Annotated in this window: 51 protein-coding genes and 2 tRNA genes (1 of these 53 running past the window's edge); 10 read left to right on the top strand and 43 right to left on the bottom strand. The window is 66.0% G+C overall.

Going from position 1 to position 57,671, the window contains the following annotated elements:
- From B0T44_RS28120 to B0T44_RS18440, 11 genes are all read right to left on the bottom strand, one after another.
- Window positions 1-575, bottom strand: partial view of a MinD/ParA family ATP-binding protein gene (locus B0T44_RS28120; protein WP_081512275.1) — the start only. 994 nt of this gene lie to the left of the window's left edge; the window shows 575 of its 1,569 coding nt (coding positions 1-575); the start codon lies at window positions 573-575; its stop codon lies off the left edge, out of view.
- 29 nt (window positions 576-604) lie between these two features.
- The gene (locus tag B0T44_RS18485) at window positions 605-1,441 is read right to left on the bottom strand and encodes an ESX secretion-associated protein EspG (RefSeq protein ID WP_077121093.1); all 837 of its coding nucleotides are present in this window, start codon (window positions 1,439-1,441) and stop codon (window positions 605-607) included.
- A gap of 80 nt (window positions 1,442-1,521) precedes the next feature.
- A complete protein-coding gene (locus B0T44_RS18480; protein WP_139347991.1) occupies window positions 1,522-1,839 on the bottom strand; it encodes a WXG100 family type VII secretion target in 318 nt (105 codons plus the stop codon).
- Between the two features lie 85 nt (window positions 1,840-1,924).
- A complete protein-coding gene (locus B0T44_RS18475; RefSeq protein ID WP_077121089.1) occupies window positions 1,925-2,263 on the bottom strand; it encodes a hypothetical protein in 339 nt (112 codons plus the stop codon).
- A 44-nt stretch (window positions 2,264-2,307) separates the two neighbouring features.
- Complete coding sequence (locus B0T44_RS18470; RefSeq protein WP_081512273.1) at window positions 2,308-3,708, bottom strand: PPE domain-containing protein; 1,401 nt, start codon at window positions 3,706-3,708, stop codon at window positions 2,308-2,310.
- A 17-nt stretch (window positions 3,709-3,725) separates the two neighbouring features.
- Window positions 3,726-4,049 (bottom strand): hypothetical protein, encoded by a 324-nt coding sequence (locus B0T44_RS18465; protein ID WP_077121083.1) that lies wholly within the window; start codon window positions 4,047-4,049, stop codon window positions 3,726-3,728.
- Between the two features lie 102 nt (window positions 4,050-4,151).
- Complete coding sequence (gene eccCa / locus B0T44_RS18460; protein WP_081512272.1) at window positions 4,152-8,168, bottom strand: type VII secretion protein EccCa; 4,017 nt, start codon at window positions 8,166-8,168, stop codon at window positions 4,152-4,154.
- Window positions 8,169-8,170: 2 nt separating this feature from the next.
- Window positions 8,171-9,721: a type VII secretion protein EccB gene (gene eccB, locus B0T44_RS18455; protein WP_077121080.1), complete on the bottom strand. Its 1,551-nt coding sequence runs from the start codon at window positions 9,719-9,721 to the stop codon at window positions 8,171-8,173.
- A 110-nt stretch (window positions 9,722-9,831) separates the two neighbouring features.
- Window positions 9,832-11,589: a type VII secretion AAA-ATPase EccA gene (gene eccA / locus B0T44_RS18450; protein WP_077121077.1), complete on the bottom strand. Its 1,758-nt coding sequence runs from the start codon at window positions 11,587-11,589 to the stop codon at window positions 9,832-9,834.
- Window positions 11,590-11,898: 309 nt separating this feature from the next.
- Complete coding sequence (locus tag B0T44_RS18445) at window positions 11,899-13,674, bottom strand: WXG100-like domain-containing protein (protein WP_077121075.1); 1,776 nt, start codon at window positions 13,672-13,674, stop codon at window positions 11,899-11,901.
- A gap of 9 nt (window positions 13,675-13,683) precedes the next feature.
- On the bottom strand, window positions 13,684-14,637 hold the full coding sequence (locus B0T44_RS18440) for a C40 family peptidase (protein WP_077121071.1): 954 nt from the start codon (window positions 14,635-14,637) through the stop codon (window positions 13,684-13,686).
- A gap of 288 nt (window positions 14,638-14,925) precedes the next feature.
- On the opposite strand from B0T44_RS18440, the gene B0T44_RS18435 reads away from it, so the two are divergent.
- A complete protein-coding gene (locus tag B0T44_RS18435) occupies window positions 14,926-15,966 on the top strand; it encodes a hypothetical protein (RefSeq protein WP_139347990.1) in 1,041 nt (346 codons plus the stop codon).
- A 284-nt stretch (window positions 15,967-16,250) separates the two neighbouring features.
- Here B0T44_RS18435 and B0T44_RS18430 read toward each other — a convergent pair whose 3' ends face one another.
- The 9 genes from B0T44_RS18430 to B0T44_RS18390 all read right to left on the bottom strand — a co-directional run bounded on the left by B0T44_RS18430 (window position 16,251) and on the right by B0T44_RS18390 (window position 26,297).
- The gene (locus B0T44_RS18430; RefSeq protein ID WP_077121066.1) at window positions 16,251-18,227 is read right to left on the bottom strand and encodes a type VII secretion target; all 1,977 of its coding nucleotides are present in this window, start codon (window positions 18,225-18,227) and stop codon (window positions 16,251-16,253) included.
- 99 nt (window positions 18,228-18,326) lie between these two features.
- The gene (locus B0T44_RS18425) at window positions 18,327-20,807 is read right to left on the bottom strand and encodes a hypothetical protein (RefSeq protein WP_077121064.1); all 2,481 of its coding nucleotides are present in this window, start codon (window positions 20,805-20,807) and stop codon (window positions 18,327-18,329) included.
- Between the two features lie 11 nt (window positions 20,808-20,818).
- Entirely contained in the window at window positions 20,819-21,124 is a 306-nt protein-coding gene (locus tag B0T44_RS18420; protein WP_077121061.1) for a hypothetical protein, read from the bottom strand.
- Between the two features lie 34 nt (window positions 21,125-21,158).
- A complete protein-coding gene (locus B0T44_RS18415) occupies window positions 21,159-21,506 on the bottom strand; it encodes a hypothetical protein (RefSeq protein WP_077121058.1) in 348 nt (115 codons plus the stop codon).
- Window positions 21,503-22,228, bottom strand: a complete 726-nt coding sequence (locus B0T44_RS18410) for a hypothetical protein (protein WP_175648133.1) — start codon at window positions 22,226-22,228, stop codon at window positions 21,503-21,505. Before B0T44_RS18410 ends, B0T44_RS18415 begins: the two co-directional genes overlap by 4 nt.
- Entirely contained in the window at window positions 22,225-22,584 is a 360-nt protein-coding gene (locus B0T44_RS18405) for a YbaB/EbfC family nucleoid-associated protein (RefSeq protein ID WP_077121055.1), read from the bottom strand. Before B0T44_RS18405 ends, B0T44_RS18410 begins: the two co-directional genes overlap by 4 nt.
- The gene (locus B0T44_RS18400; protein WP_077121052.1) at window positions 22,581-24,044 is read right to left on the bottom strand and encodes a PPE domain-containing protein; all 1,464 of its coding nucleotides are present in this window, start codon (window positions 24,042-24,044) and stop codon (window positions 22,581-22,583) included. The genes B0T44_RS18405 and B0T44_RS18400 overlap by 4 nt, the downstream gene beginning before the upstream one ends.
- A gap of 27 nt (window positions 24,045-24,071) precedes the next feature.
- A complete protein-coding gene (locus B0T44_RS28420) occupies window positions 24,072-25,751 on the bottom strand; it encodes a hypothetical protein (protein WP_077121050.1) in 1,680 nt (559 codons plus the stop codon).
- A 12-nt stretch (window positions 25,752-25,763) separates the two neighbouring features.
- Window positions 25,764-26,297, bottom strand: coding sequence for a hypothetical protein (locus tag B0T44_RS18390; protein ID WP_077121048.1), 534 nt, complete (start codon window positions 26,295-26,297; stop codon window positions 25,764-25,766).
- A 340-nt stretch (window positions 26,298-26,637) separates the two neighbouring features.
- On the opposite strand from B0T44_RS18390, the gene B0T44_RS18385 reads away from it, so the two are divergent.
- Window positions 26,638-28,968, top strand: coding sequence for a hypothetical protein (locus tag B0T44_RS18385; RefSeq protein ID WP_139347989.1), 2,331 nt, complete (start codon window positions 26,638-26,640; stop codon window positions 28,966-28,968).
- A 129-nt stretch (window positions 28,969-29,097) separates the two neighbouring features.
- Here B0T44_RS18385 and B0T44_RS18380 read toward each other — a convergent pair whose 3' ends face one another.
- The 8 genes from B0T44_RS18380 to B0T44_RS18345 form a co-directional block, all read right to left on the bottom strand.
- Window positions 29,098-29,928 (bottom strand): NlpC/P60 family protein, encoded by an 831-nt coding sequence (locus B0T44_RS18380; protein WP_139347988.1) that lies wholly within the window; start codon window positions 29,926-29,928, stop codon window positions 29,098-29,100.
- Between the two features lie 71 nt (window positions 29,929-29,999).
- The gene (locus B0T44_RS18375; RefSeq protein WP_077121039.1) at window positions 30,000-32,528 is read right to left on the bottom strand and encodes an ATP-binding protein; all 2,529 of its coding nucleotides are present in this window, start codon (window positions 32,526-32,528) and stop codon (window positions 30,000-30,002) included.
- Window positions 32,528-33,094: a hypothetical protein gene (locus tag B0T44_RS18370; RefSeq protein WP_077121036.1), complete on the bottom strand. Its 567-nt coding sequence runs from the start codon at window positions 33,092-33,094 to the stop codon at window positions 32,528-32,530. Before B0T44_RS18370 ends, B0T44_RS18375 begins: the two co-directional genes overlap by 1 nt.
- A complete protein-coding gene (locus B0T44_RS18365) occupies window positions 33,091-33,351 on the bottom strand; it encodes a hypothetical protein (protein WP_077121034.1) in 261 nt (86 codons plus the stop codon). The genes B0T44_RS18370 and B0T44_RS18365 overlap by 4 nt, the downstream gene beginning before the upstream one ends.
- Before the next feature lie 19 nt (window positions 33,352-33,370).
- Window positions 33,371-34,369 (bottom strand): conjugal transfer protein, encoded by a 999-nt coding sequence (locus B0T44_RS18360; protein WP_254854241.1) that lies wholly within the window; start codon window positions 34,367-34,369, stop codon window positions 33,371-33,373.
- Between the two features lie 68 nt (window positions 34,370-34,437).
- A complete protein-coding gene (locus B0T44_RS18355; RefSeq protein WP_077121120.1) occupies window positions 34,438-35,562 on the bottom strand; it encodes a GAF domain-containing protein in 1,125 nt (374 codons plus the stop codon).
- 358 nt (window positions 35,563-35,920) lie between these two features.
- On the bottom strand, window positions 35,921-36,811 hold the full coding sequence (locus B0T44_RS18350) for an ROK family protein (protein ID WP_077121030.1): 891 nt from the start codon (window positions 36,809-36,811) through the stop codon (window positions 35,921-35,923).
- 49 nt (window positions 36,812-36,860) lie between these two features.
- On the bottom strand, window positions 36,861-37,070 hold the full coding sequence (locus tag B0T44_RS18345) for a hypothetical protein (protein ID WP_077121028.1): 210 nt from the start codon (window positions 37,068-37,070) through the stop codon (window positions 36,861-36,863).
- A gap of 544 nt (window positions 37,071-37,614) precedes the next feature.
- Here B0T44_RS18345 and B0T44_RS18340 point away from each other — a divergent pair.
- On the top strand, window positions 37,615-38,331 hold the full coding sequence (locus tag B0T44_RS18340; protein ID WP_077121026.1) for a MerR family transcriptional regulator: 717 nt from the start codon (window positions 37,615-37,617) through the stop codon (window positions 38,329-38,331).
- A gap of 46 nt (window positions 38,332-38,377) precedes the next feature.
- Here the strand turns inward: B0T44_RS18340 and B0T44_RS18335 are convergent.
- Together B0T44_RS18335 and B0T44_RS18330 are read right to left on the bottom strand one after the other, a co-directional pair.
- Window positions 38,378-38,454: transfer RNA gene (locus tag B0T44_RS18335), tRNA-Pro, on the bottom strand.
- A gap of 43 nt (window positions 38,455-38,497) precedes the next feature.
- Window positions 38,498-38,571 (bottom strand) — tRNA-Gly (locus tag B0T44_RS18330).
- Window positions 38,572-38,986: 415 nt separating this feature from the next.
- On the opposite strand from B0T44_RS18330, the gene B0T44_RS18325 reads away from it, so the two are divergent.
- Complete coding sequence (locus B0T44_RS18325; RefSeq protein ID WP_077121118.1) at window positions 38,987-39,928, top strand: GGDEF domain-containing protein; 942 nt, start codon at window positions 38,987-38,989, stop codon at window positions 39,926-39,928.
- 160 nt (window positions 39,929-40,088) lie between these two features.
- On the opposite strand, the gene B0T44_RS18320 is transcribed toward B0T44_RS18325, so the two are convergent.
- The gene (locus B0T44_RS18320) at window positions 40,089-40,901 is read right to left on the bottom strand and encodes an Fpg/Nei family DNA glycosylase (RefSeq protein WP_077121024.1); all 813 of its coding nucleotides are present in this window, start codon (window positions 40,899-40,901) and stop codon (window positions 40,089-40,091) included.
- Between the two features lie 18 nt (window positions 40,902-40,919).
- Entirely contained in the window at window positions 40,920-41,393 is a 474-nt protein-coding gene (locus B0T44_RS18315; RefSeq protein WP_077121022.1) for a ribose-5-phosphate isomerase, read from the bottom strand.
- A 98-nt stretch (window positions 41,394-41,491) separates the two neighbouring features.
- Between B0T44_RS18315 and B0T44_RS18310 the strand changes: the two genes are divergently transcribed.
- The gene (locus B0T44_RS18310; RefSeq protein ID WP_438269031.1) at window positions 41,492-42,604 is read left to right on the top strand and encodes a M48 family metallopeptidase; all 1,113 of its coding nucleotides are present in this window, start codon (window positions 41,492-41,494) and stop codon (window positions 42,602-42,604) included.
- A gap of 75 nt (window positions 42,605-42,679) precedes the next feature.
- Here B0T44_RS18310 and B0T44_RS18305 read toward each other — a convergent pair whose 3' ends face one another.
- Entirely contained in the window at window positions 42,680-43,321 is a 642-nt protein-coding gene (locus B0T44_RS18305) for a mycothiol-dependent nitroreductase Rv2466c family protein (protein WP_077121021.1), read from the bottom strand.
- A gap of 162 nt (window positions 43,322-43,483) precedes the next feature.
- Between B0T44_RS18305 and B0T44_RS18300 the strand changes: the two genes are divergently transcribed.
- Window positions 43,484-44,704, top strand: a complete 1,221-nt coding sequence (locus B0T44_RS18300) for an NAD(P)/FAD-dependent oxidoreductase (RefSeq protein ID WP_077121019.1) — start codon at window positions 43,484-43,486, stop codon at window positions 44,702-44,704.
- A 128-nt stretch (window positions 44,705-44,832) separates the two neighbouring features.
- On the opposite strand, the gene B0T44_RS18295 is transcribed toward B0T44_RS18300, so the two are convergent.
- Window positions 44,833-45,657, bottom strand: a complete 825-nt coding sequence (locus B0T44_RS18295; RefSeq protein ID WP_077121017.1) for a phosphoribosylaminoimidazolesuccinocarboxamide synthase — start codon at window positions 45,655-45,657, stop codon at window positions 44,833-44,835.
- Between the two features lie 124 nt (window positions 45,658-45,781).
- Between B0T44_RS18295 and pepN the strand changes: the two genes are divergently transcribed.
- Window positions 45,782-48,355 carry an aminopeptidase N gene (pepN, locus tag B0T44_RS18290; RefSeq protein WP_077121015.1) on the top strand — a complete coding sequence of 858 codons (2,574 nt, stop codon included), beginning with the start codon at window positions 45,782-45,784 and terminating at the stop codon, window positions 48,353-48,355.
- A gap of 225 nt (window positions 48,356-48,580) precedes the next feature.
- Here the strand turns inward: pepN and B0T44_RS18285 are convergent, their stop codons facing one another.
- From B0T44_RS18285 to B0T44_RS18270, 4 genes are all read right to left on the bottom strand, one after another.
- Window positions 48,581-49,045: a DUF5130 domain-containing protein gene (locus B0T44_RS18285; RefSeq protein ID WP_077121012.1), complete on the bottom strand. Its 465-nt coding sequence runs from the start codon at window positions 49,043-49,045 to the stop codon at window positions 48,581-48,583.
- Entirely contained in the window at window positions 49,032-49,322 is a 291-nt protein-coding gene (gene ctaJ, locus B0T44_RS18280) for an aa3-type cytochrome oxidase subunit CtaJ (protein WP_077121010.1), read from the bottom strand. Before ctaJ ends, B0T44_RS18285 begins: the two co-directional genes overlap by 14 nt.
- A 298-nt stretch (window positions 49,323-49,620) precedes the next feature.
- A complete protein-coding gene (locus tag B0T44_RS18275; RefSeq protein ID WP_367947006.1) occupies window positions 49,621-51,216 on the bottom strand; it encodes a glycoside hydrolase family 13 protein in 1,596 nt (531 codons plus the stop codon).
- Window positions 51,213-51,617 (bottom strand): globin, encoded by a 405-nt coding sequence (locus B0T44_RS18270; protein ID WP_077121006.1) that lies wholly within the window; start codon window positions 51,615-51,617, stop codon window positions 51,213-51,215. Before B0T44_RS18270 ends, B0T44_RS18275 begins: the two co-directional genes overlap by 4 nt.
- 228 nt (window positions 51,618-51,845) lie before the next feature.
- Between B0T44_RS18270 and B0T44_RS18265 the strand changes: the two genes are divergently transcribed.
- Window positions 51,846-52,604, top strand: coding sequence for an HNH endonuclease (locus tag B0T44_RS18265; RefSeq protein WP_175648132.1), 759 nt, complete (start codon window positions 51,846-51,848; stop codon window positions 52,602-52,604).
- A 24-nt stretch (window positions 52,605-52,628) separates the two neighbouring features.
- Here B0T44_RS18265 and B0T44_RS18260 read toward each other — a convergent pair whose 3' ends face one another.
- A complete protein-coding gene (locus B0T44_RS18260; RefSeq protein ID WP_077121003.1) occupies window positions 52,629-53,195 on the bottom strand; it encodes a helix-turn-helix domain-containing protein in 567 nt (188 codons plus the stop codon).
- 69 nt (window positions 53,196-53,264) lie between these two features.
- Between B0T44_RS18260 and B0T44_RS18255 the strand changes: the two genes are divergently transcribed.
- Together B0T44_RS18255 and B0T44_RS18250 are read left to right on the top strand one after the other, a co-directional pair.
- Window positions 53,265-53,933 (top strand): AzlC family ABC transporter permease, encoded by a 669-nt coding sequence (locus B0T44_RS18255; protein ID WP_077121001.1) that lies wholly within the window; start codon window positions 53,265-53,267, stop codon window positions 53,931-53,933.
- Window positions 53,930-54,250, top strand: coding sequence for an AzlD domain-containing protein (locus B0T44_RS18250; protein ID WP_077120999.1), 321 nt, complete (start codon window positions 53,930-53,932; stop codon window positions 54,248-54,250). The genes B0T44_RS18255 and B0T44_RS18250 overlap by 4 nt, the downstream gene beginning before the upstream one ends.
- A 233-nt stretch (window positions 54,251-54,483) precedes the next feature.
- On the opposite strand, the gene B0T44_RS27210 is transcribed toward B0T44_RS18250, so the two are convergent.
- From B0T44_RS27210 to B0T44_RS18235, 4 genes are all read right to left on the bottom strand, one after another.
- Complete coding sequence (locus B0T44_RS27210; RefSeq protein ID WP_176219227.1) at window positions 54,484-54,648, bottom strand: hypothetical protein; 165 nt, start codon at window positions 54,646-54,648, stop codon at window positions 54,484-54,486.
- A gap of 36 nt (window positions 54,649-54,684) precedes the next feature.
- Window positions 54,685-55,365: a DUF8185 domain-containing protein gene (locus B0T44_RS18245; RefSeq protein ID WP_245839059.1), complete on the bottom strand. Its 681-nt coding sequence runs from the start codon at window positions 55,363-55,365 to the stop codon at window positions 54,685-54,687.
- Between the two features lie 15 nt (window positions 55,366-55,380).
- Complete coding sequence (locus B0T44_RS18240; RefSeq protein WP_254893694.1) at window positions 55,381-55,800, bottom strand: acyl-CoA thioesterase; 420 nt, start codon at window positions 55,798-55,800, stop codon at window positions 55,381-55,383.
- A gap of 56 nt (window positions 55,801-55,856) precedes the next feature.
- Window positions 55,857-57,671 (bottom strand): NAD-glutamate dehydrogenase domain-containing protein (locus B0T44_RS18235; RefSeq protein ID WP_139347987.1); only part of this gene is annotated, 1,815 nt, incomplete at its 5' end.

Below are 57,671 nucleotides of genomic sequence, written 5' to 3'. Positions count from 1 at the left end.
GGCTCGTAGCCGACGCGCTCGATCCGGCCGGGTACCCGGGCAGGCTCGGCATTGGCGGCGGCGGGGCCGTTCCCGTGCGTATAAGGGCCATGGTTCGCGGCAGGCGGTTCGTAGGCTGCCTGCTGCTGTGCGACAGGCTGTCCGGTCGTGGCTGCCTGCGCTTCCGGTCGTACCGTCCCGGTGTCCGCGGACGATTGTGGCCGCGCCGCGGGCTCAGCGGCCGGTACGGCCTGATTCGGTGGGGTGGCCGACCCGCTCGGAGCAGACGCACTCGCGCTGTTGTTCCCTCCGAGGGAACCGGGCAGTGACGGACTGCGTGGGGGTTCGGGCGCCGATATCGGCCCTGCGGTGTTCCCATCGCGCTGGACGCCCTCACGCGGCGGTGGACTAGACGGCTCCGCAGGGGAGGCTCCGCGCACACCCTGTTCCGGCGGTCGCGGGTAGCCGCCGGTCTTTTCACTCTCGGTGACAGCGGCTTCCGAGCGTTCCTCGATCTGGGTGAAGTACGCGTCGTATCCACTGCGCGCCAACGTCGCCTCGGTCGAATGTCCGTTCGTGATCGGTGCTCGGTTCATATCGTCGTCCTCTCGAAAACGCCGGGACGTCAGCCGACCCGCGAGGTGTCGAACCAGCTGCGGCTGGGTAGCAGTTCGACCAGAGCGTTGATACTCGCCTGCAGCGCTGCGTCGTCACCGGGTCGATAGGTCGACCAGATCTGTCCGTCCATTGCCACGCTCGGTACCGCCACCATCCTCCCTGACAGAGTATCCAAGACTCCGACAGCCGCCGGAGTATGAATCGACCCTGATCCCCCGTCCCGGTGTTCGCACATGAGCACTTCGGCACGTCGCAGCACTTCACCGGCCACCCGGGTGATCACGTTCGCGGTATGTGGCGCCGCACCGAGTTCGCGCAGGATCTGCCTGCACTCGTCCGCATCCGCGGGCAGCTCGGCCAATTCGTCCAGGGTGGCCGAAAACGGCTCGAACTGCAGTGCTGTGGCCGGCCCCAGGGCCGAACGCAGCGCCGCACCGACGGTATCGAGTTGCCTGCCCTCGTGGAACACCGCCTGGATGACGACATGGTCGTCGTACCGGACAGCCAGCACATGCTGTTCGCCCCTGCGCACCAGCGACATTCGCAGCATCCCGGTGGCGTGCTCGCCGTCGCTGAAGTCCACGATCCGGACAACGAGTTCGGTGTCCGGGCGATAGAGACACTGCAGCCACTCGACGACCCGCGGATGCACGGTGTCGCCGTCGAGCACACCCGCTTCCACGAGCTGCTCGCGCACAACCGCGTGCACCCTTCTGGCGTCCTCCTCAGCGAAGATATTCGGCTCCAAGGCCAAAACCATCGGATATGAGTCGATGCCGACCATGTCCTTCAGGACAAGGGCGGCATCGACATTCAGATCGACGGCAACCGGGTCGGTTTCCACAGATTCCTCAGCAACGTAGTCTCGATACTTCTCGGCAGCTGGAGGTAAAAATTCTACCGTGGCCGAGGTCGGTCCGAAAACTACTGGATGGCAAGGAACCGTGCAGCTTGGGCCATGTCGGTATCCTTGACCGTACCGGCGGAGCCACCGGTAGCTTCGATCGCACCCCGCAAGGTGTTGAGCGCCGTCCTGAATTCCGCCAAATCCGTCTTGAGCTGGGCCACTTTCGGAAGCCCTTCGCTGGCGGCGTTACCGGTGAACGATTCCTCCAGCGGTTTGAACAGACTCTGCAGATGAGCGTTGCTTTCTTCGAAAGCATTGAGAATGCCCATGATGGTCATGTTGGACGTGTCGACGCCCTCGTAATTTACATGGATACCATCGCCAGTGCTTACCATTTAAATCATTCCTTTGTCGAAAATTCCAGAATCAGAATGGACAGATTTGCCCTGGTGACTTTCGCCCCCAGGCGGCCGTCACCTACTACCAGGTCCCGGTGTCGATTGCACCGTTGTTACCGAGCGAAGCGGCACGCACCTGTTGCGCGGCATCGATGTTCACGTTACTGAAAGCAGCACCGGACTGTTTCAGAACGGTGAGGATCTCGTCCATCGTCTTCACGATCTTGCTGCCCTTGTCGTGGGCATCCTGCATCGCGACCTGGATAGTGTCACCCAGCCCCTTGCTCTGCACGTGGGCCTGGAACTCGTCCTTGGCGTTGTACCACCCCCGCAGATAGCCCTCGTACTCACCCTGGACCGCGGTTGCGTAGTCTGCTACTGAAACGATCTGGGTGGTATCACCTGACAGTGGAGTGCCCATAGTCTTTTCCTCTTCCGGTTGTCTTGGCTTCGGCCCCGGTCGGTCTACCGGGGACGTTCTGTTATGGCGGGTTCGGTCTCTTCATCGAACCGGTCGAGCACGCCTACGAGCAGTTCCTCGGGCGCCTCGTCTTCCCGCTGGTCGTCATCGTCGTATTCGATGACCCCGATCGCCGGTGGCCGTTCGAGCACCGGCACTTCATATGCCTCGCCCGGAACGAACACCTTGCCGGGCTTGTCGTTCTCCTCCTCCTTACGCCGGCGCCGCATGCGCGCGGTGGGTGCGCTCACCCCACGCCGCGGTGCACTGTTGCCGACCGGTGCGCTGGTGGTGGTTCCGGTGCCTGCCCCGAAAGCAGTGCCTGTGCCGGGGGTCCAGTTGGCCGGCATCCGGAACCCGGTCGCCGCCCCGGACATGCTCCCCAGACCGCCGCCGACCATGCCGAGGGCAACCATGCTGCCCATACCACCGGTCATTCCGGCGAGAGTCGTGGAGTAGGGGGACGTGCCGAGCAGGTGTTCCTGTCCCAGCAGCTCGTGGCCTTCACCGTTGTAGCCGCCGAAGTCGGACGCCGACTGATCGAACGGCTGCATGGCTCGCTCCAGCTCGGACATCCCCTGATCGGCGACCGATTGCCCTGCCTCCGATGGTGATTGCACGACATCAGTCGGTGACTGACCCACCTCCGATGGTGTCTGGACGGAGTCCGGGGTGGACTGACCGACGTCCGGGCTACCGGTCGAGTCGGGACCGACCGGCGAATTCGGCCCGATGGAGTCGACAGCCGAGGGAGGCGGGGGTGTCGGGCCATCGTTGATCAGGTTGGTGTGCGAACCAGGATCACGTGAGAGGCTCGGGGCCCCTCCGGTAGTGATCTGCGGCGGAGGCACCGACTCCGGGATACCCGCAACCAGCATCGATGTGGCCATATCGTAGGCCGACATGACCATCCCGGCGCGTACCCGCATCATCTGCCATTCGGCCTCGGCCTCCTGATAGGACGCCATCGCCAATGGACCGATCACGGGGCCCGCCCCGACCAGGCTCGCGCTCGCGGCGCGCCTGGCGATATTGGCCAGCAACTCCGCCAGCGAGGGAACACCTTTGTCCGCGAAGGCGAACGCGTCCGCCCCACCCTCCGCGACCACCGCCATCTGGTCGGCGACAACGGACTGCTGGCGGAGCCAGTCGGCATGGCGGCGGAAAGCAGCCCTGGCCTTGTTTCCCGCCTCGCCTCGCCAGGAGACCTCCGAATTGGTCATGGCCCCGGACGAGCCTTCTGCGGCCAGTCTGAGCCCGTCCGCCATCGCCTTGTAACCGCTCGCGGCCATCCGCAGCGGGCCGTCGCCTCCACCGGCCATCAGGTCGAGCCGATGCTTCAACGGCGACATCGCGATATAGCTGAACGCGGTGCCGATCATGCCGAGCGGAGCAAGGTTCACCATGGCGGCCGCCTCCTATGTCACACGGAGAAGGTATTGGTACAGGCGACGCCCGCGCCGCTCGCGACATCCTCTGTCATGTAGTCGACGCTCACCGGAACATAGACATCCGCGCCCTGCTGCAGAATCTCGGTTCCGTGCACCGCGTCGATGAAGATTCCCGGCCGGGCCCTGGACACCTCGCGGAAGATTCGCATACTCGGAATGTCGGCGCCTGCGGGGATCGGAGTCGATAGCGCGGCTGCCTCCCCCAGCACTGCAGTCAACGCGGTCCGAGTCACACCCAGCTGGGCACAGATGGCGGGGAGATCGGCGGGAAAGACGGTGGTCGGTTCACTCGGCATCGAAGTCTCCAATCGAACGGTACAACCCGAATCGAGTAGTACGAGTGAAACTTTAAGCTATCACCAATCCTGGGAATATGCTTCGAATGCCTCGGTAGCAGCTCACGTCTCGGGCAGGTGCGCGGCCTGGACCAGGTCTTTTCGAGAATGCAAGGGTTCGGCCAGGATCCCCCGCCCCGGCGGCTGTTTCGTCGCACGGACATCGCCGACCAGCACACCGTCCAACTTCGTACCGTCCATGATCAGGCCGGAGCAGTTCAGATTCTTGATCTGGCCCATGACGCTGTCGTACAAAGCAGAGTCGGCTTGTGCGATATTCCGCGCCGCGATGATGTGCAGCCCGGTGTCGCGCGCGTCGACGATGATCTCCTTCAGCGGTTCCAGCGGATTGAGCTGCCCGCGCTGGGCGACCATATGGTAGTCGTCGATCACGACGAAGATCTCCGGGCCGCTCCACCAGGAGCGTTCTTTGAGCTGCTGTGAGGTCACGTTGGCCGGCGCCCGCCTGCTGCGCATCTTCTCGACGAATCCGGGCAGACTGTTCGCCACGTCCTGGCTGGTGGTCAGGTACCCGATCAGCATCTCGTCGGGAACAACATCCATATGCCTGCGCCGGTAGTCGATCAGGACCACCCGGGCTTGGTCCGGGGTGAACCGTGTGGTGATGCTCGTCAGGAACGCGTCGATCACCGTCGATTTACCGCAACCGGTCGAGCCGAGCACCAGGAAATGCGGCGAGACATTGAAATCGATGCTTGCCGGTCCCAGATCCGATTCGCGCAGCCCGAAGGGCAATGCGAGTTTTTCGGCGAGCGTGGTCGGTTCGGGGATAGTCGCGAGGATTTCCGCCAGCTCGATCTGATGCGGCAACAACCGCACCTCCGGCGCGCGTCGACCCGCGTATTTGTCGGTCAATTGAGCGATCGCCGCCCCCGAGCCCTGAGAGAGGGTCTCGGGATTGCTGTCCCCGTCGGCACGCGGTAGTGCCGTGAGCATGTGCAACCCGTCGGTGGAGACACAACGACCAGGACGGTCCGGCGGAATTGCGCCGACGACATTGCGGTGAGTGGTGAAGACGGTATCGGTGAGATCGCCCAGCCGCATCTCCAGACGGGTCTGGATCATATCCTTGATCGCCGGGCGTATTGCGGCCCAGCGGGAACTGCTGATCACCAGGTGCAGACCGTAGTTGATGCCCTGCACCGCGAGAGCTTCTACGGACGAGAAGTAGTCGTCGTAATACGGTCCGGTGGGCGTGAAACCGACATCCCAGCCGTCGATAACCAGGAATACGTCACCGTAGATATCGCCCCTGGCGCTGAGCTCCGCCGAAGTTTCGGGCGCCGCGCGGCGTCGCCGGAAATCACGCATCGAATCAATCCCCAGTTCCGCGAACAAGTTCTGTCGCAGCTGGAGCAAATTGTTGATCAACGCGAATGTCCGGCGTATCCGGTCGCCGTCTCGCGTGGCACCGATCGACCCGACGTGGGGCAATCCGCGCAACCCGGACAGACCGCCGGAGAAATCCAGGCAGTAGAACTGCACCTGCTCAGGAGTGTGGGTCAGCGCCGCCGACATCACCAGCGTCTGCAGGGCAGTGGACTTTCCGGACTGGGGCCCACCGATAACGGCCATATGGCCGCCCGCACCCGACAGATCCACCGCCCAGACGTCCTGACGCTGCTGGCGCGGTTTGTCCACGATCGCCACCGGCACCTGCAGTGCGCCCGGCTGCACCGAGGCCACCAGACGATCGAGGGTGGGCGGAGTATTCAACGGCGGCAACCACATCTTGTGTGCCGGCCTGCCGTGCCGCGTGAACTGCTGCAGTACCGTCTCCATGACGGTCACCGGTTCGCCCTCCGTGTTCACCTCCGGCTCGACCGTCCGAACCTGCTCGACGACGGGAGCGGGGCGCATCTCGGGAATATAGGCCGCCGTGAAGGTCTGCGGTGGCCGGTAACCGCCACCAGGCCTACGTGCCCGCTGCGCGCTCACCGAGGAAGTCTGCGTCGGCGGAACGTACGGGCCACCCACGTACGCGGCCTGGAACCGCTGCAGATCGCCCGCGCCCACCCGCAGATAGCCTGCGCCGGGCTTCTTCGGCAGGTGGTAGGCGTCAGCGGTGCCGATAGCATCACGCGAGTCGCTGGTCTGGTTGGTTCGCAGAGCGATGCGGTACGACAGGTGCGCCTCCAGCTCGCCCATCCGGTTCGCCGGAACCTTCTGTGAGGACAACAGCAGGTGGATACGCAGCGACCGGCCGAGGCGGCCGATGGCGACGAAGAGCTTCGCGAATCCCGGATGCTGCTCGAGCAGTTCGGCGAACTCGTCCAGCACGATCAACAGGGTCGGCAGCGGATCCAGTTGCGCGCCCTGTTCGCGGGCCCGTTCGTAATCGGCGACGTTCGCGAAATTACCTGCCTCGCGCAGGATCCGCTGCCGCCGTGCCATCTCACCGTTGATGACGTCTTCCATACGGGTGACGAGGTCGGCTTCTTCTTCCATGTTGGTGACGACCGCGGTCACATGGGACAGGCGGTCGAACCCGAGGAACGTCGCGCCACCTTTGAAGTCGACGAGCAGCAAGTTCAGCACGTCCGGTGAATGCTGGGCGATCGCCGACAGCACCAGGGTGCGCAGGAATTCCGATTTGCCGGAACCGGTGGCACCGATGCACATACCGTGCGGGCCCATACCTTCTTCGGCCGATTCCTTGATATCGAGGTAGACGATCTGGCCTGCCGGATCATGACCGAACGGGATGTTGAGCCGATTGCGGTCGCTGTCCCTCCGCCGCGGCCACTGCAGGTCGACGCGGATATCACCCGGGTCGGCGATACCGATCATTTCCTCCCATGAGGTGCCGCCGCTGGCCTGTTCGGCTGCCACGGCCTCGACGACAGTGGACAGCCGGTACGGTGAGATGCTGCGCGACAGCGCGGTGACCGAGGGCACCGACATGGCGTCGGCAACACCGACGCGGCGCGTTCCGCGCGAGGTGATCTCGTTGAGGGTGCGGTCGTCGCCGACAGTGAATTTCAATGCTCGCGGCAGCGAGTGTTCCGCCGAACCGAGCCGCAACCAGGTGCAACCATCGATACCGGAAATATCGCGTTCGTTCGCGGCCCCACCCACATCGACGAGCAGCACGAAATGTTTGCGGTCCAGCGCGGGCTCGCTGTTTGCCGAGAACGGACCGCGATTCAGCCCGGCCAGTACCTTGGCCCGGAGTTCGGCGACAGTGCGGTACACCATCCGGCTCGATCCGATCGCATCGGTATCGCTGGCGTGCTGGGTATGCGGCAGCCATTTGAGCCAGGCCCAGTGGGGCGCGTCGGGATCGCTGAGCACCGCGGCGATGGCGACTTGATCCGGGCCGTGCAGGACGACGATTTCGGCGAGCATTGCCCGCACCAGGGCAACCGCGGCGTCCGGATCTCCTTCGATGCCGACCAGGGGCGCCGACAGCAGATTGATGGCGACCGGCATCCCGCCGACCGTGGAGTAGGCCTTGGCGAACCTGGTCAGCTCGACGACGCCCACCGGGTCGAGATCGGAAGTCGGCGCGGCCTCGGGCACGATGACCCGCACCTGGTTCGCGATCCGCCCCCGTCCCATCCGCACCCGCAGGAACTGAGGGCTGGCGACCTGGACCTCCCACATGCGCTTACCGCCCACCAAACGAGCGATCGCTGCGGGACCGGGATGGGTGTATTGCAGGTACTCGAACAGTTCGGCTTCGGCCTGATGGACGGTCTCCCGGTTGTCGCGAATACTGCGCAGATAGTCTTTGCGTTCCTCGTTCAACCCGGCCGCGGTGTTGTTCGCCCCGCCTGCACCGCCCAGCTGTCCGCCGAGCATGCCGAACATCGAGACGACCATCATCAGCGGGAACATGAGCATCATCGGCGACATGGCCCGGCCACCGCTGAACATCATGGCCAACATCCCGAGCATCGCCGCGATCATGATGACCGGCATGATCATCTTGAGTCTGGACGGTGGGACCGGCCGGGGCAGTTCGGTTGGCGGCTGCAGGCGCAATTCGGTGACGGCAGGGGCTTTGGGGCCACGAACCATTCGCGCGGGCCGCACGAACCGACGCACAGTGGTCACGGCTAGCCCCCCATTCCGACGCCGGCCATATTCGGCGGAATACCGTCGTGCAGAATGAGCGCGTCCTCCTTGGACAACGGGGGTCCGACTGCAAACAGCGACACGATGCTCCACGGCGCCGGTATCGGTCTGCTCAAGCCCAACGACCGCAACACTCGCTCCAGATCACCCTTGCCATCGGTATCCACCGCGATCCCGTAACGCACCCCGCTGTCGGAGATCCAGTACAGCGATTCACGCAGCGGCGAGCCCGGCTCGGCACCGGTGACCTGGACGAACTTCCCGCTGGTTCGCGGCAGGTAAGCCGCATCGGCCGTGTTACCGTTCGAGGCGGGCGCGGTCACCAGGCCTACCGTTCGTTCCTGTTCTTCCCTGGCCAGCGGGAGTTGCCTGCCCACAAGCAACCTGGTCCTGGCCTTGGGGTCGGTATCATCGCGCGACCAGTGATAGCAGGTGACCCCCAGGGTGCCCGGATCGAGAATATCCACCGGCTGGGACGGGTAGGTCGCCGTTCCCGGCCAGTCGCCAGGACGCAGATTCGCCGACAGCACATCGGGGCCGATGGTGGTCGTGGCCACAGAACCGTGCGAGTCGGCGTTACGGACCATGGCTGCCAGGACCGGGCTGATCCGCACCAGACCCGAACGCGACGCCAGATAATACGACGCGCCGCGGTCCGGGTTGGACACCGTGAGCACCGAACCGATGACCACGTCCAGTGCGGGCTTCAACGTGACGGTTTGGCCCGCGTCGGGGACAGCGGGAACCCGCAACGGCGGCGCTTCCGGGATGGCGTCGATCAGGCCCTTCGAGGCCGCGACCACGGGAGCTGTCGCATCGATGCCGAGGGCGAGCATAACCGGTGAGTCGGCGAGGTCGATCTCCGCACGCACCAGCCCCTGTGCGGGGTCGAGGTACACCAGCCAGGTCGTCTTGTTGCCACGCAACAGCCTGGCTTCCGAACCGGTCAACTCCCGGATAGCATCGTCGTCGACGGTCAGCGGCCCGCCGATCGCGGTCGTTCGCAAGGCCGAGCGGGACAGGGTGGGCAGGCCGGTCTGGGGGTGCAAAGGCGCGGACGCGCCAGTCCGCGCGGTATCGCAGACCGCCCAGGAGGAATCCCGTTTCTTGTCGTCGGCGATCTGCCCCGGCGCACCGGGAATGCCCACCCATGGACCACGCGGATACTTGGCCAGTTCATCACGTGACACCTCGACCGGTTTATCGGCCGAGCCCGTAATGAGATGCGCGGAAGTGAGATTCAGCGCGGGATGCAACCGGTCCCCGATCCGGACGTACAGCGCGCCGGTGTCCTTTTCCGCGACGATCCTCGAATTACCCACCGGCTTGGCAGGTTTGAAGAACGCGAGTATGGCCGCGCCCGCGATTCCGATACAGGCCAGGGCGACCCCGACGGCCAGGGCGGTCGAGCGGCCACGCTGTGGGTCGTCGATCATCGAGGCGTCGCGCCGTACCAGGGCGTGTTCGATTCGATGTAACAGAAACCGCCAACCCGATACCTGGTGTTTGGTCACCACCCGGAAGCGTGCCACCGGTGTTCGTTCCTTCCGCCGACCTCGGCCACAACCTAATCGTGGCGTCACCCAAGCCTGCCCGGAGCTGTTCCCAGAATCGGGAACAGCTCCTGTTCAGCGTGGCAGCGCTACTGCGACTGCGGCGCCAGCCCCGACAGCGCCGCGCTCACATCGAAGGCGTCGACCGTCATCAACTCTTCGTTGGACAACGACGCGACATCGACGTTGCCGCGGGTGAATCGGTAATCACGCTCGGCCTCGGCTGCCTCTACGACGTTCCGCACGAAACGGCCGTTACCGGCCAGGTCGATGAGCCGCCTGCCGTTCTTGGTCTGTTGGGACAGGTCCTGGCACCGTTCTCGCAGCACCTCACGCGCCTGCTCGGAGAGGATCGAATCCTTGCCCTTGGCGATATGGTCGGCGATCTGCACCAGTTCGTCGGCATCGTAGCTGGCGAACCGGATCCGCTTGGTGAAGCGCGAGGCCAGGCCGTCGTTGGAGGCGAGGAACCGATCGATCTGATCTTCGTATCCCGCGATGATCACCACGAGTTTGTCACGGTCGTTTTCCATGCGCGCCAGCAGTGTGTCCACGGCCTCTTTACCGAACGCGTCCCCGCCCGAAAGCCCTTCCTGGATCAGGGTGTAGGCCTCGTCGATGAACAGCACCCCACCCAAAGCCGAATCGATCAGCGCATTCGTCTTGGGTGCGGTGTGGCCGAGGTGCGTGCCGACCATATCGTTCCGGGACACCTCGATGACCTCGGCATTGTCGACCACACCCAGGCCCGCGAAGATTTTGGCGATCACTCGGGCGATGGTGGTCTTACCGGTACCGGGCGGGCCGGAAAAGATCAGGTGGTTCGACCGCGAATCGACGGCGAGCCCGCGTTTGGCGCGCACCTGGTCCATGAGCACGCCCGATTTGAGCCGGTCCACCTGCTCCTTGACCGAATCCATCCCGATCTGGGACTGCAGCATTTCCGACGCTTCGGCCAGCAATGCTTCGCGCTCTTCACGGGCGGCGGTGGCTGCGAACTCCGCCGGGTCGTCGCCGGTCTTCGGATCCCATTTGTCGGTCCGGGAGTCGATGAGGGTCGGTGTGGTGACGGCGAGCTTGAAATTCTTGTCCCGGACCGCTCGCTGCCAGTCCGGCCGATCCTGCCAGAGACCGGATCCCTGCAAACCTTTGAGGATCTTGTCCGCAGACTCGTGATCGCCGTTCTGCCGCATGAGCATGCCGAGCAGATAGTGGGCGTCGGCCCAGATGTAGGACAGATTGCCCGAGGAGCTGTCCTCGACGATCCGCTGCGCACGCGGCATGGCCTCACCGAACCGGCCGAGGTGTGCCAGCGCTGTCGCGGTCATCAGTTCCGCGGCGATATCGAGCAGCCCGTCTTCGAGCATCGGCTTCCGGCCCCGGGCATCGATGACATCGGGCCAGCGTTCCGTGCGGTAGTACAGCGACATCCGGACGAAATCGGCGACATCGTCGCCGCGTACCTCGTCCAGAATCGCTGCGGCCTCCTGCCATTCACCCCCCTCGGCGTAGGAGCATGCCTGGGCGATGGAGATCTGGTCCCGGTCGGCCATGGCGACACGGAGACCGTACATACCGATCTCGACCTGGCACCACAGCGCGCGGTCGACCAACCCGGCCCGTTGCTGGTCTCGGTAGAGGTTGTGCACCGAGCGATACGCGCCGTAGATCACCTCCGAGCTGAGATCGCCCGCCATGGCACGTCCGAGCCAGGCGTCGCACATATCCGGATCGAGATCCGTGGCTGCTGTGAACGCCGCTCGCGCATTCTCTTCGTTGCGCACCCCACCGGCGACCAAGCCCAGACTTTGAACACCTGTGTAGAACGCGTCTTCGGCCGCTGACACCTCGGTTTTCCCTTCCGCCGATCCCGCTTGCGGGAAGCGTAGGGCACCGGAGGGATACGCAGCATGCAACCGTTTCCCACCTGGGGGAATAGCGGGGCTCTAACCGGTCCGGCACGGGCTTTTTACCGTTATCTAGCGGCACACCATTGAACGATCCGCCAGGCGGCGGTACAGTGTTGGGTAGGTCATCAGTCCCCTCATCCTGATGACCTATCCCTCAGCGACGGCCGGTGGCACAGCGAGCCCACCGGCCGTCGCGCATATCCGGCCCCGCCTGCAGACGCGCACCCCATCAGCAGGTGCGCACCCTCAGTTTTCGGATCGCGTAGCTTTCGGCGCTGCACCCGTATCGGGACGTTCCGGCGTGGCATCAACCGACACCGCCGGGCGCTGGCCGCCGGGCTCGGCGTCATCGGCCGCAGGCGACCCCTTCGCCGCCCACGGCGGACGCACCCGCTGCTCGGGTGCGGCGACCTCCTTGCTCGAAGGCGGCGGCGCGACCGCCTCCGGAGCGGACACTGCGGGCCTGGGCTGGGCATTTTCCCCGGCGACGTCCGGCTGCCGAGGGGCTTTCGACCACGGGGTACGGGCAACCGCAGCCGGGCGGGACGCATCGCGGCGCTCCTTTTTCCGAGCCGGTGGAGCCGACGGAGCCGATGGACGTTCGGCAGATCCGCCTGCACCACCGCGCCACGGTGACGAGGATGCGCCCGGCGCGCCGGCCGGCGTGGACGAGATCGGTGCACCCGGCTGCGGCGCGGCCACGCCCCCGCCGCCTGCGGCCGCACCGGATTCGCCTGCCTGAGTTCGATCCGGCGAAACAGCCTGGGCGGGATCGTGGAAGACGCCGGTGGAGCCGGACGAGGGGGCGGCAACCTCGGTCCTCCCTGCGGCAGTCGGGCTGTCGATGCCGGCACCGCGGCCCGTTGTCTCCGCTGCGCCCCGCTCGGGTACGGCACCCCGCTCGGCTACCGCACTGTCCGGAGACGCACCGGACACCCCGGGCATGCCGGGGGCTTTACCCCCGGCACCAGCATCGGCGGTGGGCGACCCGCCAACTGCTCGCGGTTCGCCGGATATCGGCTCACGCGGGGCAGGCGTGGTCGATCCGCCCGGACTGTCGGATGTCGGTCCGTCTGGAGCGGTAGGTGTCGCACCGGGTTCGGGAGAAATGCCGGGCGATAGTGTTCGCGGTGCCGATATCGGTTCGATGCCAGCGGGGTCCGAAGGCAACAGCGGGTGCCGCAACGGGGGAATATCGGGAGTCTGCGGAGACAGCGGCGCAAGAGTGTCCAACGGGCTGCGCATGGCTGGGACGTTGTTTCCTGGCGGGATCACACCGGTCGGGTCGTCGAACCCTGTCCGGGTTGTGAAATCCAACGCCGAGACATTGTCGGAGAAGTTCTTGGCGTGCTCCAGAATATCGTCGGCGTGCTTGTCCAGCACGTCGGCGTATCGCATGACCTCGTCGGGATCGATGGTCAGCGGCCCCGCCGAATTCGGACTCACGTCGAGCGCGTCGCTGGCCAGGTCGTACACAACCCCGTTGACCATATCCGCCACGGCCTGCTCCAGGGGCTCGATCGCCTTACCGAGCACCTCTGCGAGCACATAGGCGATCAACATCTCCTGCATCGCGCTGCACAGCCTGCGCGCGGCGAGGGCGAAGGTCTGCGCCAGCGCGGCAGAGGCGCCCCCCGTGGCCACCGCTGCCGCCATCGCTGTCATATACGCCGCAGCCAAAGCGGCCAGTTCGGCCAGCACCACCGCCTTGACAACCGTGATCACATCGGCAGCGACTTCCAGCGCGGTCGCCACGGCGCGGCACATCATGTCCAGCCGCTCCATATGCGAACTGCTCATCGACGCCCAGGCGGCGATCAGCGCTTGATAGGAGTAGCCGGAGTACACCGAGCCCATCTCGTTTATCGCACCGGTGGCCGACTCATGCGTTTGCTGGACGCTGTCGGCGAAGGTGCGGACATGTTCGGCGAGCGCCCGCACGTCGTCTTCGTTGATATCCGGGTAGGGAACGCCGAGGTAGTTGAGGAAAACCACCACTTCGCTCGGTATTTCGATGGGCATGACGACCGTTCAGAGAACTCTCACGACTACCGCATTACCTGGCATCTGCGACCATTTCACATGCGACCCACTGTAGGGCGCCTCGATCACCATGCCACCACCTGCAGCGAGCTGCACATGCTCCGGCCCGCGCGAGCTGAAGGAGTCGGCGGGAAAAACCAGATCACCGGGCCGCACGTCTCTGGGATGCACCCGCTCCCCGGCATAGATCTGCTCGTACGTGGTGCGCGGCAGGACCACCTCTCCATCAGTGGCCTGGGCGATCGCGTACTGAGTCAGACCGGAGCAGTCGAATCCTCCGCCACTCGGCCCGCCCGCGCCGCCGCCACCCCAGATATAGGGCGTGCCGAGCCAGGCATTCGCCGCGTTGACCGCCTTACCGCCCGCCGTTCTGTCCGAAGGCAGCCGCATCCTGCGCCGCGACCGCGGCATTCCCGCGGAGCGTGGGCGGTAGCGACGTCGCCGGCGCTGGCGACGAGGCGGTGGGGTCCGCGGGGAACGCGCAGCAGGCGCTACCGGCGGCATGATCCGCGCAGCTTGCTGCCGCGCGGCGTCGACATCGGCATTGACTTGCCTGGTGGCGTTGGTGATGGTGGTCTGGGCTGTATCGAGCAACGCGGGGCCGCTGAACCGGGTATCGGCGACTGCGGCGATGGCCTGGATACGGGTCTGGAAATCGGCGATGTGATTCTTCAGCTGCCCACGCCCCGCCACCGTCCCTGTGGCGGATTCGATAACCGTCTTGTGCACGAGACCGTCGCGATTGGCCTGGGAATCGACGACGGTGGTGTGCATGGTGCGAAGGTTGCCGTAACCGGTGGCACCCGAACCAGCCTGAGCTCGCAGATCATCTCTGATCTCCTGCTGCAGCGCTTTTGCCGCGCGTTCCGTCGGCTGCCCCGCGCCGTACAGTTCGAGCAGAGATTGCAATACACCGTTCAGATCGTCGTTCAAGGTAGGCATTCGACCGACTCGCTATCGCTCATCTCCGACTACCTCTCTGACCCGACCGAACCGTCGTCCCCGCCTGGTTATCTCGCCCCTGCTGCTAGTTGTTTTCGACTATGCGTCAGCGCGGCCTCGGGCGAGGCCATTCATATTCCCATTGCCGGGAAGGCCAGACAATGGGGACGAACACGAGGGAGGCGGTGTCGGCGAATGGTGACAAGCGCGACGGACACGACAGATGCCGTTGCCGGCGAACCGGCGACAGCGTCGGTTGTCAGCTCACCCACCAGCGGTGAAGGTCTGGTGTCCCCCCTCGAGAGCATCTCGTCCGAGACGATTACCGACAACCCGGAAGCAACACCTATTTCGGCGCCGTTGATCACCGACACCACGGCGGGCGCAGTGCCGGAAACAGCGATCGCGGCGGCGACAGGAGCGGGCACCGGGGAGTACTGGACTGTCGAGCTGGTCCGGCCCGAAGGCGCCTCCGAAGGAGTGCTTGCCTATATTGCCTTGGCCGAGACTGTTATTCAGACAGCCGTCGACCTCCTCGGTCGTGGGATGCCGTCGCCGCCGCCGAATGTCGATGAGCTGTTGACGTCGGTAGTACATGAAAGCCTCGGGGCCGGTGAGGCTTCCAAGGCGTACAAGAAGACGCTGTACACGGTGGAAGCCAGTCAAGCGCAGCTGCAGGCCATGGACGAACAGGTCAGCAAGACCTCGATCACGGTCGCCGCCGAACAGGATCAGACGCTGCGCGCGATCAAAGACATCGTCGCCAAACTCAACACCCTGTTGCAGGCCGTCAGCGGTGTAGACCTGAAACCTGCCCAAGAAGTCAAGCTCATGGACCATATCGCCGCGGCAGTCGAGGCGGTGTACGCCAAGGTCACGCAGGTTTCCGATATGAACGCGGAGATGGCGGGGGAAAAGAACGGTGGGGGCGGTTCATCCAACGGTGGTGGCGTCCCCACCGGCGGCGCAACGGGCGGCGGCGGAGGCGGAAGCGGCGGAGATCTGATGAGCTCCCTGCTCCCGATGCTCGCCATGGCGCCGATGGCGCTCATGCCCTTGGCTCAGCTGCTTCCGGACCTGCTGGATCCGGAAAAGGACAAAGAGGACGACAAAGCCGGAGAAGGCGAGCAGAAGAACGGCGCGCCCGGCAAACCCGGCGAGCAGACCCCACCACCGGGCGACCCCAATGCACCGACCGATCCGAACGCGCCGCAGAACGGCGCCACCGCACCGCAGGGTCAACCCGGTCCGGCGAACCCCGAGGGCAACGCGCCCACTGCTCCCGCACCGGATACACCGCCACCCCCTGCCCCCGGAACCCACGTCTGATACGCGTCTGGGCACGCATGCTGCCCGCTACAGCCTCACTCCCACACTCGATCTGTCTCACGTCGCCTTCGGTTCGTGGGGAGGCACGACCTGGTCAAGGCCCACGCGGGTGTGGGTACCGCGAAGCACATGCGGCGCTCAGCGGTTTACGGTCTCGGTGATCTGTTCCAGTTCGGACCACACCTGGCCGAGGTCCCCGCCGGACGCGACTTCTCCAACGTCGCGCCCCTGACAGCAGCCCCTGCCGGGGTCAGTCCCCGGCAGGGGCTCTCTACCGTCCTCGATCAGCGCCCCTGCGCAGTGTCGGGCGGCGTGACAGGTGGGACGGCCCCAGCGGGCGGGCCCGCAACAACAGGGGGAGGTGAAACGGCACCCGCGGGCGGCGCCGACGCCTGCACAGGAGCCGTCGCCTGCTCCGACGCGGACACCGTTCCCGTGCCGGCAGCCGGACGCGCGACATGTTCGGTTTCCGTCGCCGCCACCGACGGCGGGATCTGCACGAATGCCGGGTGATTCACGATCTGCTCATGCGCGAACACCGCGTCACGCAGGCTTTGCCTGCTCGGTTCCTGCGCCAGCAGCGCGACGAGCTCGTTACAGCGGCGCTCCCATGCCATCGCCCGCAGATCCGATACCTCGTCATCCACCCGCAATTCACCGAGACCCACCCGGCCCACGTCGACCCGGCGCGGGATCATCGAGGCCGCGAGCAAGTCATCGGCCTCTTGTAATTCGTCCCACCACTGGCGCGGAACCGGGCTGTTCGCCTGCACCGCGGCCAGGATGCGGTCTCGGATAGCGCGCGAGGCGGCGGCCTCCACCGGTGCGGTCGCCGAACGGGCCAACTGAGCTTGCGCGTCCACGGCCAGTTCGACGCAGCGAGACCGGACATTCGCGTCCGGGACCACCGAAACCTGTTCCCGGGCAGGTATCGAGCCTGCCAAATCGAGGCGGTCGACAGTGTCCGGGGTGAGCACCCGCAGGTCGAGGTCATAAGCCGGGCCGACCAGATCTTCCATCGGCACGTCGGCGAAACGCGTGCGCAGGCCAGAATCGATCGGGCCGGACGAGACGAGCGCGGACAGCTTGGCATTCGCCTTCGCGCCCCAGGCAAGGCCGAACTCTGCCAGCACCCGAGCCGGGTCGGAAACGCCTTCCCAGGGGGAGGCGCTTTCGTGGGAGCCGTCGTTCAGCAGTTCATCCCACAGCCACGGCGTGGATACCTCCCGCGGCAGGAAGAGCCCGGCGGGCAGCCAGCCACGCCCTTCGTTCGAGGTGATGAACACACCCGCGCCCGCAGGACCCCGCATCACTGAAACAGCCCAGGTCATACCGATCGCCGGCTCGGCCGCTGCCAGCACCGCGCTCAGCAGGGTCCGTGCTATCACGAGATCGTCGCTGACCGCACCGCCGACCACATAGTCGGGCTCGGCCGCCTTGTCCTTGGCCGCGGCGACAGCGGCGCCGAACGGAGTGACCGCCGGTATCGGCGTACCGTCGGTCGGCCCACCCGGCGGCGGGCTGGATACACGGTCGTCGCCACCGCCACCGCCACCGCCGGCCGAGGGACCGGAGGGGCCGCCGGAGGGGCCGGAGGGACCGAGAGGCCCGCCGTAGGTTCCTCCCGGTGCCATGGCGCCGTTGGCGGCGGCCGCCGCCGGAGTGCCGGACGCGCCGGGCGTGGTCGTCGTCCCGTCGGTCCCCGTCGGTGGCACCGCTGCCGTTGCGCCCTGGTTCGCCGACGCGGCAGGCGCCATGGTCTCGCCGCCCGTCGGCGAGGTGGCGGAGGTGGCGGCGGGCGGCGGTGTCGCGGTGGTCGCGGCAGGCGCGGATACGTCGCCCGGCGGGGCGTCGACCGGTGTGGCGCCGGACGAGCTCGGTCCGTCCAGACCGGGCGTTATCAGACCGTTCGGTGTAGGTCCGGCAGGCACCAGCAGACCGGACCCATCGGGGTCGGCGATACGGCCGATGTTCCTCCCCATATCCTCGTCGGCCTGCTCGTAGGCATCTGCGGCGGCGAGCAAGGAATCCCTGGTGTTTTCGTGCTCTTTAGCGAGCGCTTCTCCGGCACGCTGCCGGGCGTCGTAGTAGCGTTCCAGCGCGCGCTTGACGGGATCGGCGATCTTGCCGTAGGTCGGTTCGAAGTTCGCGAGCCATTCGGTGGGAGGCTTGGCCCATTCCCGGGTGTCGCGGGCGACCTGATCGTGTTGGCTTGCCAGCTGGCGTAGCACCGCAGGTTCGATATACAGCCCGTCCGGCATGCTCGATCAATCCTTTCCCGCCACCGACCCTACCTATTGTCAATTCTCCCCAAATCTGGGAACCCGACTCGAGCTGCGGCGGACGGGCAGCCCGCCGAGTCAAGGCCGCCTGCTTGTCGAAATCGTCGGGCGTTGCGGCGGCGGCTCCGGGGGCGGGGTGCGCGAACTCTGCTCGGCGAATATCGGATGCGACCGGATCTGCGCGTGCGCGTATACCGCGTCCCGCAACGTTTGCCGGGTCGGCTCCTCGGACAGCAGCAGCGCCAGCTCGTCACAGCGGCGATGGAACGTCAGTTCGCGCAGGGCCGCCAGTTCCGGGCGGCCGGACGGCTGCTCGGAGCGCAACTCCCCCAGCCCGACCCGGCTCACGTCGGTGCGCTGCGACAGCACCGCGGCGGCCAACAGGTCGTCGATGTCCTGTAGTTCGTCCCACCAGGTCTCCGGGAATTCCCGGCCGTGGCGCAGCGCACGCAGAATACGCAGCCGGATATCGGCGACTCCCAGCGACTCCGACGAGGCGAAGCCCGCGCGGTGAACCCGCATATGCGCGTCCACCGCCAGCTCGAGACAACGCAGCGCGACCGAACCGTCCGGTACCTTCGCGGCCCGGTCCAGGAGTCGCTGTGATGCGGTGAGCCCGAGCCGATCCAGAGTGCTGGAAGTCGGAGAACGCAAATCCATCTCGGTCGAGGCCGCCACCGAGCCTGCCACGGCAACCTGCCCCAGCTGTTGCCGCAGAGCGGCGGCGATGGGTTGTGACGACGCCAGGGCCGACAGCCCAGCACCCGACTTGGCGCCCCACGCGAGCGCGAACTCGGCGAGCACCCGCGCCGGGTCGGCCACCCCTTCCCAGGCCGCGCCCTCGGAGACCGCCCACTGCCATGGCGTGGAAACTTCCCGCGGCAGATATAAACCCGCGGGCAGCCAGCCGCGGCCCTCGTTGGAGGTGACGAACGCGCTCACTCCACCCTGGTGCCGCATCACCGAGACCGCCCAGTCCACTCCGATGGCCGACGGCCCCACCGCAGCCAAGATACCGCCGAGCAGCGTGCGGGCGAGGACCAGGTCTGCGTCCACTCGTTCACCGACCAGGAACGCAGGTGATGCCGCGGAGGCGATTGCCGCGCCGACCGCGTCCCGGACCAGTTCGGCGCTGCCGTTGTCGTCCTCCCCCATGGCCCCTGCCTTGCGGACAGGCTGGTTGTCGCGGATCGGCGGCGGCTGCGCCTTCCCTGCCGACGGTGCCGACACCGAAGGCACCGCCGCCGTTCCCGAGACGGACGCCGACTTCCCGGTGGTAGCGGCCTGTGCGCGCTGGGCCTCGGCCTGCGGCGCGGGGGGACGGTTCTGCGACGCGGGTGCGGTCACATTCTGCGGCGGACCGGTGGTGGAGCCGGTGGCGATGGGCTGCGGCAGAATCGGCGGCACGGCGCCGGTGAGCCCGTCGGGCTGCGTGACCGCGGCGACCGGTGTCTGCGACGCCTGCTGCTCCGAAACCGCCGTGCTCGGTTCCTGATCGCCTGTCTCGGGTTTCGCCTCCAGCTTTTCCGAATCGCGCCCCTCGGGATCCGTTCGCCGCGCCGCGCCTGTCACGTCGGCGTCGGCGGCGTCCGAGGTATCCCCGGCGGCCGGGATGTCAGCGGCGGCGGGTGCCGGCTGCTCCGGCGCGCCGGACGGACCGGCGGACGGTCGTGCGAAACCACCGAAACCTGCTTCGGGCCCCTGTGGAGATTGCGGAGTGTGCTGCGCAGGAATCACTCCGGGGGGCAGCGGAGCACGCGCATCGATATCTTCGGTGTATCGGTTGCCGTCAACGGCGGGCTGCTCGGCATTGGGGCCCGGCAGCGGGGTTTCCTCGGTAATGGGGTCTCCGGGCAACAGGCCGGGCGAGGGCGCGGTCTCCGGTGCGTCTATCGGAAGTGTGGGCACCGGTGCGGGCGAAAGCCCCTCTTCCGGCCGCGGCTCCTCGCCGGGCGGCCAGGTGGGTGCAGGTAGTTCCGGGCCGGGAGCACGGGGGCCGATCTGCCAGGGACCCGGTTGCCCCAGTGCGTCGGCGATATCGTCCAGCGACGGCAGTCCCTGTGGACCGAGGGAGGCCATGGCATTGGCCACGATATCGACGACCTCGGCGCGGGCCTCGTTGACTATGGTGCTCGTGGTAGCGCGGTCGGTCGCTTCCTCCGCGTCGTCGTCGGTTTTTCCGTCCCCGTCGTTGTCGCCGCTGGTTTCGTTCCGGATTCTGTTGGTGGCGTTGTAGACCACATCCAGAATCTGGTTCCTGGTGCGGCGAACGAGCTCGGCGAAGGCGCCGAAGGTGTCGGCGGCGGCGAGCAACGCGTCAGCGAAACCCTGCGGACCGGCCTGCTGGGTCCGCATCTCGTCCTTCACCTGCTCGAGCCGCTCGCTGACGCGGACTTTGTTGTCGAAGTCGTTGCGTGCCGCGGCTATATCACCGAGGTTCAGCGCCGCTGCGCCGTCTCTGGCCGAGGTCTCCAACGCGCTCCACGCGGAGGGGGGGATCTCGGGCCAATCGTCTCGAACGATGGCCTGCCAGTAGGGGCTTTCGCGCTCGGGTTCCATACCAGCCGCAGTCAGACCGATAGGTTACGTACGTGCGCGGCACCTGCCTCGTCGGCGGATGTGATGGCGTTGACGTCGGAGACGGCGACCTGCAGGGTTTTCGTCGCGCGGGCGCCCGCAGCCCGGGTGGCGTCGTCGAAGACCTGTTTTATCCACGCCTTTTTCGCGACCAGCGCATGGTCCAGCGACGATTCCGGTCTCCGGTGGACGACGAATCCATCGGCCACCCCCCGCGTGTGCTCGGCCGCCGACGTAACGGTTCCGCTGTATTTGCCCGCCGAGTTGATGACCTCGTTCGGCCCGTCGATATCGACCATGGCGCCTCCTGTCTTCGTGCCTGCTGCTGAGCGTTCAGTAGGCGCGGCTGCCGAACTCCTGGTTCTCCATCGTCCGGTAACCGGCTTCGGTGGGCAGATCGAAGGAATCGATCGTATGCGGACGAGCGCCCCTGTGCTCCATCTCCTTACGTAAACCGAGCCGGGATTTCATATGCGCAAGCCGGGCGATGCGGACGATCTCGGCAGCGAGCCAGGTGTCGCCGTTCTCCCTGGCTTCGTCGGTGATGTGCAGGCCGACGATCTCGCCGTCGCGGTCGCACGCCACGCCGACCGTGTGATCGGGATTGAACACCTCGTAGATGAGGGTGCGCCAGTCCGGAGCGTCCTGCTCGTTGTCGGCGTCGTCGTAGTTGTTCGTCATTGCATGCTCTCCACAGATGGTGTGCGGTCATCGGAATAGCCCGGCTGGTCGTCGTTCCCGTCCAGTGCGGCGGCCAGCGCAGCCCACGCATCGTCGGCAATCGATATGACTTGACGCAGCTGCCAGAATCTGTTGCCCAGATACATCTCGCCCGTGCCGTCGGCGGCGATATCGAGGTGGTCGGGGCCGTCCATCTCCGAGTTCAGGGCCACCGTGGTGACCGGTGGCCGTCCGTCGTCCACGCTGATGATCCGGCCGCCGCCACCGGGAATGAACGTCTGCTTACAACGCGGGCTGTCCCCCACCACCACATCGGAACTGTTGGTGGTGAGCGAGACATCCGGGTTCATCAACAGCTGTGTCACCCACGCGCGCGCCGCGGGCTCCGGCCGGTCGGCGTTGATCGTGATCGTCAACGAGGCCGCGAGGTCGACAACGAGCACCGCGTCGGCAGTGGTGACACCTACGGTCACCAGCCGATTCGTTGTCGGCTGCGGTGCAGGCAGATCATCTGCACCCACTGTGGTCGTCTCGGAACCGATACCGCCGTTCGTGACAGGATAGGACGTGACCACCCCGCTGGCCACGTCCACCGTATAGGCAACAGTGGGACCGGACGCACCTGAGCCGAGGGACGCCAACCGGGCCATCCCCTCGTCTTGTAACCAGCGGACAGCGTCGGCTAGCGACACCCCTTCCGCCGCGGCATCGGGCTCGGTCACGAATGCGCCTCCGACGGTGTGCGCGACGCATCGGCGGAGTCGTTTGCTTCGGTTGCTTCGGTTGCTATGGCGCTCATGATGCTCTGGTATTGCCGCGCGGCGTCAGCGGTGCTCTCCCGGATCGCGGCCATGATCTCGTTCACCAGTTCCGGGCTGTCGAAACGATCGACCGTGCCAGGAGTCAGATACAGCGAGGTGAGGCGACCCATGGCGTCGACCTCCGGGATGACGAGACCGCTCGGCGAGGGACGTCGTGCCCGGACTCCATCGATGCGTTCACGCATATCGGCGATGCGATGCCGTAGATCGCGGGCGGCATCCAGGGCTGCCTGGACGTCTGGGTGGATATTGCTCATGCGGTTCCTCCGGTTCTTGTCGAACCCTGGCTCGTTGGCGCCGGAGTCGGCGAGGTCACGGTCGGTGCGATGGTAGGCCGTTCGCCGATCACGGGCTCGGTGTGCGGGGTGTCGTCGACATACATCAGCCGATCGGGGTGCCAGGCCACGATCCGGTTGCGCTCCCCATTGCCTCCGCCGCCTGCCCCCGCACCCGCACCGCCCGCACCCATCGGCATGTACGGCATCATCGGGCTACCGACGCCACGCCCGGAGGTAGCACCCCCGGATGAGGAGCCGCCCAACGGTTCGATCACCGGCGCCCTCGCCCCGCCCGTTATTCCGGTGGCAGTCGTCGCGGCCGTCGTCATCGCCCCTACCGTGACCGCTTCCATATCGCCTGCGCTGGGTATGCCTACGCCGCCGGGGGAGGTGGTGCCACCGTAGGACGAGACGCTCGGGATGCCGAGATCGCCGTACCCGTAATCGTCGTAGTAGTCGTCGTAGGCTTCGTCGCCGATTTCCTGGCCGAGGGGCAGGCCGTTCATCGCCATGCCCATCGCGCTCATCATGGTGGGCAGCATCTGCGCGAGCATGTTCATATCGCCGCTGCCGCCCTCGTTCGTGCCACCCGCGCCGGAAGGGTTGGTGATGTTCTCGGTGGCAGCCGAGTAACCGGTCATCGTCTCGGTCGAACGGGCGTTCTGCTCCTGGAATTTCGCCAACGCCGCCTGGGTGCCGATTTCGTCTCTTGACCGCATCGCGCGCACGAGTTCCTTACGTGCCGCGATGATTTCCTCCGGTGTCGGGTGTTTCGCCTTGGCTGTGCTGAACGCGTTGCCGTAGGCGTCCGCATCGTCGGCGAGCTTCCCGAGCGCGGTGGCGAGTTGATCGAGCCAGCCCCGGTAGGTGGTGAGCTCGGTGGCAGCGTCCGCCCCCACCGGCGTCCAGCGCTGCATCACTCCCGACGCACGATCGATATCGGCCGCGGCGACCGTGTAGGTGTCGCTGGTGAAGGAGCGGACGGATTCCGCGAATCTCATGGCGGGCCCGGGGCCGGGGCCGGTGTGCAGTTGCTGCGCGTATACCAGTGGGTCACCGCCGCCGGTGCTGGTCATCGTACTGAGCGCCGGTGGCACCCGCCGCAGCCCCAGCTGTTCGATCTGCGGTACCGGGTTCGTCACATCCGCCCCGCCGCTGCCGCCGATGTGCTGCGCGCCCTGCATATCGGCAGCAGCGTAATCCACAGCGGCCGCACCGATATTGTGTGCCGTCTTCTGGATCTTGTTGAGAACACCGACAACACCGTTGAACAGGGCCGCCGCGTCCGCATTCAACTTCGGGACGGCAGCGGCGGAGATGGGGTCGGCTCCGGCGGGCAACACCCAGCCCCTCGGCATCGCGGCACCGGTCGTGCGGGCCAGATCGGCGGCCTGTGCGGCGACGGCCGCGAGCTCACCGAGATCGACATTGAGTGCCATGACAACCTCCTCTGCTCACCAGGTATGTCACACCGGCGTCGCCGCTGCCGCCGCAGCGGCGCCTGCTGCCGGGTCGTCGGACGCCGGAATACCGGGAGCGGTTTTTGCGGCCGCATCGTCTGCCGCCACCGCCTCGATACCCTTCGGATGCGCGAAACCCTCGAATTGGCCGAAGCTTCCGTCCTTGTCGTTCATCCCGTCGTCGTCGGTATTGAGCGTCACGATCTCACCGGCGACCACGGCCTCCAGGGTATTCCCCTCATCGGGCCCGAACACGATGAGCACCGCCTCGCGGTCGGTCCAGACGCCGACGTCACCGGTCATGAGCTGGCTCGGATCGACCCGGCCGCCGATATCCTTCTTGTCCGACCACTTCGCCGGGGTTTCGGCGTAGGCAGCCTGCGCATCGGTTCCTGCCTTGTTGTCGAAGGCCTTGTCCAGCGCCTGGGCCACGGTCGGCGAGACCTTCTGGGTCCTGCCGTCGGGGTAGGTGTAGTCGACCAGACCGTCCGCACCGGGGGTACGGGTCGGCGCGCCACCCATGGGTTGGGTCGAACTCGCCCCGGCGGGAGGCGCGTTGTTCGTGGCGGCGGGCTGCACAGTGGTCTGGGTGGTCGCGGCCGGAGCGGCAGGGGGGACCGGTGGCGGCGGCTGCTGGAAACGCGTCTTCTCGAGATCGTCGCGCTGGCGGTCCATATCGCGGTCCGCCATCTCCTGCATCCGCCGCTGCTGGGCCGCCATCATCATCTGCTGCATCATCTGCTGCATCATCATGCCCATGCCCATGTCTCCGCCCATACCTGCGCCCGGCGGCATAGCGCCTGGAGCACCGGGCTGAGGCGTACCGATCCCGCCAGGCTGGTCGATCCCGCCGGGCTGGTCGACACCCGGCGGATCGATATCCGGCGGATCGATATCGTCCGGCTTACCGATATCCGGCGGGTTGATTCCACCCGGTTTATTCGGATCGAGGCCGATGGGCGGGGGCACGGTGCCAGGATTCGTTCCATCCGGGGTCCTGATGCCACCCAAGTCAGGTGTCGTCACAGGTGGCGGATACGTCGGCATCTGCGGTTGTGTAATCGGGGTGGGATAGGACAGCCGGTTCTGGAGGTCCTTGATCTGGGCATTGGCCTTGTCCAGTGCAGCCTGAACTTCTTTGAGCTTCGCGGCTTCCTGTTCGACCTTGGAGCCCGGGCCGTCCGCTTCCTCCTGCGCGGCCCGTTCCATGAGCGTGGTGACGTTCTGCATCGCGGTAGCGACGTAGCTCAGGACGTACTCGTCCTCGCTCATATCGCCTTCCGGGTACTTCGCGGCTTGCAGTTTCAGCTCTTCGATCAGGGTCTCGAAGGCGTCCTGAGCCCCGTCTCGGAGTTCTTTCGCCTCTTTCACATGCTCGGTGAGCGCCAGATCGGCTTCCTGCATCGCGGTGAAAGCTTGACTCAACTGCCCGGCAACCACACTGTAATTTTCGAACACTTGCGAACTACCGCCGCTGCCCTCGACCTGTGGTACCGAGCCGACCTTGGGAACGCCCTCTACTTTGCCCGAGCCGAGGCCCGCCCAGTTCTGCTTCAGCACGCCGAGCATCGACTTGTCGTCGCGACCGTCGAGCCAGTCCTCGATGAACCCTGCGAGCGACAGCCCGGTATCGCCCCAGTTCGATGCGTATACGTTGGGAATGAAAACGACCGGCATCCCGTTCATCGGCCGGCCTCGCTACTGATCGTTGGGCGGAATGGTCGGTACAGCCGTCCTGTACTCCGTCCCCGCCGGCCTGATCGGAACCAAGTTCGGCCGCCCGCCGATTCCGGTATTGCCGAACAGGTCGGTGATGTTGTAGCCGATAAAGCTGCCCACTCCTGAGCGCATCCCAGCCCCCCACGGGCTTTTGAAAACGTCTTTGCGGTTTTTGAAGCTGTCACCCCAGGTGCTCGGTTTGAAGAGACCTTTGCCCTGATCTTTAACCGCAGCCCTGCCCACCGCGTCCTTGAACAGAGCCTTGCCTCCGATTTTCAGCGGGGCCGTTAACGCACCACCGCCGCCGAGGGCAGACAACCCGGTATCCAAGGCGATTGTACCCACATCGTCCCACCCGAAGCCGTCACCCTCGGTCGCCTGCTCCCAGATACTGGCGCCCATACCGACCACACCTGACGCGATGACCCCACCCAACGGCGGGAAAAGTGCCGTACCGACCAACCCGGCGGTACCGACCAGAATGTCATCCAAACCGAGATCGAGCCCAAACATCTGATCACCTGCCCGAGTCGAAATGCGGGTTCGCGTACTCGCCGGATCGACGCGCGACCGATAACGACCGCGCTGTCGCCGTGATGGTCACTCCGGCTTCACCTGTCGGCACTACCATCCCGCCTTCCGCTTCCGTTGGGCCCGGCCCGAATCACGACCACGGGTGATCGCCGGACCACCGTCGGCTCGGAACCGACACCCGAAACCCATTGTCAGAGATTCCCAAGCTTGGGAACAGCGCGGATCGGGGTGCACTGGAGGATGGAACGCGTGACTGGCTCGGTCGGTGACGGATACGGTGCCGGGACAAAACCTGTCGGCAATCGTACGTGGAGCGGTGATGGCTACTACTGACGCGCCACGCGGTACCCGATCACACGACTGGGATCCCTTGCGGTGGTATCCGGACACCATCGTCCAGCGATGCAGGGAACATCTCCGCGCGCGACCACGGCACCGGCGTATCGCATCGGTACTGGCGGCACTGTTCGTGCTGCTGGTCTTCCCGGGTCTCGTCGGCGCCGTCGCATCCGCCCAGGGCTACGGCGCCGCAATCGACGGCCTCGCCTGGATGGACGTCCGGGATTCCGAGGGGATCCCACTGTCGGTATACCAATTCGCCACCGACAAGGGTGGCTTGCTCGAGCCGGGCAAAACCATCCTGTGGACCATCATCAGTCTCGAGTTCGTCGGTTACATAGCCATTGTCACCACCGCGATATGGATCATCGGCTACGCGCTGAGCTTCAAATGGCTGGATTCGTTCGGCAATGCGCTCACCGGCGTAGCAGATGCGCTCACCGCACAGATCGCGACACAGATCGTATTGATCACCGCGGCGACCATCGGCGCGTTCTTCGTGGCCTGGTTCATCGCTCGTGGGTTCCACGCCAAGGCCACGATGCAGATCGTGACCATGCTGGCGGTGGCTATGCTCGGGCCGCTGTATCTGGCCGAACCACTCGCGGAAGTACTCTCGTCGCACGGGTTGCTCGCCCAGGGCCGCAACTTGGGCATTACGATAGCCGCCGGACTCAACGGCGATGGCGATCCGAATCCGTACCTGCTGGTGAACACGATGCAGCAGGATCTGGCGGACAACTTCGGCCGGCAACCGGTGCAGGTGTGGAACTTCGGGCACGTGCTCGACCCACAGTCGACGTGCGGGGCGATTTGGTCGGCGGGCCTCAGGTCCGGCGACACGGACGATATCAAGAACGGAATGCAGCAGTGCGGTGATTTCTTCGCCCACCACAAATCGAACAACCCCGACTGGGGGCAGGTGGGCACCGGACTACTCCTGCTGGTGTGCAGCACTATCCTGCTGCTGTTCGCGGTGTTTCTGGCGCTGAAGGTTTTCAAGGCGGCACTGGACACGATCTACCACTGCTTCATGGCCATTTTCGGGTTTGCGGCGGGTGGTTTCGTCTATGGCCCGACACAGACCTTCCTGGTCCGCAACGTTGTCGACGGATTCATCGCGGGTGCTCGGATGACCGTATTCACGGTCTTCCTCGGTATCTATGTGCTGTTCATGGGCAACCTGTTCGACCAGGCCAAAGGGCAGGTTCTCCAGGTGATCGTCATCGCCTGTGTCGTCGAAATGGTCGCGATCTCCCAGCTGCGCCAGCTCCACGACTCCCTCGAAAAGGGGAACGACTGGGTTACCAACCGGTTCGCCTCAGCGATCCAGGGTGGCTTCCTGGCAGCGCCTGCAGGCGGGGGTGGCGGCGGTGGCGGAACAGCGCTGGGTATGGGTGTGATCCGGGCCGGCGGAGGCGGATCGGGTATGGGCAGGCTGTCGGCGCTCAACACCATCAACTCCTCACCGGTGCTGGCCTGGGTGGCCGGTGGTGTGGTCAATCCGCTCAACCCGCTGGCCCGCGCCAGACGAAAGAACGAAGTCACGAACCTCTTGACCGCAGATCAGCGTATCGACCAGTACGAATGGGGCCATGTGGGCAGGCAGGCGTGGGTCAGCAAAGCGCGCGACCGTGCCAACAAAGCGGGCGGTATCATGTCCGCACTCGGCGTCGCCAACGCCTTCGACGGCCTCGGCGATATCAAGACTCCCGAGGCCCAGCTCATATCCACCATCGTCGCGGCAGGTGGAACAGCCGAGATGGCAATGGCAGGCATGCGTGCCACCGCCGCTCTGAACAGCGCGCTCGTCACGAATCCCTACGGCTGGGGTCCGCTCCAGAAGGCGCTGGCCAGCGCCCGAGGGATCGAGAACCACCCGATCGAAGATCTGCTCGATGCGAGCGGCAATGTCCTCAAAGGCGGTGTCGGGGATGCTGTGCACGATGCCTTCGCCTCGAAGGCCGTCGTTGCCGCGACCAACTTCGCGCGGCACACCAATATAAACCGGGGACCCCTCACCGCGGAAGATCAAGCATTCGTCAACAGGGTCAAAGCGCACTGGAACTCCGATCAGACCATACGCCAGATCCAGCCGCACGAGTGGGAACAGGCGAGCAGGAACGCGCGCTGGGCTCTTGCACACGATGCGGCGTCCGAGCACCTCAAGGTCGTCACCGAATACCAGCAGAGCCTGAACGACCCGGTGGCGCGGGCAGCAGCGCACGACCGGCTGCTCGAATCCTCGGGTCGGCTTGCCAATATCGACCACCTGCATCCCGACGACGGCCCGGATCCCTTCAACCAGTGATCGGGATTCAACCGCCGCCGCGACTGCTCTACCAGCTCAGCCGGACGCCGAGGACAACGGGTCACCGTCCGACAGCGGGCGATCCGAGGCAGCGGGACTATCTGCTGCCTGCCCTGGCGACTATCACGGTCAGCTGCTGAGCACCCGCTTCACCCGCACCTGCTCATCGAGCGGGATCAGCTGTCGGACCGGCGTAGCGCCGCCCGGCTCGACCGTCACCATCTGCGTAGCGTCGACGGCAATCCCGACCCGGGTGGCCCCGTGCGCACGATAATCCCAGAAAACCAGGTCACCAGCCGAAACCGCGGCCGGTGCGACCCGCTGACCGCAGTAGCCTTGTTCCTTCACCCCGAGAGGCAGCACGACTGCTCCCGGCTGCTGGTCCGGATCCAGTGCGCCGCATCCGCGTTTCGACGGTTCCGGTGCTGCCGCGCCCACGGTGGGATCGCATCGCCCGGTTACTGCGGCCGAGGAGGCCCAATAGATCACGTTCCGGGCGAAGTCGGCCTGCGCCTGCGCGCCGCCTGCGCTACCGCTCGCCCCGCCGGCCTGCTGCAATGCCAACTGTCCCGCACAATCAGCCGCGATTCCGGTGTTCACGGTCCGCAGCATCCCCTGCTGATGCGGCGCCGTTTTCATGGCCGAAGCGCAATCGCGTATATAGGGCGAGATCGAATCATCATTGGGGTCGAGCACCAATTCTGCATAGGGATTGGCTGTCAGCGGTGCTGATGTAGCAACGGGCTCGTCGGTATCCGCTGGTTCGTCGGCCGAGTCCGGCGCGGCGGGTTTCGGCGCGGCGGGATCTTGCCCGATTGCCGTGTCGCACTGATCCTGGAAGTCCTGTATACCGTTCGAGATGACGTTGCCGCACGCGGAGGTCAGCCCCAAACAGCACACGCACACCACGCCCAGCACACCGAGGGCGAACATCATCGGCTTCGATATCAACGAACCCATACGAGCTCACCAGACTATGCGGTAGGAAGGCCGCTTCCCGCACCGGGCGGGCTGGCTCTGCATACCGCCGCTCATCTGACGGCTTCCGGCTCGCGGATCACCGGTTTGGCAGTCGTCGCCACGGTCGGCGTACTGGTGATGGCGGCGGCGCGATCGGGCCGCGCCGGTCCGAACACCTTGCCGCGGCCGATCCGGTTCAACGCATCACGCATGAACATCTCGCCACGCCGTTCCTCCGGAACCTGCCTGCCCGGCCCCACCGGCGGGGAGGTCTCCTCCCGCAGGATGGAGAGCAGGAAGGGCGCCTCGTCCAGATCGACACCCAGCCATTCGAGGCTGTTGCGCGCCAGGGTTTCGTCGCGCTGCCGGAACACAAAGCGGTTCGGGATCAGATTATGTGCGGCGCCCTGGAAGTCGGTCGCTGGATCATGGGAAGCCAACCCGATGGCCGCGAGATGCTTACGGCCGTCCCGACTGAAATCGGAGGTCACTGCCGCGCCCACCTGAGTTTGGGTGAAGTGGTGGGCCTCGTCACCGACCAGTAGGCCGAACCGCCCGTTATCGGAGAGGAAGGCCTCGCGCGCGGTCACACCGACCAGCTCGTACAACGCCGTTCCGAGCCGCTTGGTCAACGGCAACCGATTGTACAGGTGGGGAGTCGTGAGTTCTTCGGCAGTGGGCAAGGCCAGCTTGTGGCTGCGGATCACCGTCGCCGCGGCGTCCAGGCGCAGTGGACGCAGCGCCGGATCGAACAGCACCGGTACGCGTTCGACGATGGTGCCCAGTCGGGCGGCCAGGTCGGCGTACTCCTCCATCGCCCCCGGTTCGTCCCGGAGCCGACAGACCACCCGATACAGATCGAGCAGGCTACGGATGTGGTACTCGGCAACCCCCTTGGGCGACAACAGGTTGCTCACTGCTGCGCCGGAACCGGAAGTCGGTGACAGATCGAGCAGCGGCAGGATCGAATCGAGTGCCCGTTCGCCCGCCACCTTGGGGTCGAACAGTCGCAGCGGATCCAGCGAGACCGAGGGGTTGGCGAGATCGATCACGACCGCGTCATCGATCGCGGAGGCGAAATGCTCCCACTCCCCCACCTGACTGCGGTCGATGGCCAGGAACTGACCACCCATATCGTGCACCAGCACCGCCATCAGTTTGAGGAAATACGATTTGCCGGAACCGAGCTCGCCGGTCACCGCGAACGATGCGGACAGGTCGTGCAGCGCCGCTTCCATGATCCCGAAATGGATGGGCTCGAAGTTCCCCGACAGCAGATTGACTCCGATCACCGGGCCGCTGTCATCGCCGATCTGGCTGGTCGTGAACGGAACGAACCCGGACCACATATCGGAAGGGACGATATGCGCGAAATCGTCGTAGGCGCGGCGCGGCGGGCTGCCTGGTACCAGCATCGACCACAGGTCGACCTGCGCCCCGACCGGCGCGGTCATCTCCACCTGGAACCGCTTGTAGCGCCGCCGCAGCGTGTTCACCGCATCCATGGTCTGATCCCGAGACGAGCCACCCACGGCGATCACCGTGGTGAACGACACCTCCGACTCGCCGCCGTTCACCTCGAAATGCTGGTTGTACTCGCCCAGCATCTGCGCCTTCGACATGAGCGTGTTCTGCGCGAAAGAGACCTCCTGGTCACGCTGATCCATCTGCTCGCCGAGACGGCGCAGGCTCACCTCGTTGTTCTTGAGCACCGTTTCCGCGGGCTTGGTGGAAATCCGCATTCCCCAGTCGACGGTGACACTCGTCAGACCTTCGAGCACACTGAGGAACTCACTACCACCGGGAAAGGTCATACCCGCGTACGGGAACGAGCGCGGTGTGAGCATGGCCTGGTACGACGGACGATAGCCGGAGTCCGGTTGCACGACTTTGATCACCGGCACGAACGACGGCCGCAGCCGCCGGTTGCTGTCGGCGCGGGCGCCCTCGTCCAGCGCAGCCGCACGGAACACCGCCGCGGTCGCGTCGTCGAGCGCGCCGACCCTGGTGGGGGCGACGGGGTCCCCGCCCGCGCCGCGGGCCAGGTAGTGCTCCCACAACCATTGGAACATCGCCGCGGGGACCGGAGTCGGGTCGAAATCGCTGCCGATACGGGACAGGATCTCATTCGCCTCCTCCTCGTATTTATCGAGCTCGGCACGCGATAGCGTTGTCGCATCAATGGTCGGTGTGCTGCCGCGCCACATCCGGGACAGCGCAGATACTCCAGAGTTGGAGGCGCCTACCGGGATCGACAGCAGGAAGATCCTGGTTTGCGGCTCGATCAACCGGACGCGTTCGTAGGAGGCCACCACTTCGATGGCGTAGTCCTCGCATTCGTCGAGATCGATGCCCTCGACCATCTTGCCCAAGACGTCGATCGTGTTCTGACGAGCCTGTATGCCTAGCAGCAGCGAACCGTTGGGCAGGTTGTTGATCAGCGAATGATGGGCGAGTTTGACGTCGAATTTGTCACTCGCCTTGCGCAGGCCGTACCCGAGCGGGTTGATGAAGTACGTCGCAGTGACCAGACCTGAATGGGTGAACTGTAGATTCCCGCGGATGGCCGCGGTCGGCTGTAGATCTCGACTGAACCCCATCAGCTTGCCTCTCCGGTCGGCCTCCGGTTTCGGTATCCGTTGAGCGTGCTGCGCCAGCCGTTCTGCTGGGCTGGCTCAGCGTCGTTCGTCTCCTCGCGGTGGCGGCCGAGCAGCTCGAGAAACTGCCCGCCGGGCATGGCAGTCACCGGTTCCGGGCGTTTTACGGTATCGCGATCCGGGAAGATGAGGACCACGGTCTCCTCGATGAACATGGTGACGCGGCTGGATTCCTCCGTCACCGGCATACCGGAGGCGGAGACCGGTTTGGGGAAGAAGATCAACCGCCCGAACCAGAGCGTACGAGAAATGATGCGCACCCCGGTATAGGGGATCAAACCCAGCAAAAACCCGACCACGACCGTGATCACGACCCCGATGACGAAGGTCACCGCAGGATTGAGTGGTAGCGCCATCACCCCGACCGCGGTGATCAGCAACGACACCGCCACGCCTGCCACCTGAGGCAGGGTGTACGGACCGAAGGGCAGCTTCTGTCCGTTCTGGGCCTTGCCGATCATCGTGGGGACACGTTTGATCGGCGTGAAGACCTTGATGACTTGACTCATCGATAGCCACCGATGGGGTGGTCCGGCACGATCGTGTTGGCGTCGCTGCGCGCGTAGTTGACCAGTGTCGGCAGCATCCAGAACAGCACAGCGGCCAGTATGGCGGAGCCGGCGACGCCGAGCACCTTCCCCGGGGACAGCTTGGACTTGGCCGCCTCGGAGATGAGCACGCCCATACTGATAATGGTGATCAGGATCAACCCTGCCCAGCGGACGAAGATCAGCACGCCATACAGGATGTTGCTCAAATTGCTCATGGGGCTGCCTCTTCTGCGATCAGTTCTGGGTGGCCGGTGGTATCGGCACGGTGGTTGTGGGCGGTGCGGTGGTACCCGAGGCCTGGCTTTCCGGCCCCTGGCTTTCCTGGACGACGGTGAGCGGTTCTTTCAGCGCCGGAAGGGCGTCGATGGACCGAACCTGCCACTGACCTTCGGTTCGAACCATGGTCAGCGGATAAGCCAACGACGGTGCGGCGCCGCTGTCGCTCTTCGGATTCGTGTTGGCGAGGATGCGGGCCGTCGTTCCGCTGGTTCCGCAGCTGGAATTGTCGGCGGTGATCGTGACCGTGGACAGTGCACTGAACGGCGCGGGATGCAGCGCGGCGATACCCGCATCCAGACTGGTGTAGCGCGATACGTCACCGGAACCCGTCAGATACGCGGCCAGGAAGCCGCGGGCTACCTGGGCCAGCGGCGTATCTTCCGCGCAGGGCGACGAATACGCCTGCGCTAGATCGGCTCCACGTCCAGGGGGCTCGACTGCGGCGGGCAGGGTGAGGGCACGTAGCCGTCCTTCGGCGACCGAGATCGCCACCCGGTAGTATTGGCGCGGCGTCGTCGCGGACGCCTCCTTGCCCACGCGCACGGAGACGGTGACCGTCCACACATCCAGGTTGCCGTTGGCGAGAGAGCGCGCCGCGTAAACCACGACCGGGTCGCTCACCTGCTGCGCGCTCTTGGGGAGGGTGATCTGCTGGTTGCCGCCGACGAACGCGGCCAGCCGTTCCTGCTCTCCCGAACTGGCGCTCAGATAGGTCACCACGAATTCCTGGGCGAACGACTCCGCCAACTGCGCATGACCGACGATTGCGACCGCCGCGTCGTCGCCCGGCGGGGGCGGATCCGAGGAGAACACGCTGAAAATCGCGTGCCCGCCGCCGAGGACTGCCAGCACGGAAAGAACACCGACGACGACATTGTCACGACGGCGGCGCGCGGCCATCCGGCGAAGCAGCGCCTCGCCGGATTCCTCACGTCCGCCGGCAACAGTCCTCACGCCCGAAATGGTAGAGAGCAACCCCCGCGCCACCACCGCTTTCGCTTCCCACACCTGGGGACATACGGTCAGGAGACCGCGCTGCGCCGCATTCGCCCTGCCAGCCGGTACCGCAGTTGATCGTCGTAGCCGATCGGCGCATCGATCCGGTCCTGTTCCACCACCTTGCCGTTCGTCTCGCCCGTGGGCAGATCCTCGGACGCGCGAACCAACTGGGCAATAGTCAGTTCCCGATGGGAGTATCCGGGGTAGGAGTACAGCAGCAACAGAGTTGGTGTGTAGCCGCCGGCATAATTGAGCGCCCGCACCGTGACTTCGGCCGTATCACCCGCCCGGACCCGAGCCCCGGCCTCGATCAACCGCACCCGATCCTCGGGATGGAATACATCGACAGGGTGGAACAGGTAGTCCCATCTGACCCACGGCGCGGGGTCGGTCAGCCAGTGCGAGATGCTGGTGTGGGCCAACTGGACCACCGCGAGATGGTTACCGGCCCGGCGGTGCGCTTCGCGCAAGCCGACGCTTTCCAGGGTCGGCCAGACCGCAGGCTCATCCTCCGAGGTGACATCTTCGATCAGCCACCATGCACCATGGGTGTGGTTGTCGTCGCGAGCACGTAGGGAGATCCGCCAACGGGTCGCGCGGCTGGCCGGCTGAGTCACGGAGACCTCGAACTGCAGCTTCTCCCCCGGCTCAGGACTGTAGAGCAAGTCGAGCACCTCGGCATGCCGGTCGAATGCCGAGACCCGGTGGAAGAACTCCGCGATCGACATCCGGGGCACGTACTCCTCGGCCGCCACACCCGGCAGCCTGGTAGCACTGCTCGGCTGCTGGATGGTTTGACTGTCCAGATCCCAAATGGCACCGACCGCAGCCCGTAACGGCGGCACCGGCACCGAATCCGGCCCGATCCACAACCGCACCGCATGCACATCACCTGCCGGTCCGAATACCGGCCGGATCATCAGCTTGTGCGGGCCCGATGACGTCGGGATGGCCGAGTCGACATCCTCGGCCCGATCCAGCGAGTTCCGGATGGCTGCGATAATGTCGTGCGTGGTCACCCCGTCATAGAGAGCAGGCGTCTTCGCCAGTTGCCGCTGTAGCACTCGCCGCCAATCGGCGAAGTTACGCGGCGCATCTCCCACCGAGGCGACCGAAAAGCCTTCCGGAGCCAACGTTTCGATCGTCACCCAGGGGATCACTGCGCCACTTCTCTCATCGCACGCGTTTGCTCCAGCCGTTCTTCCTGATCCGTGCCCGCATGAGACACCTGCAGCGATAAGCAATGTACCGTCAGCCAGCGGGCCATTCAACAATGAATCATTGCAGTACGCCCGTCTTGTTCCGCAGCAAATCTTCGTTCACGCCCCCCGGCTCCACCTCGATCTGTAGCGGACACGCGAAAGAGAAAGGGACACAACGCCTTAGGGGAAGACTTCACCCTCACCCCCGGCGCTCCGCACTGGAAATCGGCGACAGGCTACAACGGCACATATCGACAGCACATCTTCAGCTAACGGCCAGAACCACAGGGGCAAACCGCACAAACTAGGCAGAGAGCGCCAGCGCCATGACCCCGGCACCGGCGAGAGTTGCCACGTCGCCGACCTGGGAGGGCACAACCCGAAGCCCGGGCAGATAGCTCAACCTGGCATGAGTGGCCATCTCGCTGTTCATCGGCTTCCACAGGTTGTTTCCCGCGGTAGCCAAAGGTCCGTTGATCACAACGACATCGATGTCGAGCAGCGCGGCGACCGAACTGATCGCGCGCCCCAACGCGGTCCCGGCACGGCGGAGCGCCTCCGCGGGAACTTCCTCCCCCGCCTCGGCCGCCCCGATCACATCCTCCAGTGAATCTCCGCTCCACCCCCGGGCACGCGCCCAGCGCAGGATCGAAGCGCCACTGGCAACGGCCTCGAGACAGCCCGTGCCGCCGCACACACAGCGATCGTCGAACCCGGGCACCAGTACATGCCCGATATGACCGGCATTTCCGGTGCGACCGACCACCGAGAACCCCCCCAGCGTGACACCACCGGCGATCGAGTCCGTCACGGTGATGGTCAACGCGTCCTGACACTCACGCAGCGCGCCGAAGTTCCGTTCGGCAAGCGCCTGACATGCGCCATCAAGAGCAACCTGCACTACCGCAGAGGGAAACACGGATTTGATTTTGTCCCGCAACGGGAAACCGGCGCTCCATTCGGCAACCTGCGGTGGCGCAACCACCCCGGCCGCCATATCGATCGGTCCTGCGCTCGCAACGCCGACTCTCGCCACCTCGGCACCGGCGGCAACCTCTAGCAGCAATTCCCGGCATCGATCCCAGGCCCGATTCGCAGGCATCGGTATCTGACGGATGTCTTCGACACCCACATCGTCGACAACCTCGATTGCAGCAAAGCGAGTGGGACCGATCTCCAAGGCAAGGACTGTCATCGAATCTGCACCACCATATGTGTTCCCATCAACAGTCCACGCAGCATAGTCAGAGCCCGTCTGTGCCCGTAGCACGTAGGGGGCGACCCAGGACGATATGCCGGCGCGGCGCGGTCGGTGCAGATTGGATGCGCTTGGGCCGCGGGCTGTTGCGGATGATCCGCAACGGGCGCTTGTGGTCGATGGGCACGGTGCGGTGCCGGTCCAGGTTCTCGACGATATTGCCGGAGTTGTCGTAGGCGACCCCCGCCCAGATCATCGCTCGCGGACCGTCGCCGCGGCGGATAAGGCTCTGCGCCAGCTGGCGACATTGGTCGATCAGAGGACAGCTATAGCAAGTACGTACCGCTGTATGCCAGGCGTCCGGAGTGCCTGTGTCCAGGTCCCAACTGTCGGGAACATCCGCACAGGGCGGCCGTTGCGCGGATTTGGCGGGACTCGAGGGTTTCTGCGAGGTCTGCGATGCCTGCACGGAAAGGGACGAAACCTTCACGGGAGCAGGTGAATCGACGTCGAGCGGACGAATCTGTGCAGTACTCATGGCCGTCTCCGGAGCTGCCGAGGGCACGCCGAAGTATATGCGTGACCCATGGGTGCGGACCGTCGGGGCTGCTCAACAGTCCCCGGAAACCAGCTAGTAAAAGCTGCTGAGGGGACGGTAACCGATAGCCGACCCAGGAGCAACCTGTTCCAACTGATAAGTAACGATAATTGACCGAATGGTAACCCTATACGCCGCTATCTAGTGGTGCGTTTGGCTATGGACCGTTTTTCTACGGCCCTACTTATGGTTTCCTATAGGTATGGCTGGAGAATCCGAGTACACGATCGACGAACTGGCGCGGGCTGCCGACACCACCGTGCGCAGCGTCCGCGTGTACCACGAACGGGGTCTCCTCCCGTCGCCGGACGTGCGAGGGCGGATCGGCTACTACGGGTCGGACCATCTGAACCGTTTGCAGACGATCAGCCGGCTGCTCGGACGGGGGATGAAGCTGAACGGAATCAGGGAGCTGCTCGCCGCATGGGATCGCGGCGACGGGCTCGCCGATGTGCTCGGGGTCAGCGAACAGCAGCAGAGCAACGACCCGCCAACCGCGCCGCTGCCGGTGACCGAGGCGACTCCACCGGAGGAACCGGCCCCGGAACTGCCCGACTATGTGAAGCAGGCATTGGCGGCCAGCGACGATCCGATGGACGTGTATCGGGTGACCAACCCGCGCTGCTGCGATCTGGCGACCCGACTTGTGGATGCGGGCCTGCCCGCGCAGGCGACGTTCCACCTGGTGGAGCGGATGCGCACGGACTGCGACCGGATCGCCGACCGCTACGCCGCCGAGGTGTTCTATGTGCTGGCCGGTCAGGCTTACGAGCAGTCCGGCCGCACCCGGAAGGACCGCACCAAACTGGAAACGGATCTGGCGATCGCGCGGCTGATCGCGACGAGAGCCGCATCCGAACTCATCGATCAGGCGTTCGGCAGACGTTCGGAACTACCTTCACCGCAGAGCGCGGAGTAAATCGGGCAGGACGCAGCAGGACGCGCCGTTCGAGAATGACGAAAGATGGTCGGGGTGACAGGATTTGAACCTGCGACCCTCCGCTCCCAAAGCGGATGCGCTACCAAGCTGCGCTACACCCCGGCGATCTCCCCCGTGGCCGGACCAGCGGGTGAGCATATTGCAGTGGAGCGGGTGACGGGAATCGAACCCGCACCATCAGCTTGGAAGGCTGAGGTTCTACCATTGAACTACACCCGCAGGCAAACGACACCGATGGGATCGCCACGATGTCGTGTGCATGAGCGACTGTACCGAACTTCGCTTCGGTAACGCCAATCAGCCCGCCCGAGTAGCCGGATAAGCGGCCCTTCCTGGTCGACACGCGCGAAAGAACGACGCGCCGACTGGCCTGTAACACCGCGCCTGCCCGGGCGATCACATACGAGACCGCCCTGTGCGTAGCCTCGAGAACTTGTTACAGATTGTGGTTCTTCGTAGCGCGCAGGCTTGCTACGATCCTTCTTGCCGGACGGGGTATCTGGAAAGGGGGCGGTGAGCATGCACCCGACGAGGTGGGCCATCCGCAGCGCAGTGGGAACGAACGGGCCGTTCCTGGCAGCCGTGCCGATGCCGGATGCCGGAACGCCGATGACGCTCGTGTCCGGTGACCGTCATGGCTACTGAAAGGCCGCCGGTACGCGCAACGGCCAGGGAATGGGCGCGCACCGCATGCGCACAGCCCCAAACCGGGGCAACCCCGCAACTCCTGGAGCCGGTGCTGATCGACATCATCGAACGCCTGCTCGAGCTGGCCGGGTCCGAACCGTTCCCGGTGGTCGCGGCACGCATGCTGGGTGCTCGCCTGGCCGAGGCACCCTTCGACCGGGTGCGCATGCTGGCGCAGGCCAGTCGTTCGCTGCTCGGTTTCCCGGCGGGACCACGCGGCTCGCTGGTGGCCACCCGGTGGCCGTTCGTGGCCAGCCAGGCGATCGACAGCTACGCCCAGGCGCTGCAGGAGCGAGCACTGGCCCAGCAGGAGCAGAAGGTGTCGGTGCGGGTGCAGGAGATCGCCGCACTGCAGCACCGGCTGCGCCATGAGGCCACCCATGACGCGCTCACCGATCTGGCGAACCGGACGCTGCTGCAGGACCGGGTGCGGTTGATGGCGGCCGATCCCACCCGCGGTGTCGGGCTGCTACTGGTCGATCTGGACCGGTTCAAACAGATCAACGACGGTTACGGGCATGCGGTCGGTGACGAGGTGCTGGTGGAACTGGCGAACCGGCTCCGTGAAGTGTGTCCGCCGGAAGCGGTGATCTGCCGGTACGGCGGCGACGAGTTCGTGCTGGCGATCAACCCGCCGCGCAATACCGTCGGCGATCTGGCGCACCGGATCGTCGCCGCACTGCGCGATCCGGTGTGGTCGTCGGCGGGGCCGGTGCCGATATCGGCGAGCGTGGGCACCGCCTACTGCCCGCCGGGCCAATCCTGTGATTTGGGTGATCTGATCCGCCGCGCCGATCGGGCGATGTACTCGGCGAAATCAGCTGGAGGACGGCGTTTCGTACTTGCCGAAGCCGCGGATGCGACCATCCGGGCAGCGGTCGCGGGCTGAGCAGTTTCCTGTACCCGCTCGTTCCGGCTGGTCAGAATCACGTGGTGCGGTCTGCGGGTGTCGACCAAGCATGGCGCCGAGAGGGGCCGTGGGTAAGAAGTTCCGCTGCGGCAGCGCGAAGCGCCCGCCCAGCTGCCCAAAGCTGGGGAACACCTCGGTACTAGCCCGGCTGGCAACCGGGGCACCAGAACAGGTTTCGCCCTTCCAGCACCGAATGGACGACGGGCGTAGCGCAGATCCGGCAGGGCTCCCCGACCCGCCGGTACACGTACGTCCGTGGCCGGTCGGCGGCATAGGCGGGTGCGCCGTGGTCGTGTTCCGGGCGCACCACATGCATCTTGCCGCGACGCACCCCCACCTGCATGAGCGCGATCAGATCCGCCCAGATCGCGTCCCAGGCATCGGCAGTCACCGCGGTGCCCGGACGTTCGGGCGATATACCGTGCCGGAACAGCACTTCCGCCCGGTACACATTGCCGACCCCGGCGATCACCCGCTGATCCATCAGCAGAGAGCCGATAGGTCTGCGGGAGCGGCGGATGCGCTGCCAGGCGAGATCGGGGTCGGCGTCGCGGCGCAGCGGATCCGGGCCGAGGCGATCGAGCAGGGCGTCGACCTCGGGTGGGAGCAGAACCTCGCAGGCGGTCGGGCCGCGGAGATCGGTGCCGAACCCGGATCCGTCGCGGCCGGTACCGAACATCCGCATCCGCACCTGCCCGACGGGTTCGCCCATGGGCAGCGTGGATTCGGTGAACGCGCCGTACAGGCCCAGGTGTACGTGCACGACCAGACCCGAATCGTACTCGTGCAGCAGGTGTTTACCGTATGCCTGCGCGCGGACCAGCACGTGCCCGTCGACACGCGCCGCCCCGTCGGCGAACTTGCCCTGTGGGCTGGACACCCGCACCGCCCCACCCGCGAGCCGACGCTGGTGTAGGCGGGCCAGGCGGTGCAGGGTATGACCTTCCGGCACTGTGGACGACGAGCGGGTCTAGACAGCGGGCAGCGCGGGCGCGACGCCGGTCTTTTCGTATTCGGCGAGGATATCGATGCGGCGCTGGTGGCGTTCCTCCTCCGACCACGCGGTGGTGATGAAGGCATCCACGATGGCCAGCGCTTCCTCGGTGGAGTGCATGCGGCCGCCGATGCCGATGAGCTGTGCGTTGTTGTGCTCGCGGGCCAGTTTCGCGGTCTGCACGCTCCAGGCGAGCGCGCAGCGGGCGCCGGGCACCTTGTTGGCGGCGATCTGCTCACCGTTACCGCTGCCGCCGAACACCAGGCCGAGGCTGCCAGGGTCGGCAACGGTGCGGCGCGCGGCTTCGATGCAGAACGCCGGATAGTCGTCGAGGGCGTCGTACACGTGGGCGCCGCAGTCGACGACCTCGTGGCCCGCCTTCTCCAGGTGGTCCATGACGATGTTCTTCAGTTCGAAGCCGGCGTGGTCGGCCCCCAGGTATACACGCATGGCTGCGATTCTCTCAGGCGGCGTCATGAGCCGTGCACGGCCCTGGCCGCACCTTCTCGCCCGCACCTCACCCGGCGGGGATGAATAGAGTTCATGCCATGCAGCCGAACGATCCGCAGCAGCAGACAGGCGCGGGTCCCGAGTCCATATGGTCGCGGGATCAGCCGCAGTACGCGCCGTATCCGTCGGGATCCGCGCCGCAGCACACGTCCGGTTACCAGGCGCAGCACTACCCCGCTGCGAGCTACGGCGCGGCACCGCCTGCCGTGCCGCCGCAGCGGCAGCCGCGCGGCTTGTCGCCGTTCGGGATGCCCGCCCGGCATTTCTGGGAGATCCCGCTGCTGACGGTGGTGGTGATGCTGACCGCGCTGGCGTATCTGCTGGCCGCCCTGCTCCTGCTGGTCGGCGCCGTCAACCAGTACATTCTGGCGCTGGTGTTCGCACCGCTGCTGATCTGGCTGGCCCGCGGTATGAACTATGCAAGGCAGCGGGTCAACGGCGTCAAGATGTCGCCCACCCAGTTTCCGGACGGCTATCGGATGGTGCAGGAGGCGGCAGCCCGGCTCGGGATGAGCAAGGTCCCTGACGCGTATGTGGTGCTGGGCAACGGGCAGATCAACGCCTTCGCGGCCGGGCACGGTTTCCGGCGGTTCGTGGTGGTTTACAGCGACCTGTTCGAAATCGGCGGCCACGCCCGCGAACCGGACGCGCTGGCGTTCATCATCGGCCATGAGGTGGGACATATCGCCGCCGGGCACACTTCGTATTGGCGGCAGCTGGGCATGGTGCTCGCGCCGTTCCTGCCGATCCTGGGCAGTTCGCTGATCCGCTCCCAGGAGTACACCGCCGACAATTACGGCTACTGCAATCGGCCGCACGGCGCGCCCGCCGCGATGGGTACCCTGGCCGCGGGCAAGTACATGAACACCTTGGTCGGCTTCGACGAGATGGCCGACCGGGCGGCCATGGAGAAGGGGTTCTTCGTCTGGATCGTCAACGCCATGTCGACACATCCGGTGCTGACCTGGCGAATGTGGGCGTTGCGCGACCGCAGCAGCCATGGGCGGCTGTTCTGGCGGCCGAGTCCGCCATCACATACCGCGCCGCCGGGATCGGGCTGGACAGCCCACGGTGGTACACCGCCACCCGGAGCCGGGCAACCCGCACCGACCTACAGCGAACTGCCTGAACTATTACGTAAACAGCCCTGAGCGGGCCGGGCCCCAGCCCCGTCGGAACTCCTCGGCAGTACCGTGTCGCGTGAGCCGTGGTATCCGGCCAGTTGTTCAGCCGAAAGCCGGTTCCTCGGTCCGGGTCCGTTTGAGTTCGAAGAAATGCGGGTTGGACGCCAGCGCGACCACACCGTCCCAGACCTTGCCCGCCTCTTCACCGCGCGGAATCCGCGACAGCACGGGGCCGAAGAACGCGACGCCGTTGACGTGAATGGTGGGGGTCCCGACATCCATACCGACCTTGTCCATCCCGGCGTGATGGCTGGCGCGCAACTCTTCGTCGTATTCGGTGCTTCCGGCCGCTTCGGCCAACTCGGCGGGTAGCCCGGCCTCGGCCAGCGCATCGGCGATGATCGCGTCCAGGGTTTCCTGTGTGGTGGCGCGTTCGTATTCGGCCCTACGGTTGTGGATGCGGCCGCCGAGGGCGGTGTAGAGCGGGGACAGTACTTCGTCACCGTGTCGGCGGGCGGCGGCGATGGCGACCCGGACCGGCCCCCAGCCCGCGGCCATCAGCTCTTGATACTCCTCGGACAGATCACGGCCTTCGTTGAGCACCGCCAGACTCATCACGTGGAACCGGACCTGGATATCGCGGACCTGTTCGACCTCGAGGATCCAGCGGGAGGTGATCCAGCACCACGGGCACAGCGGGTCGAACCAGAAATCGGCAGTATCGGTAGTGGCCTGGTCGCTCACAATCGTTCCTCTCGATCGGATACCTCGGCGACGGTTGTCGCCGCTTCCTCTCCAGCAACCACCCGGACCCCTCGATTCGTTCCCGAAACCACGATCGGTCCGGCCGCCGCGCCGTAGTCTGAGGGCCGGGAGTTCGACTCGTCTCCGACCGAGGAGTTCGCTATGACTGCTGCACAGCATTTCATCGTCGTCGGCGGCAGCCTGGCCGGGGCCAAGGTGGCACAGGCGCTGCGCGACAACGATTTCGACGGCGCCATCACGCTCATAGGCGCAGAAGAACATCTCCCTTACGAGCGGCCCCCGCTGTCGAAGCAATATCTGACCGGCAAGAAGAAACTCGCCGACTTCACCGTCGAGCCGTCCGCCTGGTACCGCGACCACCATGTGGATCTGATGCTCGGCACCGAGGTCACCGGGATCGACCGGGCGGCCAAAACAGTTACCCTTCCCGACGGGTCCACGCTGCGCTACGACAAATTGGCGTTGGCGACCGGCTCCACCCCGCGCGTGCTGTCGATCCCCGGCGCGGACGCCGCGGGCGTACACACTCTGCGCACCATCGAGGATTCCGACAGTCTCATCCGGCTGTTCGGCAACGCGCAGCGGCTGGCGATCATCGGCGCGGGCTGGATCGGGTTGGAGGTCGCGGCGGCGGCGCGCGAGGCGGGAGTCGCGGTGACGATCGTCGAAGCCGCCTCGTGTCCACTTCTGGGGCCGCTCGGATACGAAATGGGCGCGGTGTTCGCCGACCTACACCGCTCGCACGGGGTCGATCTGCGGTTGAACACCCAGGTGGATCAGATCTCGACACAGGACGGACGCGCCACGGGCGTGCTACTCGCCGGCGGCGACATGATCGAAGCCGACGCAGTGTTGATGGCGGTCGGTGTGCGCCCCAATATCGACATCGCAGCCGACGCCGGGCTCGCGGTGGTCAGCGGGGTGCTGGTAGACGCGAGTCTGACGACCAGCGACCCCGATATCGTCGCTGTCGGCGATATCGCCGAACAGGATCATCCGCGGCTGGGCCGCCGGATCCGGGTGGAGCATTGGGCGAACGCGCTCAACCAGCCCGCGGTGGCCGCGGCCACGATGCTGGGCAAACCCGCCGAATACGACCGACTGCCGTACTTCTTCACCGACCAGTACGACCTCGGTATGGAGTACACCGGCTTCGCCGGGCCCGGCGACTACCAGCGGGTCGTGGTGCGTGGCGATCAGGACGGCCGGGAGTTCCTCGCATTCTGGCTCGACGCGGACAATCGGGTGCTGGCCGGGATGAACGTGAACATCTGGGATGCGGGCGAGCGGATCAAGGAGTTGATCACCTCGGGTGAACCGGTCGACCCCGATCGGCTCGCGGACACCTCGGTACCGCTGTAGATCAGACGCTGGAAACCGCACCCGGCCTCTCTCGGCTCAACGGACCGGTCGTAGCACCACAATGGCAGGCAAGCTCCGAGAGCGTGTCCCGGCGGTCGGCTCGATCTTCACCCCGGGGCCGGGCTCCCCTACCAGGTGCGGCCGGTGATGAGCTCGTAGGCCTCGATATAGCGACGGCGGGTGGCTGCGACGATCTCGGCGGGGATCTCGGGACCGGGGGGCTCCTTGTCCCAGCCGGTGGAGGTGGCCCAGTCGCGGACGAACTGTTTGTCGAAGGAGCGTTGCGGCCGGCCGGGTTCCCATTCGTCGGCGGGCCAGAAGCGGGACGAATCCGAAGTGAGTACCTCGTCGCCGAGGGTGAGCACTTCACCGTCCCAGCCGAACTCGACCTTGGTGTCGGCGACGATGACGCCGTGTGCGGCGGCGTGGGCGGCGCCGCGGGCGTAGATGTCGAGGGTCAGCTCGCGCAGTCGCTGGGCGACGTCGTGGCCTTCCTGGCGCACCACATCGGCGAAGGTCATCGGTTCGTCGTGACCGGTATCGGATATTTTGGTGGTCGGGGTGAAGATCGGCTCGGGAAGCCGGTCGCCCTCACGTAGACCAGAGGGCAGCGGGATCCCGCACACGGTGCCTGTCCGCTGATACTCCTGCCACCCCGAACCCGCGAGATACCCGCGGGCGACACATTCCACGAGCACCATCTTCAGCGGTTTCACCCGGATGGCGCGACCGGTGAATTCGGCGGGCACATCGGTGTCCGACAGCACGTGGTTCGGGATGTCGGAGAAGAACTCGAACCACCAGTTCGACAGCTGGGTGAGCAGCGCGCCCTTGTCCGGGATGGGAGTCGGCAGCGACACGTCGTAGACCGAGACGCGGTCGGAGGCGACGAGCAGCAGTGTGTCGCCGTCGGAATACAGGTCGCGCACCTTCCCGGCGTGTACATGCTTCACGTCGCAGCTCCGATCGTGGTCGATAGGGTTCGAACGGACAGTAGTTCCGCGCGGGCAACCTTACCGACGTGGCATTGTGGGGATCGCTGTGCCCGTACAAGTTCTTCGACCACGAAGGAGTCCGATGTCCGCACCGAACCTCACCCGCGAACAGGCGATCGAGCGCGCCGCGACCGTCTCGGTCGACAAGTACCGCATCGAACTCGACCTGACCGATGGGGCGGGCGCACCGGGCGAGCAGACGTTCTTTTCCCGCAGCACGGTCACCTTCGCCGCGACAGCGGGGGCGAGCACGTTCATCGATATCGTCGCGCGCTCGGTGCGTTCGGCAGTGCTCAACGGTAAGCCGCTCGACGTGTCCGGCTACGACGAATCCACCGGTATCGCGCTGACCGATCTGGCCGAAACCAACGAGCTGGTGGTGGAGGCCGACTGCGAGTACTCACACACCGGTGAAGGGCTGCACCGGTTCGTCGATCCCACCGACAACGCGGTGTATCTGTACTCGCAGTTCGAAACCGCCGACGCCAAACGGATGTTCGCCTGCTTCGACCAACCGGATCTGAAAGCCACCTTCGATATCAGGGTCACCGCGCCGCAGGACTGGCAGGTGATCTCCAACGGAGCAGGTGAGAGCGACGGGAACGGTATCCACCGTTTCCGCCCCACCCCGAAGATGAGTACCTACCTGGTGGCGTTGATTGCGGGCCCGTACGCGAAGTGGACCGACGTCTACACCGACGAGCACGGCGATATCCCGCTGGGCATCTACTGCCGCGCCTCGCTGGCCGAGCATATGGACGCCGAGCGACTGTTCACCGAAACCAAACAGGGTTTCGGTTTCTACCACCGCAATTTCGGGGTGCCGTACGCGTTCGGCAAATACGATCAGCTGTTCGTGCCGGAGTTCAATGCGGGCGCGATGGAGAACGCGGGCGCGGTGACCTTCCTCGAGGATTACGTGTTCCGGTCCAAGGTCACCCGCGCATCCTATGAGCGCCGCGCCGAAACTCTGCTGCACGAGATGGCGCATATGTGGTTCGGCGATCTGGTGACCATGAAGTGGTGGGACGATCTGTGGCTCAACGAGTCGTTCGCCACCTTCGCCTCGGTGCTGTGCCAGGTCGACGCCACCGAGTACACGAGTGCCTGGACCACTTTCGCCAATGTGGAGAAGTCGTGGGCATACCGGCAGGATCAGCTGCCGTCCACGCATCCGATTGCCGCCGATATCCCGGACCTGGCCGCGGTCGAGGTGAACTTCGACGGCATCACCTACGCCAAGGGCGCCAGTGTGCTCAAGCAACTGGTCGCCTATGTGGGGCTGGAACCGTTCTTGGCCGGTCTGCGCGACTATTTCGCCGAGCACGCCTACGGCAACGCCACCTTCGATGACCTGCTCACGGCTTTGGAGAAATCGTCGGGGCGGGACCTGTCGACGTGGGGTGCGCAGTGGTTGAAGACCACCGGCCTTAACATCCTGCGTCCCGATTTCACCGTCGACGAGGCAGGCAATTTCACCTCGTTCGCTGTGGTCCAGGAAGGCGCGGCGCCCGGCGCGGGCGAGCATCGCGTACACCGGCTCGCGATCGGTGTGTACGACGAGGGCGACGGCGGCACACTGGTGCGCACCAAGCGGGTGGAACTGGATCTGGTCGCCGCCGAGCGAACCGAGGTGCCCGAGCTGGTCGGAGTGCCGCGCGGCAGGTTCGTGCTCGTCAACGACGACGACCTCACCTACTGCTCGGTGCGGTTGGACACCGATTCTCTCGATGTGCTGGTCAATCGGATCGCCGATATCGCCGAACCGCTGCCGCGCACCCTGGCCTGGTCCGCCGCCTGGGAGATGACCCGGCAGGCCGAGTTCCGGGCCCGGGATTTCGTGGCGCTGGTGCAGCGCGGGATCGGCGCCGAATCGGAGATCGGTGTGGTGCAGCGGCTGCTCATGCAGGCCAATACGGCGCTGGGCAGCTACGCCGACCCGGACTGGGCCAGCGACACGGGCTGGGCGGATTTCGCCAACCGGCTGCTGGAGTTGGCCCGCGAAGCCGAGCCGGGTTCGGACCACCAACTGGCCTTCGTCAACGCCCTCACCGCGGCCAAACTGTCCGCCTGGCATACCGAGGTGCTGCAGGAGCTGCTCGACGGCGACCCGGCCAAGGTCGGTTTGACCGGCCTCACCGTGGACACCGACCTGCGCTGGCGGCTGGTGACGGCGCTGGCCGCGGCAGGCGAAATCGACGCCGCAGGCCTCGACACCCCCACCATCGACGCCGAGCTGGTCAAGGACCCGACCGCCGCCGGTAAACGTCACGCCGCAGCCGCTGCCACCGCCCGCCCGATCGCCGAGGTCAAGGAACGAGCCTGGGACACCGTCTTCGACGACGATTCGCTGCCCAATATCACCGCCCGTTCGATCGTCGGCGGGTTCGCCCCGGCCGGTCAGTCGGAGCTGCTCGCCCCGTTCACGCGGCGGTACTTCGAACAGATCCCCGCGGTGTGGGAGCGCCGCTCCAGCGAGGTGGCGCAGACCGTGGTGGTCGGCCTCTACCCGTCGTGGGCGATCAGCGAAGAAGCGGTCGCGATGGCCGACGATTTCCTCGCCGGTGACCACCCGCCCGCGCTGCGCCGCCTGGTGAGCGAGGGTAAGGCCGGGATCGAGCGTTCGCTGCGAGCCCGCGCGTTCGATACAGCGTAGGCGCATATACGGCGGGGTCCCGCTCCTCGGGGCGGGACCGGAGTCGGGTGCGCCACCGGCCCGGCGGCTACAGCCCTGGCCTGTACCGGGTGCGCTGACCTCCGGCTGAACGCGGGGTTTGCACACTTACGTTCGCTGGGTCGTGTACTGGCCGCGGCTGCCCGCACATGCGAACGGCGCATACACTCCTGGGTGTATGCGCCGTAGCACGCTGGTGGTTCGGTCCTAGCGGCCGATCGCTGCCGCCATCACGCGGACCGCGGAAACCAGCCCATCGATCAGCTGACCCTGGCGCATCGAGCTCAGCGCCGCGGTCACGCCCAGCTGGCAGACCCGGTCGGTGACGCGATCGGCGACATCCCTACCGGAACGCACCTCGACAGCGCGATCGTTCGGGGAGACCGCGATGAGCACCGAACGCGCCGCTTCCGGAGTGGTGGGGAACAGCGTGTCGACGGCGGCCGCCGGGTCGCCGTCGAGGTCACCGATGTAGACGTTGAACCGCACCTTGGTGGCGCGGGTCGCCTCGATGAGCACGTTGTCCATCAGCAGCCGCTCTTCGTCGCTGAACGGCGCTTCCCGGAACACGTCCCCGGCCTCGTGCACGCCCGAGACCCGGCCGCTGCTGGTGATGACGTATCCGCGCGGCAGGTCGGCTTCGACCACCGCGGGCCACTTAGAACTTGCCACTTGCCCGGCCTCCGATCAGCGCCATCTGGGTGGATTCGAGGGATGCGAACGCCGCGTGCTCACCGTGCGACGTTTCGGTGATGTCGTAGTGACCCATTCCGGTCACCTCGTCGGTCGCACTCCACAGCACCGGCGACGAGGTCCACTTCTGGCTCAGGTCGTAGTGGACCGGCTTCTCGCCGGGCAGCGGCTTACCGAGGAACGACAAACCAGCGATCACGCCGTAGATCACCAGCGGGATGCCGACGAAGATCAGCACTGTCTCGAGAATGCTCACAGATCAAAGGTAGACGATGCCGTGTAGTAGTTGGCCGACCGGTACGTCTGTACCTCTCCCGTAGCCGTCCCGTTACGGCGCCGCGCCCTCGTCCACGCTCGCTCCGCCGCGCAGACACGGCAACTGGTCCAGGGTTCCCGGGGCTCGATTCCGGTCGTGCGCTTACCGCAGCGTCGGCCGCGATGAACCGGCGATTCCTCGGCGGCCTCGCTGCCGACGACCCCGCCGAGGCGTAACACCGGTCGAAACCGATGATCCGCGCGCTGCGGTTCTTCCTGGACGGCTACCGGTGGCGAGGCTACTCGGATGCCGACCGCACGAGCCAGGCAGCGGCGTCCGGCGGCAACATACGCCCTTCCAGCGGTGCGCTGCACAGCAATGGCTCGCCGTGGGGCAGCTCGACCGGCTCGCCGGAGGTGTTGAGCACGCAGACCAGTCCACCCGGGCGCAGCAACACCAGACAGCCGGGTGCAGCTTGTTCCCATTGCAGGCCGGTGCCGTGGAACTCCGGCCGGGTACGACGCAATGCGATCGCCGTCCGATACAGGGCGAACATCGAGTCGGACTGCACGAGTTGTTTTTCCGCGGTCGACTCGGCCCATTCGGGCGGGATCGGCAGCCACGATTGCGGCGCGGTGGTGAAATCGAACGGCGGAGCGGACCCCGACCACGGCATCGGCACCCGGCAGCCGTCGCGGCCCCGTTCGGTGTGCCCGCTACGCTCCCACACCGGGTCCTGCAGCACCTCCTCGGGCAGGTCGTCCACATTCGGCAAGCCGAGTTCGGCACCGTTGTAGACGAACACCGCTCCCGGCAGCGCCAGCTCGACCAGGATCATTGCGCGGGCGCGCGCCGTCCCGAGCGCGCCGCCACCGTAGCGGGTGACCTCACGGTCGATGTCGTGATTGGACAGCGTCCAGGTGGGGGCCGCACCGACCGGCGCGACAGCGGTCAGCGAATTGTCGACGGCGTGGCGGATGGCGTCGGCGGCGAACCGGGTTTCGGCGAGGCGGAAATTGAAGGCCAGATGCAGTTCGTCAGGACGGACGTATTCGCCGAAACGGATGTTGTCGTCCACCCAGACCTCCCCGATCGCGACCGCATGTGGGTACTCGTCGAGCACTTTGCGGATACCGCGGTGGATCTCGTGCACGCCGGGGTTGTTGAACCGCGGGTCGGTGTCGTCGTGGATGAGCATGGCGGTGGTCACTCGCGCCATATCGGGCAGGCCGTCGGGTTTGGCCATTCCGTGCGCCACGTCGATGCGGAAACCGTCGACACCGCGGTCGAGCCAGAAGCGCAGCGTCTCCGCAAAATCGGCGGCGACCTCCGGGTTGTCCCAGTTCAGGTCGGGCTGTTCGGCCGCGAAGAGATGCAGGTACCACTGGCCGGGGCGGCCGTCGGGCTCGACCACTCGCGTCCAGGCGGGTCCACCGAAGATGCTCGGCCAGTTGTTGGGCGGACGTGAACCGTCCGGGCCGCGACCGGCGCGGAAGTGGTAGCGCGCCCGTTCCCGGCTACCCGGGCCTGCGGCGAGCGCCGCCCGGAACCACGGATGCTCGCTGCTGGTGTGATTGGGCACCAGATCCATGGTGACCCGGATACCGCGCTCATGAGCCGCGGTGAGCAATGCGTCGAAGGCGGGCATACCGCCGAACAGGGGATCGATATCGCGAGGGTCGCTGACGTCGTAGCCGCCGTCGGCCATCGGCGAACGGGTCACCGGGCAGATCCACAGCGCGTCGACGCCGAGCCGAGCCAGGTAGTCGAGACGGGCGCGCACCCCGTTCAGATCGCCGACGCCGTCGCCGTCGGAATCGGCGAACGAACGCGGATAGACCTGGTAGAAGACGGCGGACTCCCACCATCGCGCTGCGGGTGGGCGCGCACTCACCACGCGGTGTTCATCAGTGAGTCGGCCGCCATCTGCAGATAGTCCAGCAGCGCCTTGCGGTGTTCGTCGTCGAGGACTTCCGGTTCGATTTCGGCGATTGCGATCCGCATGCACCGCAACCAGGCGTCACGCTCCACCGGGCCGATCCGGAACGGCATATGCCGCATCCGCAGCCGGGGATGTCCGCGTTCTTCGGAGTAGGTGCGGGGGCCGCCCCAATACTGTTCGAGGAACATGCGCAGTCTGCGCTCGGCGGGGCCCAGGTCGGACTCGGGGTACATCGGGCGCAACACCTCGTCGGCTGCCACCTCGCGGTAGAACGCGGCGACGATGCGGCGGAACGTCTGCTCACCGCCGACGGCTTCGTAGAACGATGTCGCTGTCTGCTCGCCCGAAAACATAGACCCTCTCGATTCGCTGGGTACACCGTCGTCCATTGTGCCCGCGGCGCATCCAGCGCGCCCACCTCGCGTCGTCCCCGCTGGTGGCGGGCGTTCGGACGCACTTCGGACACAGTTCACCCGGCATTGTGCAAAATCACCGTGCATCGGTGGCCGTTCCATGGTCAACTGGGTGGCAGTCTCTGTCGAGATACCACAGGATCTCGAGACGAAGAAATTGGGGTCGACATGAAGCAACGGAACGGCGCCCGATCACAGGAGGCGAGGGGCCACCGACAACTGAAGCCCGCCGACGTCCGCAATCGGGGGTCGGGGGCTACTCCGTTGCAGTTGTTGTCCGATCATCATCCGGGTACCCAGCGCGCCGGTGATTCCACCCCTCGCGCTGATTCCCTGTCTGTCTCTTCCCCTGGCTCCGCTCATCCCGCCGCAGGCCCCCTGGCGCCCGTATCGCTGCCGGTCGTCACGAACTGGTCCAAGCGCCGGGTGTTGCTGCTCAACGCGACCTATGAGCCGCTCACCGCCCTGTCCGCGCGGCGCGCGATCGTCCTGCTGGTCTGCGATAAGGCCGACGCGATTCATCACGACCCCTCGGGTCCGGTATTGCATTCGGCGGGCGCTTCGGTCGTGCTTCCGTCCGTGATCCGGCTGCGTACCTACGTTCGTGTCCCGTACCGGGCCAGGGTGCCGATGACCCGCGCCGCGCTCATGCAGCGCGACCGATACCGCTGCGGGTATTGCGGCGGGAAAGCCGAGACCATCGACCATGTGGTGCCGCGCAGCCGCGGCGGCGAGCACACCTGGGAGAACTGTGTCGCCAGCTGCGCGCCGTGCAACCATCGCAAGGCCGACAAACTGCTCAGCGAGCTGGGTTGGACGCTGCGCGCTCCGCTGGTCTCGCCGAAGGGCCCGCATTGGCGGTTGCTGTCCACCGTCACCGAACTCGACCCGGTCTGGTTGCAGTATCTGGGCGAAGGGGCCGCGTAGCGGCTGCCCAGGTGGGCTCGGTGCTCAGTTGTGTTCGATCACCAGGGTCGCCCAGGTTCCCGGTTCCAGCGCTTCGAAGGTATGCGGTAGGTCGCCCGGATAGCTGATGTAGTCGCCGGGCCGGAGCTCTTCGGGTGCATCGCTGAGGCCGATCCGTGCGCGGCCTGCGCCGAGCAGCACATGTTCGACCGATCCGGCCGTGTGCGGGTCCGAGCGGCGAGGGGAGCCCGGTTCCGCGGTGATCCGGTACAGATCCCGCCGTGCTCCCGGTGGGCTCGCGGCCAGCAGCGTGGCCTGGTAGTCGGCGCGCGCGGCGGCCACCGCAGGTCCTTCCCCGGCGCGGATGACCTGCACGCTCGGCCGGGGCGGATCCAGCAGCCGGGCGAACGGCATATCCAGTGCGGTGCACAGCGCCCACAGGGTTTCCAGGCTCGGATTACCGGTACCGGATTCCAACTGGGACAGGGTGGATTTCGCGATTCCGGCGCGCTGGGCGACCTCGCTCAGCGACAGCCCGCTTCGGGTCCGTTCCCGGCGCAGGGATGCCGCGATCACCTGCTGTGGGGCCGCGGTTGATTCCTCCCGCGCCATAACCGACTCCTGTCTTCCTGTAGGTGATCACATTGACCCGCACCCCTGCTTTCGTTCACTATAAGAAACATGCGTTCGATTCAGCGAACACTCGATCGGGGCACGGTGTCCAGTATCGCGGCCGCATGCCTGGCCGTCGCCATGATCGGGGTGTCCTACGGCGCGGCCGCGGTCGGTTCCGGGTTCCCGGCGTGGATGCCGGTGCTGCTCGCCTGCACCGTCTTGGCTGGCGGTTCGGAGTTCCTGTTCTTCGGCATCCTGGCTGCCGGAGCGAGCCCGATCGCCGCCGCGCTGGCGGGGCTGCTGGTCAACGCCCGGCATCTGGGATACGGGCTGTCGATGCCCGATGTGTTCGGCACCGGTAGGCGCAGGCTGCTCGGCGTGCATCTGATGATCGACGAATCGGTGGCGTTCGCCCTCGGGCCGGGAGATCTCGCGCGCAAACGCGCGGCCTACTGGATGTGCGGGATCGGTATCGCGGTGGTGTGGCCGCTCGGCGCGGCGCTGGGGGCGCTGGTCGGTTCCGTGGTGCCCGATATCGACGCATTCGGGATGGACGCCGTGTTCCCGGCCGTACTACTCGCCTTGATCCTGCCCGCGCTGCGTGATCCCAGGACGCGCCGCGCCGCCATCGCCGGAGCGGTGATCGCGGTCGCGGTGGGACCGTTCGTGCCTGCCGGACTCCCGGTGCTGATCGCGCTGGCCGGCCTGCTGTTCGTGATCGGAGCCGCCCGATGAGTGCACCACTGCTGATCCCCGCCATGCTCGCGCTGGCAGCGGGCACCTACGCGCTGCGCTGGTCCGGCCCTGCCCTGCGCAACCGCATTCGCTTCCCACCCCGCGCCGTTCAACTGCTCGAGGTCGCGGCAGTCATCCTGCTGGCCGCACTGGTCGCCACCAGCACGCTGCCGCTCGGCACCGGAGAGGTCGGTATAGCCCTGCCCGCGGGGGTGCTGGTCGGCGGTCTGCTGGCGTGGTTCCGCTGCCCGCTGCTGCTGGTTGTCGTCGCTGCTGCCGCGACCACCGCGCTGCTGCGCGCAATCGGGCTGTCCTGACGGCTCGAACTCTTCACTCGTCGCAATCGGCGCTCCGGGCAACCAGGGCAGCGCGTTCCTGACCGCCCGGTGACTGCCTAGCGCACACCGTCGTAGACGTTCAGCGTGACGTACTGCGCAGGGAGGCCGGTTCAAGACCTGCGCGGAACTCTGTCCGCAGCCAGGCACCGCAATCACCCTGGGCCCGGCGACCGCCGAGCGGCCCGCTGCGGACACCGGGCCGCTACCGGGAGCTATCTGGCGACCGCGACCGCACCGGGTTCGGCGTCGGCGGAGCGGTACACCTCGAACCGGTCAGGACCGCCGTATTGTCGCCGTGGTCGATACCGGCGCACTGCAAGCCCACCACCGGTCATCTGCGGTTGCTGCTGCTGATCCCGCAGCACCTGGGTGAACACCGACAACGGTTACGCGGTCGGGGATATGGGCAACGCTCACTGCGGAGTCAGGGGCAGGCCACCACCCAGACGACGGGCGACCGAACCGTAGCGAGCGTCCAGGCGCAACCAGGTTCTGGTGGCGCGGACCCGGACGATTTCGGTGGGCGGGATACGCCGGGATTCGGCCTTGTCACCGGAGTGGGGGATGAAATCCATGGCGGTCAGTGCGAAGACGACTCGCATCGGGACGTCCACTTCCGTGTGGTCGCCGGAGACGGTCAGCACCGTTTGGTCGAGCAGTGACGCGGGCGGGCCGTGGCTGGAACCGTGTTCCTTGGCCAGATTCGCGCCCCGTTCGGCGAGTTCCACCAGGGCGCGGGCCGGGACGTCGTCGATATGGGCGAAACCGTCAGCCGGGGGCAGGGCCCCGCGCCAGGCGGAATCCATGGAGTAGCCGAGGTCGATCGGGCTGCCTGCGCCGAGCCCGGTGAGCACCAGATCGGCGCCGACGGTCACATCGTCGACGCCGAGCTCGGCGATCACGGTGCGCGAGGCAAGCGCTTCGAAACCGGTGGCCACCCAGGCCGCAACGAACCGGTCACCGCGCCGGCGCAGCCGGACCACCATTGCCGGGTCGAGACGAAGCGCGCGGACGAGGAAGGTGGCGAGGTTCTCTCGTTCGGCGGGGTCCTCGACGAACAGCACTCGTTGTTCGGATATCACCCGGCTAATCACCGGTCCAGCGGCTCATCAGCCCATCCACTGCGACAGATAGTCGCGCTCGTCGTCGGTGAGCCGACGCAACCGCTGGGTCGCCATATCGAAAGCCGCGATCTGAGTGGAGGCGATCACCGCGGGCGGCGAACCCAGGTCCGCACCGGCGGCCCGGACCTCGTAGCCCACGGTGAAATCGACGGCCCGTAACTGTTCGATCCACATGGCGATATCGAGCGGGGTGTCCTCGTGCCGCAGCTGACCCCGGTACCGAACACGCAGGTCGGTGAGCACGCAGCCCTGGCGCAGTGCGGCGGTGGGGCGGCCGTCCTCGAACAGCCAGGGGATACGAGCCTCCTCCAGCAGCGTCACCATTCGCGCATGGTTGACGTGCTGGAACACGTCCATATCCGACCACCGGACATCGACCTGGGCGTGGAAGCGCCGCGGCAACAGCGCGGCGCCACCTGGGGCACGTGATGTTCCGTAGCCGTTCAGTGCACCGGGATCGGTCACCGTGGTACCTCCGATTGGGCGCCCACCCCGCTCACCATGCTTCGCACTTGCCGCGCTGCAACCGACAGCGTGGCGAGATCGTGGGCGCCGGATTCGAACAACTCCGACAGCGCGGCCCGTGCACGCCCGAGCCGGGACTGGTTTTTCGACTCCCAGTATGCAATCTTTTCGTCCGCGGTTTCCTCCGGGTCTCCGCCGGACAGTACGTCGAGGGTCAGCGAACGCAGTGAACCGTACATATCGTCGCGCAGCGCGAGCCGGGCCAGCGCATGCCAGCGGTCGCCGCGTTCGAGGTGGCTGACGGCCTCGAGCAGCCAATCGATCTTCAGATGGTCGTTGAGCGCGTAGTACAGCGCGCCGACCTCCTCACCGGGGCGGTCGGTGATATCGGCGATATCCACCACGTCCAACAGGGAGAACAGGTTGAGCAGGCCGAAGACCTCGGTGGCCAGCTCGATCGGCGCACCGCGCGCGATCACATCCGCGGAGCGGTCGGTGAGACTGGTCACGTGATGCCCGCGCAACCAGCCGGGCACCTTCGGGCCGAGCGCCCGCACGCCCGCGCTGTAGCGGTTGACCTCGGCGCCGACCGCGACCGGTTGGGGCCGGTTGCTCAGCAGCCAGCGCGAGGCACGGTCCAGGGTGCGCTTGGTTTCCAGCTCCAGCTGGTCGCGGACCGCCATCGGGGCGTCCGCGGCACGGATGCGCGCCCAGATATCGTGCAGCCCGAATATCTCGGTGGCCGCGGTGAATGCCCGTACCGCGTCGGTGGCGGTGGCGCCGATTTCTTCGTTGAGCCGGTGCGCATAAGTGATTCCGCCGTAGTCGACCACCTCGTTGACGATCATCGTGGTAACGATTTCCCGCCGCAGCCGGTGCTTTTTGATCACACCGGCGAACCGATCCCGTATCGGAGTGGGGAAATAGTCGGGCAGCCGGGCACCGAAGTATGCGCTGTCGGGCAGATCGGTGTCGAGCAGGTCCGCTTTGAGCCCCAGTTTCACATGTGCGAGCAGGTTCGCCATTTCCGGTGAGGTGAGCGCGGATCCTTCCTCCAGCCTGCGTTTCAGTTCCTGGTCCGACGGCAAGGCTTCGAGTTCCCTGTCGATGCCGCGGCGCTGTTCGAGGTCCTCGATCAGCCTGCGGTGCACATTGAGCATGCGCGGTGCGCTCGCACGGGAGATGCCGATCAGGAAGTTCTGCGAGATGTTGTCCCGCAGCACCAACTCGGCCACCTCATCGGTCATCTGCGCCAGCAACGGATTACGATCGGCGAGATCCAATTCACCACTGGACACCGCCGCGTCGAGCAGAACCTTGATATTGACCTCGTGGTCGGAGCAGTCCACACCGGCCGAATTGTCCAGCGCATCGGTATTGACCTTGCCACCGACCAAACAGAATTCGATACGACCGCGAGGCGTGACCCCGAGGTTGCCGCCTTCACCGATCACTTTGGCACGCAGCTGGTTTCCATCGACACGAACCGCGTCGTTGGATTTGTCGCCGACCTCGGCATTGGTTTCGGTGCTCGCCTTGATATAGGTGCCGATACCGCCGTTCCACACCAGATCCACCGGGGCGAGCAGGATGGCGCGGACCAGTTCTGGTGGCGCGAGGGAAACCACGTCGTCGCCGAGCCCGAGCGCCGAACGCACCTGTGGGCTGATGGGCACCGATTTCACGGTGCGGTCGTAGACGCCGCCCCCCGCACTGATCACACCCGCGTCATAATCCGCCCACGACGACCGCGGCAACCCGAACAACCGCTGCCGCTCCCGAAACGACCGAGCCGCATCCGGATCAGGATC

This window comes from Nocardia donostiensis, assembly GCF_002081715.1.
GTDB lineage: Bacteria > Actinomycetota > Actinomycetes > Mycobacteriales > Mycobacteriaceae > Nocardia > Nocardia donostiensis.
Note: the sequence above shows the minus strand (reverse complement) of the source record. Positions and strands in the feature narration are given on the sequence as shown.

Excerpts from the sequence above, each read along its gene's own strand:
- B0T44_RS18345 (WP_077121028.1), bottom strand. The coding sequence starts at position 37,070 with ATGATCTGGGCGGGGGTCGCCTACGACAACTCCGGCAATATCGTCGAG.
- B0T44_RS18415 (WP_077121058.1), bottom strand. The coding sequence starts at position 21,506 with ATGACGAACAACTACGACGACGCCGACAACGAGCAGGACGCTCCGGAC.
- B0T44_RS18440 (WP_077121071.1), bottom strand. The coding sequence starts at position 14,637 with ATGCCTACCTTGAACGACGATCTGAACGGTGTATTGCAATCTCTGCTC.
- B0T44_RS18365 (WP_077121034.1), bottom strand. The coding sequence starts at position 33,351 with ATGAGCAATTTGAGCAACATCCTGTATGGCGTGCTGATCTTCGTCCGC.
- B0T44_RS18445 (WP_077121075.1), bottom strand. The coding sequence starts at position 13,674 with ATGCCCATCGAAATACCGAGCGAAGTGGTGGTTTTCCTCAACTACCTC.
- B0T44_RS28420 (WP_077121050.1), bottom strand. The coding sequence starts at position 25,751 with ATGAACGGGATGCCGGTCGTTTTCATTCCCAACGTATACGCATCGAAC.
- B0T44_RS18465 (WP_077121083.1), bottom strand. The coding sequence starts at position 4,049 with ATGCCGAGTGAACCGACCACCGTCTTTCCCGCCGATCTCCCCGCCATC.
- B0T44_RS18425 (WP_077121064.1), bottom strand. The coding sequence starts at position 20,807 with ATGGAACCCGAGCGCGAAAGCCCCTACTGGCAGGCCATCGTTCGAGAC.
- B0T44_RS18390 (WP_077121048.1), bottom strand. The coding sequence starts at position 26,297 with ATGTTTGGGCTCGATCTCGGTTTGGATGACATTCTGGTCGGTACCGCC.
- B0T44_RS18315 (WP_077121022.1), bottom strand. The coding sequence starts at position 41,393 with ATGCGTGTATACCTGGGGGCCGACCACGCCGGCTTCGAACTGAAGAAC.
- B0T44_RS18265 (WP_175648132.1), top strand. The coding sequence starts at position 51,846 with ATGAAGCAACGGAACGGCGCCCGATCACAGGAGGCGAGGGGCCACCGA.
- pepN (WP_077121015.1), top strand. The coding sequence starts at position 45,782 with ATGTCCGCACCGAACCTCACCCGCGAACAGGCGATCGAGCGCGCCGCG.
- B0T44_RS18300 (WP_077121019.1), top strand. The coding sequence starts at position 43,484 with ATGACTGCTGCACAGCATTTCATCGTCGTCGGCGGCAGCCTGGCCGGG.
- B0T44_RS18430 (WP_077121066.1), bottom strand. The coding sequence starts at position 18,227 with ATGCCGGACGGGCTGTATATCGAACCTGCGGTGCTACGCCAGCTGGCA.
- B0T44_RS18340 (WP_077121026.1), top strand. The coding sequence starts at position 37,615 with ATGGCTGGAGAATCCGAGTACACGATCGACGAACTGGCGCGGGCTGCC.
- B0T44_RS18405 (WP_077121055.1), bottom strand. The coding sequence starts at position 22,584 with ATGAGCAATATCCACCCAGACGTCCAGGCAGCCCTGGATGCCGCCCGC.
- B0T44_RS18325 (WP_077121118.1), top strand. The coding sequence starts at position 38,987 with ATGGCTACTGAAAGGCCGCCGGTACGCGCAACGGCCAGGGAATGGGCG.
- B0T44_RS18250 (WP_077120999.1), top strand. The coding sequence starts at position 53,930 with ATGAGTGCACCACTGCTGATCCCCGCCATGCTCGCGCTGGCAGCGGGC.
- B0T44_RS18370 (WP_077121036.1), bottom strand. The coding sequence starts at position 33,094 with ATGAGTCAAGTCATCAAGGTCTTCACGCCGATCAAACGTGTCCCCACG.
- B0T44_RS18375 (WP_077121039.1), bottom strand. The coding sequence starts at position 32,528 with ATGGGGTTCAGTCGAGATCTACAGCCGACCGCGGCCATCCGCGGGAAT.
- B0T44_RS18400 (WP_077121052.1), bottom strand. The coding sequence starts at position 24,044 with ATGGCACTCAATGTCGATCTCGGTGAGCTCGCGGCCGTCGCCGCACAG.
- B0T44_RS18255 (WP_077121001.1), top strand. The coding sequence starts at position 53,265 with ATGCGTTCGATTCAGCGAACACTCGATCGGGGCACGGTGTCCAGTATC.
- B0T44_RS18270 (WP_077121006.1), bottom strand. The coding sequence starts at position 51,617 with ATGTTTTCGGGCGAGCAGACAGCGACATCGTTCTACGAAGCCGTCGGC.
- B0T44_RS18480 (WP_139347991.1), bottom strand. The coding sequence starts at position 1,839 with ATGGTAAGCACTGGCGATGGTATCCATGTAAATTACGAGGGCGTCGAC.
- B0T44_RS18470 (WP_081512273.1), bottom strand. The coding sequence starts at position 3,708 with ATGGTGAACCTTGCTCCGCTCGGCATGATCGGCACCGCGTTCAGCTAT.
- B0T44_RS18310 (WP_438269031.1), top strand. The coding sequence starts at position 41,492 with ATGCAGCCGAACGATCCGCAGCAGCAGACAGGCGCGGGTCCCGAGTCC.
- B0T44_RS18380 (WP_139347988.1), bottom strand. The coding sequence starts at position 29,928 with ATGGGTTCGTTGATATCGAAGCCGATGATGTTCGCCCTCGGTGTGCTG.
- B0T44_RS18420 (WP_077121061.1), bottom strand. The coding sequence starts at position 21,124 with ATGGTCGATATCGACGGGCCGAACGAGGTCATCAACTCGGCGGGCAAA.
- B0T44_RS18475 (WP_077121089.1), bottom strand. The coding sequence starts at position 2,263 with ATGGGCACTCCACTGTCAGGTGATACCACCCAGATCGTTTCAGTAGCA.
- B0T44_RS18350 (WP_077121030.1), bottom strand. The coding sequence starts at position 36,811 with ATGACAGTCCTTGCCTTGGAGATCGGTCCCACTCGCTTTGCTGCAATC.
- B0T44_RS18260 (WP_077121003.1), bottom strand. The coding sequence starts at position 53,195 with ATGGCGCGGGAGGAATCAACCGCGGCCCCACAGCAGGTGATCGCGGCA.
- B0T44_RS18385 (WP_139347989.1), top strand. The coding sequence starts at position 26,638 with ATGGCTACTACTGACGCGCCACGCGGTACCCGATCACACGACTGGGAT.